The 51,117-nt window shown below is 46.4% G+C and carries 52 protein-coding genes (1 of these 52 running past the window's edge); 46 read left to right on the top strand and 6 right to left on the bottom strand.

The window, feature by feature from the left end:
• Positions 1-277 precede the first annotated feature (277 nt).
• The 17 genes from hisB to GFS24_RS13165 all read left to right on the top strand — a co-directional run bounded on the left by hisB (position 278) and on the right by GFS24_RS13165 (position 17,274).
• Complete coding sequence (gene hisB / locus GFS24_RS13245) at positions 278-1,408, top strand: bifunctional histidinol-phosphatase/imidazoleglycerol-phosphate dehydratase HisB (protein ID WP_153660030.1); 1,131 nt, start codon at positions 278-280, stop codon at positions 1,406-1,408.
• Positions 1,409-1,664: 256 nt separating this feature from the next.
• Positions 1,665-3,074: an anthranilate synthase component I family protein gene (locus GFS24_RS13240; protein WP_153660029.1), complete on the top strand. Its 1,410-nt coding sequence runs from the start codon at positions 1,665-1,667 to the stop codon at positions 3,072-3,074.
• A 1-nt stretch (position 3,075) separates the two neighbouring features.
• Positions 3,076-3,645 (top strand): aminodeoxychorismate/anthranilate synthase component II, encoded by a 570-nt coding sequence (locus GFS24_RS13235; RefSeq protein WP_153660028.1) that lies wholly within the window; start codon positions 3,076-3,078, stop codon positions 3,643-3,645.
• 10 nt (positions 3,646-3,655) lie between these two features.
• On the top strand, positions 3,656-4,648 hold the full coding sequence (gene trpD / locus GFS24_RS13230; RefSeq protein WP_153660027.1) for an anthranilate phosphoribosyltransferase: 993 nt from the start codon (positions 3,656-3,658) through the stop codon (positions 4,646-4,648).
• A 6-nt stretch (positions 4,649-4,654) separates the two neighbouring features.
• Complete coding sequence (gene trpC / locus GFS24_RS13225; RefSeq protein WP_153660026.1) at positions 4,655-5,458, top strand: indole-3-glycerol phosphate synthase TrpC; 804 nt, start codon at positions 4,655-4,657, stop codon at positions 5,456-5,458.
• Positions 5,455-6,084: a phosphoribosylanthranilate isomerase gene (locus GFS24_RS13220; protein WP_153660025.1), complete on the top strand. Its 630-nt coding sequence runs from the start codon at positions 5,455-5,457 to the stop codon at positions 6,082-6,084. Before trpC ends, GFS24_RS13220 begins: the two co-directional genes overlap by 4 nt.
• 8 nt (positions 6,085-6,092) lie before the next feature.
• A complete protein-coding gene (gene trpB, locus GFS24_RS13215; protein WP_153660024.1) occupies positions 6,093-7,298 on the top strand; it encodes a tryptophan synthase subunit beta in 1,206 nt (401 codons plus the stop codon).
• A gap of 6 nt (positions 7,299-7,304) precedes the next feature.
• On the top strand, positions 7,305-8,075 hold the full coding sequence (gene trpA / locus GFS24_RS13210) for a tryptophan synthase subunit alpha (protein ID WP_153660023.1): 771 nt from the start codon (positions 7,305-7,307) through the stop codon (positions 8,073-8,075).
• Between the two features lie 6 nt (positions 8,076-8,081).
• Complete coding sequence (gene hisH / locus GFS24_RS13205) at positions 8,082-8,675, top strand: imidazole glycerol phosphate synthase subunit HisH (protein ID WP_153660022.1); 594 nt, start codon at positions 8,082-8,084, stop codon at positions 8,673-8,675.
• Positions 8,672-9,817: a 1-(5-phosphoribosyl)-5-[(5-phosphoribosylamino)methylideneamino]imidazole-4-carboxamide isomerase gene (gene hisA / locus GFS24_RS13200; RefSeq protein WP_153660021.1), complete on the top strand. Its 1,146-nt coding sequence runs from the start codon at positions 8,672-8,674 to the stop codon at positions 9,815-9,817. The genes hisH and hisA overlap by 4 nt, the downstream gene beginning before the upstream one ends.
• The gene (gene hisF / locus GFS24_RS13195; protein WP_153660020.1) at positions 9,817-10,572 is read left to right on the top strand and encodes an imidazole glycerol phosphate synthase subunit HisF; all 756 of its coding nucleotides are present in this window, start codon (positions 9,817-9,819) and stop codon (positions 10,570-10,572) included. The genes hisA and hisF overlap by 1 nt, the downstream gene beginning before the upstream one ends.
• A 35-nt stretch (positions 10,573-10,607) precedes the next feature.
• Positions 10,608-11,204, top strand: coding sequence for a bifunctional phosphoribosyl-AMP cyclohydrolase/phosphoribosyl-ATP diphosphatase HisIE (hisIE, locus tag GFS24_RS13190; RefSeq protein WP_153660019.1), 597 nt, complete (start codon positions 10,608-10,610; stop codon positions 11,202-11,204).
• Complete coding sequence (locus tag GFS24_RS13185; protein WP_216647402.1) at positions 11,201-12,295, top strand: TlpA disulfide reductase family protein; 1,095 nt, start codon at positions 11,201-11,203, stop codon at positions 12,293-12,295. Before hisIE ends, GFS24_RS13185 begins: the two co-directional genes overlap by 4 nt.
• 79 nt (positions 12,296-12,374) lie before the next feature.
• Entirely contained in the window at positions 12,375-13,517 is a 1,143-nt protein-coding gene (locus GFS24_RS13180) for a TlpA disulfide reductase family protein (protein ID WP_253906442.1), read from the top strand.
• A 275-nt stretch (positions 13,518-13,792) separates the two neighbouring features.
• Positions 13,793-14,974 (top strand): carboxypeptidase-like regulatory domain-containing protein, encoded by a 1,182-nt coding sequence (locus tag GFS24_RS13175; RefSeq protein WP_153660018.1) that lies wholly within the window; start codon positions 13,793-13,795, stop codon positions 14,972-14,974.
• 1 nt (position 14,975) lies between these two features.
• Positions 14,976-15,332: a BlaI/MecI/CopY family transcriptional regulator gene (locus tag GFS24_RS13170; protein WP_153660017.1), complete on the top strand. Its 357-nt coding sequence runs from the start codon at positions 14,976-14,978 to the stop codon at positions 15,330-15,332.
• Between the two features lie 67 nt (positions 15,333-15,399).
• On the top strand, positions 15,400-17,274 hold the full coding sequence (locus GFS24_RS13165; protein ID WP_153660016.1) for a M56 family metallopeptidase: 1,875 nt from the start codon (positions 15,400-15,402) through the stop codon (positions 17,272-17,274).
• 58 nt (positions 17,275-17,332) lie between these two features.
• Here GFS24_RS13165 and GFS24_RS13160 read toward each other — a convergent pair whose 3' ends face one another.
• Positions 17,333-18,379, bottom strand: coding sequence for a formylglycine-generating enzyme family protein (locus GFS24_RS13160; RefSeq protein WP_153660015.1), 1,047 nt, complete (start codon positions 18,377-18,379; stop codon positions 17,333-17,335).
• A 124-nt stretch (positions 18,380-18,503) separates the two neighbouring features.
• On the opposite strand from GFS24_RS13160, the gene GFS24_RS13155 reads away from it, so the two are divergent.
• Positions 18,504-19,862, top strand: a complete 1,359-nt coding sequence (locus GFS24_RS13155) for a GH1 family beta-glucosidase (RefSeq protein ID WP_153660014.1) — start codon at positions 18,504-18,506, stop codon at positions 19,860-19,862.
• 93 nt (positions 19,863-19,955) lie between these two features.
• On the opposite strand, the gene GFS24_RS13150 is transcribed toward GFS24_RS13155, so the two are convergent.
• On the bottom strand, positions 19,956-21,188 hold the full coding sequence (locus GFS24_RS13150) for a hypothetical protein (RefSeq protein ID WP_153660013.1): 1,233 nt from the start codon (positions 21,186-21,188) through the stop codon (positions 19,956-19,958).
• Positions 21,189-21,195: 7 nt separating this feature from the next.
• A complete protein-coding gene (locus GFS24_RS13145; protein WP_173003063.1) occupies positions 21,196-22,503 on the bottom strand; it encodes a DUF4270 family protein in 1,308 nt (435 codons plus the stop codon).
• A 282-nt stretch (positions 22,504-22,785) separates the two neighbouring features.
• Between GFS24_RS13145 and GFS24_RS13140 the strand changes: the two genes are divergently transcribed.
• The 3 genes from GFS24_RS13140 to GFS24_RS13130 all read left to right on the top strand — a co-directional run bounded on the left by GFS24_RS13140 (position 22,786) and on the right by GFS24_RS13130 (position 26,050).
• Positions 22,786-23,817 (top strand): kelch repeat-containing protein, encoded by a 1,032-nt coding sequence (locus GFS24_RS13140; protein ID WP_153660011.1) that lies wholly within the window; start codon positions 22,786-22,788, stop codon positions 23,815-23,817.
• 129 nt (positions 23,818-23,946) lie between these two features.
• On the top strand, positions 23,947-25,377 hold the full coding sequence (locus tag GFS24_RS13135; RefSeq protein ID WP_153660010.1) for a sensor histidine kinase: 1,431 nt from the start codon (positions 23,947-23,949) through the stop codon (positions 25,375-25,377).
• On the top strand, positions 25,355-26,050 hold the full coding sequence (locus GFS24_RS13130; protein WP_153660009.1) for a LytTR family DNA-binding domain-containing protein: 696 nt from the start codon (positions 25,355-25,357) through the stop codon (positions 26,048-26,050). The genes GFS24_RS13135 and GFS24_RS13130 overlap by 23 nt, the downstream gene beginning before the upstream one ends.
• Positions 26,051-26,104: 54 nt before the next feature.
• Here the strand turns inward: GFS24_RS13130 and GFS24_RS13125 are convergent, their stop codons facing one another.
• From GFS24_RS13125 to glmM, 3 genes are all read right to left on the bottom strand, one after another.
• Positions 26,105-26,887, bottom strand: a complete 783-nt coding sequence (locus GFS24_RS13125; RefSeq protein ID WP_153660008.1) for a zeta toxin family protein — start codon at positions 26,885-26,887, stop codon at positions 26,105-26,107.
• Between the two features lie 73 nt (positions 26,888-26,960).
• Positions 26,961-28,088 (bottom strand): cysteine desulfurase family protein, encoded by a 1,128-nt coding sequence (locus GFS24_RS13120; RefSeq protein ID WP_153660007.1) that lies wholly within the window; start codon positions 28,086-28,088, stop codon positions 26,961-26,963.
• A gap of 108 nt (positions 28,089-28,196) precedes the next feature.
• The gene (glmM, locus tag GFS24_RS13115) at positions 28,197-29,579 is read right to left on the bottom strand and encodes a phosphoglucosamine mutase (RefSeq protein WP_371730595.1); all 1,383 of its coding nucleotides are present in this window, start codon (positions 29,577-29,579) and stop codon (positions 28,197-28,199) included.
• A gap of 192 nt (positions 29,580-29,771) precedes the next feature.
• On the opposite strand from glmM, the gene GFS24_RS13110 reads away from it, so the two are divergent.
• From GFS24_RS13110 to GFS24_RS12990, 25 genes are all read left to right on the top strand, one after another.
• Complete coding sequence (locus tag GFS24_RS13110; protein WP_173003062.1) at positions 29,772-31,742, top strand: LTA synthase family protein; 1,971 nt, start codon at positions 29,772-29,774, stop codon at positions 31,740-31,742.
• Between the two features lie 22 nt (positions 31,743-31,764).
• Complete coding sequence (locus GFS24_RS13105) at positions 31,765-32,514, top strand: bifunctional 2-polyprenyl-6-hydroxyphenol methylase/3-demethylubiquinol 3-O-methyltransferase UbiG (RefSeq protein WP_153660004.1); 750 nt, start codon at positions 31,765-31,767, stop codon at positions 32,512-32,514.
• Entirely contained in the window at positions 32,514-33,089 is a 576-nt protein-coding gene (locus tag GFS24_RS13100) for a phosphatase PAP2 family protein (protein WP_153660003.1), read from the top strand. Before GFS24_RS13105 ends, GFS24_RS13100 begins: the two co-directional genes overlap by 1 nt.
• A complete protein-coding gene (locus GFS24_RS13095; protein ID WP_153660002.1) occupies positions 33,086-33,823 on the top strand; it encodes a ZIP family metal transporter in 738 nt (245 codons plus the stop codon). Before GFS24_RS13100 ends, GFS24_RS13095 begins: the two co-directional genes overlap by 4 nt.
• Before the next feature lie 23 nt (positions 33,824-33,846).
• Positions 33,847-35,133, top strand: a complete 1,287-nt coding sequence (locus GFS24_RS13090) for a hemolysin family protein (protein WP_153660001.1) — start codon at positions 33,847-33,849, stop codon at positions 35,131-35,133.
• 235 nt (positions 35,134-35,368) lie between these two features.
• Entirely contained in the window at positions 35,369-36,943 is a 1,575-nt protein-coding gene (hutH, locus tag GFS24_RS13085) for a histidine ammonia-lyase (protein ID WP_153660000.1), read from the top strand.
• 15 nt (positions 36,944-36,958) lie between these two features.
• On the top strand, positions 36,959-37,687 hold the full coding sequence (gene fabG / locus GFS24_RS13080) for a 3-oxoacyl-ACP reductase FabG (RefSeq protein WP_153659999.1): 729 nt from the start codon (positions 36,959-36,961) through the stop codon (positions 37,685-37,687).
• 66 nt (positions 37,688-37,753) lie between these two features.
• Positions 37,754-38,974, top strand: coding sequence for a beta-ketoacyl synthase (locus tag GFS24_RS13075; RefSeq protein WP_153659998.1), 1,221 nt, complete (start codon positions 37,754-37,756; stop codon positions 38,972-38,974).
• A 131-nt stretch (positions 38,975-39,105) separates the two neighbouring features.
• Positions 39,106-39,363 (top strand): acyl carrier protein, encoded by a 258-nt coding sequence (locus GFS24_RS13070; RefSeq protein WP_153659997.1) that lies wholly within the window; start codon positions 39,106-39,108, stop codon positions 39,361-39,363.
• Positions 39,363-40,244, top strand: coding sequence for a lipid A biosynthesis acyltransferase (locus GFS24_RS13065; RefSeq protein ID WP_153659996.1), 882 nt, complete (start codon positions 39,363-39,365; stop codon positions 40,242-40,244). The genes GFS24_RS13070 and GFS24_RS13065 overlap by 1 nt, the downstream gene beginning before the upstream one ends.
• A gap of 30 nt (positions 40,245-40,274) precedes the next feature.
• Positions 40,275-40,697, top strand: coding sequence for a 3-hydroxyacyl-ACP dehydratase (locus GFS24_RS13060; RefSeq protein ID WP_153659995.1), 423 nt, complete (start codon positions 40,275-40,277; stop codon positions 40,695-40,697).
• A gap of 14 nt (positions 40,698-40,711) precedes the next feature.
• Positions 40,712-41,368 (top strand): hypothetical protein, encoded by a 657-nt coding sequence (locus GFS24_RS13055; RefSeq protein WP_153659994.1) that lies wholly within the window; start codon positions 40,712-40,714, stop codon positions 41,366-41,368.
• A gap of 24 nt (positions 41,369-41,392) precedes the next feature.
• A complete protein-coding gene (locus tag GFS24_RS13050) occupies positions 41,393-41,818 on the top strand; it encodes a thioesterase family protein (RefSeq protein ID WP_153659993.1) in 426 nt (141 codons plus the stop codon).
• A complete protein-coding gene (locus GFS24_RS13045; RefSeq protein ID WP_153659992.1) occupies positions 41,815-42,927 on the top strand; it encodes a beta-ketoacyl synthase in 1,113 nt (370 codons plus the stop codon). The genes GFS24_RS13050 and GFS24_RS13045 overlap by 4 nt, the downstream gene beginning before the upstream one ends.
• A 22-nt stretch (positions 42,928-42,949) precedes the next feature.
• The gene (locus tag GFS24_RS13040) at positions 42,950-44,017 is read left to right on the top strand and encodes a class I SAM-dependent methyltransferase (protein WP_153659991.1); all 1,068 of its coding nucleotides are present in this window, start codon (positions 42,950-42,952) and stop codon (positions 44,015-44,017) included.
• A gap of 18 nt (positions 44,018-44,035) precedes the next feature.
• Positions 44,036-45,286 carry an NAD(P)/FAD-dependent oxidoreductase gene (locus GFS24_RS13035; protein WP_153659990.1) on the top strand — a complete coding sequence of 417 codons (1,251 nt, stop codon included), beginning with the start codon at positions 44,036-44,038 and terminating at the stop codon, positions 45,284-45,286.
• Complete coding sequence (locus GFS24_RS13030; RefSeq protein ID WP_153659989.1) at positions 45,279-45,893, top strand: hypothetical protein; 615 nt, start codon at positions 45,279-45,281, stop codon at positions 45,891-45,893. Before GFS24_RS13035 ends, GFS24_RS13030 begins: the two co-directional genes overlap by 8 nt.
• 6 nt (positions 45,894-45,899) lie before the next feature.
• Positions 45,900-46,163 (top strand): phosphopantetheine-binding protein, encoded by a 264-nt coding sequence (locus GFS24_RS13025; RefSeq protein ID WP_153659988.1) that lies wholly within the window; start codon positions 45,900-45,902, stop codon positions 46,161-46,163.
• On the top strand, positions 46,160-47,350 hold the full coding sequence (locus GFS24_RS13020; RefSeq protein WP_153659987.1) for a beta-ketoacyl synthase: 1,191 nt from the start codon (positions 46,160-46,162) through the stop codon (positions 47,348-47,350). The genes GFS24_RS13025 and GFS24_RS13020 overlap by 4 nt, the downstream gene beginning before the upstream one ends.
• A gap of 8 nt (positions 47,351-47,358) precedes the next feature.
• Positions 47,359-48,366, top strand: a complete 1,008-nt coding sequence (locus GFS24_RS13015) for a beta-ketoacyl synthase chain length factor (protein WP_153659986.1) — start codon at positions 47,359-47,361, stop codon at positions 48,364-48,366.
• Complete coding sequence (locus GFS24_RS13010) at positions 48,360-49,139, top strand: polysaccharide deacetylase family protein (RefSeq protein ID WP_153659985.1); 780 nt, start codon at positions 48,360-48,362, stop codon at positions 49,137-49,139. The genes GFS24_RS13015 and GFS24_RS13010 overlap by 7 nt, the downstream gene beginning before the upstream one ends.
• Positions 49,132-49,761 (top strand): outer membrane lipoprotein carrier protein LolA, encoded by a 630-nt coding sequence (locus tag GFS24_RS13005; protein WP_153659984.1) that lies wholly within the window; start codon positions 49,132-49,134, stop codon positions 49,759-49,761. The genes GFS24_RS13010 and GFS24_RS13005 overlap by 8 nt, the downstream gene beginning before the upstream one ends.
• Positions 49,739-50,365 (top strand): hypothetical protein, encoded by a 627-nt coding sequence (locus GFS24_RS13000; RefSeq protein ID WP_153659983.1) that lies wholly within the window; start codon positions 49,739-49,741, stop codon positions 50,363-50,365. The genes GFS24_RS13005 and GFS24_RS13000 overlap by 23 nt, the downstream gene beginning before the upstream one ends.
• Positions 50,365-50,727 carry a 3-hydroxyacyl-ACP dehydratase gene (locus tag GFS24_RS12995; RefSeq protein ID WP_153659982.1) on the top strand — a complete coding sequence of 121 codons (363 nt, stop codon included), beginning with the start codon at positions 50,365-50,367 and terminating at the stop codon, positions 50,725-50,727. Before GFS24_RS13000 ends, GFS24_RS12995 begins: the two co-directional genes overlap by 1 nt.
• Before the next feature lie 3 nt (positions 50,728-50,730).
• Positions 50,731-51,117, top strand: partial view of a DUF2062 domain-containing protein gene (locus GFS24_RS12990; RefSeq protein WP_153659981.1) — the 5' portion only. 810 nt of this gene lie beyond the right edge of the window; only the first 387 of its 1,197 coding nucleotides appear in the window; the start codon lies at positions 50,731-50,733; its stop codon lies off the right edge, out of view.

Raw genomic sequence — 51,117 nt, 5'->3', positions numbered from 1 at the left:
GCAAATAAAAAAGACAAACAACTGCTGATGAATCCGCAAGGCTCCATCAGGCAAATAAAAAAGACAAACAACTGCTGATGAATCCGCAAGGCTCCATCAGGCAAATAAAAAAGACAAACAACTGCTGATGAGACCGCAAGGTCCCATCAGGCAAATAAAAAAGACAAACAACTGCTGATGAATCCGCAAGGCTCCATCAGGCAAATAAAAAAGACAAACAACTGCTGATGAATCCGCAAGGCTCCATCAGGCAAATAAAAAAGACAAACAACTGCTGATGAAACGAGTTTTATTCATAGACAGGGATGGCACCATGATCAAAGAACAGCCACCAACCTACCAGATAGACAGTTTGGAGAAAGTGGAATTCTACCCTAAAGTATTCACCTACCTGGGTAAGATAGCGGCAGAACTGGATTACGAACTGGTGCTGGTAACTAACCAGGACGGCCTGGGCACAGCTTCTTTCCCGGAAGAAACGTTTACCGCCCCGCATAAACACATCATGCAATCTTTCGCAAATGAAGGCATTCATTTTGCGGCAGAATATATAGACAGGAGCTTCCCTGCAGATAATGCCCCCACCCGGAAACCCGGTACCGGCATGCTCGCGAAGTATTTCTCCAAAGACTATGATCTCGCCAACTCCTTTGTGATCGGTGATCGCATCACGGATGTGAAACTGGCGCAGAACCTGGGTGCTAAAGCTATCTGGCTGAATGAAGGTACTGGCCTCGGTGGCGCTGAAGTGGATAGCACAGATTTAAAAGACGTGATCGCCCTGGAATCCACGGACTGGGCAAAGATCTATGAGTTCCTCAAGATCGGCCTCAGGAAGGTAAGTCATGTACGTGCCACGAAGGAAACAGACATCCGTATTGAACTGAACCTGGATGGAACCGGCAAAGCCAATATCCATACCGGTCTGGCTTTCTTTGACCACATGCTGGACCAGATAGCCCGCCACGGCAGCATAGACCTGGACATCACAGCCAAAGGAGACCTGCATATTGATGAACACCACACTATAGAAGATACCGGCATTGCACTGGGAGAAGCCTTTGCCATGGGGCTGGCGGATAAGAAAGGTATGGAAAGATATGGCTTCTGCCTGCCCATGGATGACTGCCTGGCACAGGTGGGTATTGATTTTGGCGGCCGCAACTGGATCGTTTGGGATGCGGAATTTAAAAGGGAGAAGGTAGGGGATATGCCCACGGAAATGTTCTTCCACTTCTTCAAATCCTTCTCAGACGCGGCTAAATGCAACCTGAACATCAAAGCGGAAGGGGAGAATGAGCACCATAAGATAGAGGCTATCTTTAAGGCTTTTGCAAAGGCGATCAAGATGGCTGTGAAGCGGAATCCGGATAATATGCAGTTGCCAAGCACAAAGGGGGTTTTATAAGATGAGCGAAATAAAATTTGCATATTTGGATAAATCCACCCATATTTGCTTTCACAATGCAAATGAATATCACATACAAACTTTGGTGGCACGCAGAAAATCTCTTCGCTGTGTAACGCTGCCATGTTCGTATTTTAAATACATTAAGAAGGCTCGCTGTACACACAGCGGGCCTTCTTCGTTTTTAGCCGATAACAAACAACTAAATGAAACCGCAAGGTTCCATCAGGCAAATAAAAAGGACAAACAATAACTGATGAAAAATATTCAGGTAAAAACACGATCCAAACAAATGCTGGCAGATGTATTCACACCTGTTAGCATCTACCTCCGCATCCGGGACAAATTCCCCGGCTCCATCCTCCTGGAGAGTACAGACTCTCACGCCAGCGAGAACAGCTTCTCCTTCATTGGTATCAAGCCCATTGCAGGTATTGAAGTGACCTCCACGGATATATTCGAATTCAAGTACCCCGGCCAGCCGGTAGAACGGAAACAGTTGAAGAGCAGCAAGGAAGTGGTGAAGGAGATGGATGCTTTCCTGAAAAGTTTTTCATTCAGTGAAAAATCCCCGGTGCCATATGCAGAAGGCCTCTTCGGCTACAGCACCTACGACTCGGTTCAGTTCTTCGAAAAGATCGTGTTCCAGAAGCGCGAGAAAGCCGGTAACACTATTCCTCTGATGCGTTACCGCTTCTACCAGTATGTAATCGCCATCAACCATTTCAAAGATGAACTGCACCTGATAGAGAACCAGGTAGATGGCCAGGAAAGCGAGTTTGAATACCTCGAATCCCTCATCCGGAACAAGGATTTCCCCAGTTATACTTTCGCAGGAAAGGGCGAAGAAAAAAGCAATCTCACCAATGAGCAATACATAGAGATGGTGGAGAAAGGCAAGCAACATTGCTTCCGCGGAGATGTTTTCCAGATCGTATTATCCCGCGCCTTCAGCCGTGAATTCTCAGGAGATGAATTCAATGTGTACCGCGCGCTGCGTTCTATCAATCCTTCTCCTTACCTCTTCTATTTCGATTACGGCGATTATAAATTAATGGGTTCTTCCCCGGAAGCACAGCTGATCATCAAAGACCGCAAAGCCGTGATCCACCCCATAGCAGGCACTTTCAAACGTACCGGCAATGATGAGCAGGACAAAGAACTGGCTGCACAACTACTGGAAGATCCAAAAGAAAATGCAGAACATGTAATGCTGGTAGACCTTGCACGGAACGACCTGAGCAGGAAAGCCACAGAGGTAGAAGTAGAAACCTACCGCCAGATCAAATACTACTCACACGTGATCCATTTGGTGAGTGAAGTAACCGGCCAGTTACCGGCGAACAGCAATCCCTTTGAGATCCTGGCCGCTACTTTCCCGGCAGGCACCTTGTCCGGCGCACCCAAGTATAAAGCCATGGAACTGATAGACAGTTACGAACCTACCGCAAGAGGTTTCTACGGCGGCTGTGTAGGATTTGTAGGATTCAATGGCAACTTCAACCATGCTATTATGATCCGCTCCATCCTGAGTAAGAACAATACATTGTACTACCAGGCAGGCGCAGGCATTGTGGCGAAGTCAGTAGCCAATTCTGAACTGGAGGAAGTGAACAATAAACTCAACGCATTAAAACAGGCCATTATCCTGGCGCAAAATATTTGATATGAAGATCCTGGTGTTCGATAATTACGACTCATTTACCTATAACCTGGTGCATCTGGTAGAAAAGATCATCAACGGTAAAGTAACGGTAGTAAGGAATGATGAGATCAAACTGGAAGAGATCGATCAGTACGACAAGATCATCCTCTCCCCCGGTCCCGGTATTCCTGTGGAAGCAGGTTTGCTGTTGCCGCTGATCAAACAGTATGCCCCCACCAAATCCATCTTTGGCGTATGCCTTGGCCAGCAGGCTATTGGTGAAGCATTCGGCGCAAAATTAACCAACCTGAAAGAAGTATATCACGGTGTAGCCACCCCGGTGAAAGTGATCTCCCGCAGTGGCAGGATCTTTAAGGACCTGCCGGATGAACTGGAAGTAGGGCGTTATCATTCCTGGGTGGTAGATGAATCTACTTTACCGGCAGAACTGGAAATCACCGCAAGGGATGAACACGGTTATATCATGGCTTTGCAGCATAAAAAGTTTGATGTAAGCGGTGTGCAGTTTCACCCTGAAAGTGTGCTCACCCCGAAAGGAGAACAAATTTTACGCAACTGGTTAGCCCTCTAAACAATAAAAGATGAAAAAGATACTCAACTATCTGTTCGAACATAAAACCTTCTCCCGTGAAGGCGCTAAAGAGATCCTCACCAATATCTCCAAAGGCGTGTATAACGAAAGTGAACTGGCTGCCTTCATGACGGTGTTCCTCATGCGCAGCATCACGATTGAAGAACTGCTGGGTTTCCGGGATGCTTTACTGGAGCTGTGTGTTCCCATCGACCTGAACGGCCATGCCGTGCTGGACATTGTGGGAACGGGCGGGGACGGGAAGAATACCTTCAACGTATCCACGCTGTCCTGCTTCATTGTAGCCGGTGCGGGTGGAAAGGTAGCGAAACACGGCAACTATGGCGTATCTTCGATCAGCGGCGCTTCCAATGTAATGGAGTCTGTTGGATACAAGTTCAAGGCAGATCAGGGCAAATTAAGGCAGGAGGTAGAAGAGGCAGGCATCTGTTTCTTACACGCTCCGCTCTTTCACCCGGCCCTGAAGAATGTTGCCCCTGTGCGTCGCCAGTTAGGTGTGCGAACTTTCTTTAACATGCTGGGCCCCCTGGTGAATCCCGCTTTTGCGGAACATCAGCTGATAGGAGTGTACAGCCTGGAAATGGCGCGCATTTACAATTACCTGTTCCAGCAGACGGACAAACGTTTTGCGATCGTTCACAGCCTGGATGGTTATGACGAGATCTCCCTCACCGGCGATACCCGCATCATCACCAACAAAGGAGAACAGGACTGGACGCCGGAAGCATTAGGCAAACGCAAAGTACACCCCGAAGATATTTACGGTGGTAACTCCACGGAGGAAGCCGCTAAGATCTTTATGAAAGTATTAAAAGGTGAAGGAAGCTGGGCACAGAATTCCGTAGTAATGGCCAATGCCGCTATGGGACTGTTCTGCCTGGAGAAATATCCCACCTACGATGCCTGTTTCCAGGCTGCGGTGGAATCACTGGAATCCGGCGCTGCCTACAAATCGTTCCAGAAACTGATCGCGTTACAATAATGTATTATGAAGGATATCTTAGCTGAAATAGTAGCCAGTAAAATTACAGAAGTGGCAGACCGCAAGAAAGTGAGAAGCGTGCAGGAGCTGGAAGGTACTTCCATGTTCAGCCGCGAACCCCTTTCTCTCCGGAGCTTCCTTCAGCAACCGGACCGTACAGGTATTATTGCCGAATTCAAAAGGCAGTCTCCCTCCAAAGGCGTGATCAATGCCACGGCCCTGGTACAGGATGTTACAGCGGCCTATGCCAGGAGCGGGGCATCCGGATTGAGCGTACTCACAGATCAGCATTATTTCGGCGGGTCTATGGACGACTTGCAGCAAGCCCGCGCAGTGAATAATATTCCTATCCTCCGGAAAGATTTTGTGATAGATGAATACCAGATCGTGGAAGCTAAAGCCATCGGCGCAGATGTGATCCTGCTGATTGCAGAATGCCTCAGCAAAGAAGAAGTGAAACACCTCGCCACTTTTGCTCATAACCTGGGACTGGAAGTACTGCTGGAAGTACACAGCGGAGATCAGCTAGAGAAGATCACGAAGCATACCCACCTGGTGGGCATCAATAACCGCGACCTGAAAACATTCAAAGTAGATATACACCGTTCCATGGAACTGCTGAAGCAGATCCCTGCCGGCCACAGCAAAGTAGCAGAAAGCGGCATGGACGATACAGATACCATCATCACCTTAAAGAAAGCCGGCTTCGACGGTTTCCTGATCGGGGAGCATTTCATGAGAGATGAAAATCCCGGCAGTGCTTTTGAATCCTTCGCACAGGTGCTGAAAGTAAAACTCGCAGCCTTATGAAAATAAAAGTATGTGGCATCACCAAACGGGATGACCTGGAAACCCTCGTGGAACTGGGTGCGGACTATGCGGGTTTTATATTTTACAATAAATCGCCGCGTTTTGCCGGTAATAAGTTAGATGGCCGTACGGTACGGGAAGCGGGTAAGAATATCGGCAAAGTAGGCGTGTTTGTAAATGCAGATAAACAACAGGTATTACAGACCGTGAAGGACTATGGTCTGGATGCCGTACAGTTACATGGTGATGAATCCATCGCTTTTTGCCAGGAGATGAGATTAACAGTGCCTGTTATCAAAGTGTTCCCCGTTGACACAAACGGCTTTCAGAACGCAGCGCCTTATCTGCCGCACAGCGATTACTTCCTGTTTGATACAGCCAGTAAAGAATACGGCGGTACCGGCAAACAATTCAACTGGGAACTGCTGAATAATTACAACCTGGATAAACCTTTCTTCCTGAGCGGAGGTATTGGTCCGGATGATGTGGAAGCCATACAGCGATGGCGCCACAAGTCCTTGTTCGCATTGGATGTGAACAGCCGGTTTGAAATCTCTCCCGGCATAAAAGACATGGAGAAGGTAGCTACCTTCCTGAAAGCAATTAAAAAAGAACTTGTAAAATAGAACGCATCATGGACATAGCCGTGAACACATCACACTCTAAGTATCACGTAAACGATAAAGGCTATTACGGACGGTTTGGCGGGGCATACATACCGGAAATGCTCTACCCTAATGTGGAAGAATTAAAAGAACAATACCTGCAGATCATTTCCGAACCTGCATTTCAGGCGGAGTTTGATCAGCTGTTAACAGATTACGTAGGCCGCCCTTCGCCTTTGTTCTTTGCCAAACGTTTGTCTGAAAAATATAAAGCGAAAATATACCTGAAGCGGGAAGACCTGAACCATACCGGCGCCCACAAGGTGAATAATACCATCGGTCAGATCCTGCTGGCACAACGCCTGGGCAAGAAAAAGATCATTGCAGAAACCGGCGCCGGACAGCATGGTGTAGCTACTGCTACTGTATGCGCGCTGATGGGCCTGGAATGTGTGGTATATATGGGAAGCATTGATATAGAGAGGCAGGCGCCGAATGTAGCCCGCATGAAAATGCTGGGTGCTACCGTAGTTCCAGCTACCAGCGGAAGTAAAACGCTGAAGGATGCAACCAATGAAGCCATCCGCCACTGGATCAATCACCCGGTAGATACACATTACATTATTGGTTCCGTAGTAGGTCCGCATCCTTATCCGGATATGGTAGCGCGTTTTCAATCCGTAGTGAGTGAAGAAATGCGTAAACAATTACTGGAGAAAACAGGCAATGCCAATCCTGATTATGTGATAGCCTGCGTAGGCGGTGGCAGTAATGCAGCCGGTGCTTTCTTCCATTACCTGGATGAAGAAGCCGTGAAACTGGTAGCCGTAGAAGCAGCCGGTAAAGGTGTGAACAGCGGTTTCTCCGCAGCCACTTCGCAGTTAGGGAAAATGGGTATCATCCATGCCAGTAAAACTTTACTGATGCAAACGGAAGATGGCCAGATCGTAGAGCCACATTCCATTTCCGCGGGTTTGGATTATCCCGGTGTAGGGCCTTTGCATGCACACCTGTATGAAACAGGCCGTGCACAATTCCTGAATGCTACGGACGATGAAGCACTGGCAGCCGCTTATGAACTAAGCCTGCTGGAAGGGATCATCCCCGCACTGGAATCCGCACATGCGCTGGCCAAACTTAAAGACCTGCCGCTGAAACCGGAAGACGTAGTGGTAGTATGCCTGAGCGGCCGTGGTGATAAAGACCTGGAAACCTATATCAAACATTTAAAGTAAAAGGTAATGAACCGCATAGATCAATTGTTTAGCAATAAACCGAAAGAGATCCTCAATATATATTGCACAGCCGGTTTTCCGGCCCTCAACGATACCCTCACTATTATGGAAACACTGCAGCAAAGCGGTGTGGATATGATAGAACTGGGGATGCCTTTTTCTGATCCCCTGGCAGATGGCCCGGTGATCCAGGAAAGCAGCACCCGCGCTATTGCCAATGGCATGCGTGTGAGCGTATTGTTTGAGCAATTGAAAGGATTCCGTGACCGTATTTCCTTACCCGTTATCCTGATGGGATATATGAATCCTGTATTGCAGTTTGGGGTAGAGAATTTCTGTCAGAAATGTGCAGAAACAGGGGTGGATGGCATCATCCTGCCAGATCTGCCCATGGATGAATTTGAAACAGAATACCGGCCTATTTTCGAAAAATACGATCTCCACCTGATCTTCCTGGTGACCCCGGAAACCAGCGAAGCCCGCATCCGTAAGATAGATGCAGTAAGTACAGGATTTGTGTATGCCGTATCCTCTTCCTCCACTACGGGGAAGGACAAGGATATGGGAGATCAGCAGGCCTATTTTGCAAGGCTGAAGGAAATGAAATTAAAGAATCCTGTATTGATAGGGTTTGGGATCAAGGATAAGCAAACATTTGCCGCTGCCTGCGCCAATAGCAATGGTGCCATAATTGGCAGCGCTTTTGTAAAAGCCATCGAAAACAGTACTAACTTGCAGTCTTCCATACAAAGTTTTGTGCAAGGCATAAAAGGTTGATGAAACATGAAAACAGCCATCATTAAATACAACGCCGGTAACATCCGTTCTGTGCTCTTTGCACTGGAACGCCTGGGCGTGGAAGCCACTGTTACCGATGATCCGGAAGAGCTGCGTGCCGCGGATAAAGTGATCTTTCCCGGTGTGGGAGAGGCCAGCACTGCCATGAATTACCTGAAAGAACGTAAGCTGGACCTGCTGATCAAAGACCTCAAACAACCCGTTTTAGGTATTTGCCTGGGCATGCAGTTATTGTGCAAACATTCAGAAGAGAACGATACGGAATGTTTGGGCATCTTTGACCTGCCGGTGAAGAAATTTGAATCGCCGGTAGAAAACCTGCTCAAGATCCCGCAGATAGGCTGGAATAATATTGCCGGATTACACAGTGTGATCTTTGAACATGTGCCGGAGAATTCCTACATGTATTTTGTGCACAGTTATTTCGTGGCCCTGGGCCCGGAAACAACAGCCATTGCTAATTATGTGATCAATTATAGCGCTGCACTGCAAAAGGATAATTTCTATGCAGTACAGTTTCACCCGGAGAAGTCTGCCGATCTGGGGCAAAACATCCTGGAGAGTTTTCTGAAATTATGAATGTGAATATTCAATACATAACGGCAGAAGAAACATTGAACATACGCCGGGATCTGCTGTATCCCGGTTGGGGCCTGGATGATGTAAGGATCAGTGATGATGCGGAAGGTCTGCATTTTGGCGTGTTTGAAGGGAAAGAGCTTGTTACTATCGTATCTCTTTTTTTTAACGGGAAAAGGGCACAGTTCCGCAAACTGGCTACGGTTGCCAGCAGACAACGGAAAGGATACGGGTCTTTGTTATTAAAACATGTGATGGAAGTGTGCCGGCAGAAACAGGTAGAAACATTATGGTGTAATGCACGCACCACCGCAGAGGAGTTCTATCAGTTGCTGGGTTTTAAACGTAACAGCGAATTATTTTACAAGGACAATATTGCTTATTACAAAATGGAGATCAGCCTGGAACCAGCTGCCAAGAAGAGTTTTACCATTATTCCAGCCATTGATATCATTGGCGGAAAATGTGTGCGCCTCACACAGGGAGATTACGAGCAGAAAAAAGTATACAACGAACATCCTTTGGAAGTAGCCAAAGAGTTTGAAGAAAGCGGCATCACCCGTTTGCACCTGGTAGACCTGGACGGCGCAAAAAAAGGCGCTGTAGTGAACTGGAAAGTGCTGGAAGCCATTGCCGGTAAAACCAGCATGGTAGTAGATTTTGGCGGAGGCATCAAAAGTGATGCGGATGTAAAGATCGTATTTGAAGCAGGCGCCGCCATGGCAACTATTGGCAGTGTAGCCGTGAAACAACCGGAACTTTTCTTTAGCTGGCTGCAGCAGTATGGCGCAGATAAAATGTTCCTGGGTGCAGATGTAAAGGAAGAGAAGATCGCTGTTGGCGGATGGCTGGAAACTACGGAGCTGAGTGTATATGACTTCCTCAAAAGCAATATGGAAAGAGGTGTGAAAGAAATATTCTGTACAGATATTGCAAAGGATGGCTTGTTGCAGGGGCCTTCTACTGAGTTGTATAAAAATATCATCAAAACATTGCCCGGCATTCAGCTCACGGCAAGTGGCGGTGTAAGTAAGATAGAGGATGTATACGAACTGGAAGAAGCGGGGCTGGCTGGTGTGATCATCGGTAAAGCCATTTACGAAGGTTTGATCTCGCTCACCCAATTAAAGAAATTTTTATAATGCTTACAAAACGCATCATACCCTGTCTGGATATCAAAGACGGCCGCACCGTAAAAGGGGTGAATTTTGAGAACATCCGCGATGCAGGTGATCCCATTGAACTGGGCGCACTGTATGCACAGCAGGGTGCAGATGAACTGGTGTTCCTGGACATTACAGCTACCAATGAAAAAAGGAAGACCCTTTCTGAACTGGTTACCCGTATTGCCCGTCACGTAAACATTCCCTTCACCGTAGGTGGGGGTATTTCTTCTATTGAAGATGTGAACGTGCTGCTGAATGCCGGTGCAGACAAAGTATCCGTGAACACCGCTGCTTTCCGCAACCCGGAATTGCTGAACGGCCTCTCCCGCGAATTCGGCAGCCAGTGTATTGTACTGGCCATCGATACCCGTTTTGAAGAAGGGGACTGGTACGTGTACCTCAATGGCGGCCGGGTAAAAACAGATATTAAAACAACAGACTGGGCCAAAGAAGCGGTAGAACGCGGCGCCGGAGAGATCCTGCTTACCTCCATGAATAATGATGGTACCAAGCAGGGTTTTGCACTGGATATCACCGCCCGTTTATCACAAAACCTGCATGTACCCGTGATCGCCTCCGGCGGCGCAGGCACCATGGAGCATTTTGCGGAAGTATTTGAAAAAGCACAGGCAGATGCAGCGCTCGCAGCCAGCATCTTCCACTATAAAGAAATGGAAATTCAGGATTTGAAAACATACCTCTACAAAAGGGGTGTTCAAATACGGTTTTAATTGATGAATATTTATTATATTTAATTCTGATACGGATGCAGGTAGATTTTTCAAAGTCACCGGACGGCCTGGTGCCAGCTATTATACAGGATGCCATCACCAACAAAGTGTTGATGCTGGGATACATGAACCAGGAAGCGCTGGATAAAACACTGGCCGAAGGGAAAGTGACCTTTTACAGTCGTTCTAAGAACAGGCTGTGGACCAAGGGAGAAGAAAGCGGTAACTTTTTACAGTTAAAGCATGCAGCAATAGATTGCGATGCGGATACGTTACTAATAAAAGTTCATCCTGCCGGGCCTACCTGCCACACAGGCGCAGATACCTGCTGGAATGAAGTGAATAAGGACGCAAACTCTTTCCTGAATAGCCTGGAACAGGTGATCAGGGACAGGAAGGAAAACCCTACAGATAAATCATACACAGCTTCCCTGTTTGCCAAAGGCATTAATAAGGTAGCGCAGAAAGTAGGAGAGGAAGCAGTAGAACTGGTCATTGAAGCGAAAGACAATAACGATCACCTTTTTATTAGTGAAGCAGCAGACCTGCTTTTTCATTATCTGATCTTGCTGCAGGCCAAAGGCTTTACGCTGGAAGATGTAGTGAACATATTAAAAGACCGTCATAAATGAAACGTATTTCATCCCTGATTATTTGTTTGGCAGTTATCACGGCCGCACATGCACAGTTTAAAGTAAACGGAAAAATTGCCGGCACTGAAGAAGGCGCCAAACTTTTCTTTTTTAGTGAAGATGGGCGTACGGCTGATTCTGCTATGCTGAAGAACGGGGAGTTTTCTTTTACCACACCTTATAAAACCACCGGTGATGATATGTTTGCACTGATCCTGAAAGGGCATCCATATCCTATGATCCTGGTGGCAGACAAACCTGAAATAGCGATCCAGACGGAACAAAGCATTTTTCCTGTAGCCACCACTTTTAAAGGCGGGCAACAGGCACAATGGATGCAGGAGTATCATCGTGCGTTCAATCCCATCATCAGCAAGGCCAATGCATTGAATACAGAAGCTGCTGCTATCAGCGGGGATGATGAGAACGGGAAAGCCGCCTTCCGGGAAAAAGCCAAAGTGTTTGAAGGAGAAGTACTGAAAACAGGAACAGATTTCATTAAAACCCATCTAAAGGCACAGGCCAGCCTGTTCCTGCTCATGGGGGAACTGAGGAGCCGCCTCAGTGAGGAGGAATTCGCACAACAGTTCAATTCACTGGACGCCAGCGTAAAGAACAGCAAATTCGGAAAAAAGATAGGAGAGCAGGTTGTTGCAAATACCAGTGCCAAAGGCGCACCGGGCATCAAAGCAAAAGACTTTGAGCAGGAAGACCCTAACGGCAAAATGGTAAAACTATCCTCCTTCCGTGGTAAATATGTACTGTTAGATTTCTGGGCCAGCTGGTGCGGCCCCTGCAGAGTAGAAAATCCGCATGTAGTAGCGGCCTACCATAAATTCAAAAACAAGAATTTCACGGTGTTAGGTGTTTCTCTTGATAAGAACAAAAGGGACTGGATAGACGCCATTGAAAAAGACAAACTCGTTTGGACCCAGGTATCTGATCTTCAGTTCTGGAGTAATGCAGCAGCTGCATTATACGGTATAAGAAGCATCCCCCAGAACTACCTCATAGACCCTTCTGGTAACATTATTGCCAAAGATCTCCGCGGCGGCGCCCTGGAGAGGAAACTGGCAGAAGTATTGCAGTAACCGCTTATCACTAAGGACTTGCTATTCCGTAGCGGAATCAGCAATTTTGTTCTTATAAGATCAAAAACTGCTAGTTACCATGAAGAAACTGATACTTGCAGCTGTGCTGTTTTGTTCGGCTGCAACACTGTTTGCGCAGGAAAAAAAGAAGAAAGAGAAAGTATATTCCTTCCAGGTGGAAGGGAATATAGCTAAGCAGGATAAACCCACTATCATATATCTCCGCAGAAAAACAGAAGGTAAAATGGTCACAGACAGTGTGATCACACCAGATGGCAGATTCCTGTTCCTCGGTAATATACCGGAACCACAAACCGCACAATTATTTACGCAGGTAACGCCTACGCCAGACAATCCTGTTGGCAGAAAGGAAGTAGTGATGTTATTCCTCGGGGAGGGCGCTACCAAAGTGGCCATACCGGATATTAATACCCATGGCACCGCAGCCGGTACACCGGAACAGGAAGCTTTCAATCAGCTGAACAGTCTTACCTGGCCCTTCACAAAAGAAGCGGACGAAGTATACGGGAAGTATATGAAAGCAGCCAGGGCCAAAGATGAAGGGCAGATGAGAAAACATGAATCACGCCTGGATGAATTAAATGCCAGCCGCCTGGCGGTGATGAGCAAATACCTGAAAGATAATCCGCAAACACCTATTGGCATGTATGTGATCAACCAGGTGGCCGGGTATGAATTGGATGCAGAAGAATTTTATCCTGTTTTTAATACGCTCTCTAAAACTGTGCGGAACTATCCTTCCGGCAAACAGTTTGAATACCGCCTGGACCTGGCAAAGAAGCTGGCTATAGGTAATCCCGCTATTGATTTCAGTCAGAATGATGCCGCAGGCAAACCTGTGAGCCTCAATTCCTTTAAAGGCAAATATGTACTGGTGGATTTCTGGGCCAGCTGGTGCGGTCCCTGCCGGGCAGAGAATCCCAATGTTGTAAAAGCCTATCATAAGTATAAAGAGAAAGGGTTCACCATCCTGGGTGTTTCTTTTGATGAAAGCAAAGAGAAATGGCTGCAGGCTGTGGAGCAGGATGAGCTGGCCTGGACGCAGGTGTCTGACCTGAAAGGCTGGGCAAATGCAATAGGCCAGTTATATGGTATCCGTGCCATCCCCCAGAATATCCTGCTGGACCCGCAAGGGAAGATCATTGCCAAAAACCTGCGGGCAGAAGCGCTGGAGGATAAACTGGATGAATTATTGAAGTAAAGGAATATATTATTATTGAGATGGCCTGAAGGTATAAAAGCTTTCAGGCCATTTTTTATAAGGCCGTTTTGGCCGAATTATACTGCTTTTTTGACAGGTACCCCACCTTAGTACGGGATGGATACGGGATTGATACGGGAATGATACGGGATTGCTACGGGATTACTCCGATAAAAAGTACCTTTTAAATAGAGATACCCCAGGTAGAATACTTTTCTCAAAATAAATTTGCTAGTATTACGAACACTTCGTAGATTTACGATAGACTCGTACTAATGAAGAGCGTATTTGGAATCATCGTGTTTTGCTTAGGGTGGATCAGTCACACAACAGCACAAACAACAGTTAAGATCACCGGGCAGGTGTTGGATGAAAAGGGAAAACCTTTGCCATTTGCCAGCGCCTTCCTGAGTCAGACAACTTTGGGAGACAGGACGACGGAAGCCGGTAATTTTACCATCAAAGGAGTACCGCCGGGTAAGTATGATCTGATCGTGTCTTATCTTGGATATGAGCCGTTGCTGATGCCGGTGAATGTAACTGGTGAACTCACAGGAGTTGTGGCCGTATTGAAGCCGAAAGCAGGCGTTTTGAAGGAAGTAGTGGTAAGGAGGAATGCAGAAAGGGACAGGTTGATGAGGATCTTTAAAGAGATCTGGGTAGGAAAAAGTGTAAATGCAGAACAATGCACGATCCTGAATGATGAAGTGATAGACCTGGCATATAACCAGCAGAAAGGATTACTCACTGCCACTTCCGATGATTTCATCCTGTTGGAGAACAGGGCATTGGGCTACCGGGTGAAGTTCTTATTAATGAATTTTGAATTCCATCAATATACCGGTTATTCTCTCTACTACGGGAATCCGTTGTTTGAACTGATGAAGCCGCGTAACGCAAGGCAGCAAAGGAACTGGGAGAAGAAAAGGATAGAAGCGTACAATGGCTCCACCATGCATTTTTACCGGAGCCTGATCAATAAGCAGCTGGTGGAAGATGGCTTTTCAGTGCAGAAGATGGTGAGGAAAGAACGGAAGCGGGACTTTGTAGCGCCTAACGGCATAGATTCCGCAAGTGGTGCAAAGGTGCGGTCCGATGGTGCTTTTTCAAAGTTTGTGAATTATCTCTATCCCGGTCAGGTACCATACGACAGCCTGATGATCACGAACAAAGAGAAAGATAATTACACCCTCATCTTCGGCAATTACCTGTTTATAACGTATAAGAACGAGAAGGAAGAAAGGAAATACATGGAGTACAATCACTATCCGCAGAAAGCAAAGCCAGGCCCGCAGATCTCTTACGTGCAACTGCTGGCCCCGAAAGTGGATGTAGACAGGAATGGAAATGTTGAAGCACCGATGGATGTGATCGTAGAACAATACTGGGGATGGGAAAAAATGGCGGAAATGTTGCCGCTCGATTTTAAAATTATCAATACAAACTCAAAAAAATAAAATGGAAAAACTTACCAAACAAGAGGAAGCCGCAATGCAGGCTATCTGGAAAATTGGAAAGGGCTTTGTAAAAGATTTCCTGGAAGCACATGCTGCGCCGGTACCCCCATATACCACGCTGGCTTCCACCATTAAGAACCTGGAGAAAAAAGGATATATAGATGCCCGTAAAATGGGTAATGTATATGAGTATACACCTACCATTGAAGAAGGTGAGTACAAGAAGAAATTCATGAACGGGTTTGTGAAAGATTATTTTGAAAACTCTTATAAAGAACTGGTCACCTTCTTTGCAAAAGACAAGAAGATCAGCCGGGAGGAATTACAGGAGATCATCAACATGATCGAAAAGAAATAACCTGCTTTTATACATTCCACATTTATCGGGATCGGCTGCTATTTTACTTAAGATCAAACACAAAAGCATGTCTGAACTGTTCATATACCTTATTAAAGCGAATATCGCATTATGCCTGTTCTACCTGGCATACAGACTGGGACTGCGGAGGCTTACCTTTTATACGCTCAACCGCTTTTTCCTGCTCACCGGCATTGTATTTTCATCCCTGTTCCCACTGGTGGATGTAAATGATTTCTTTAACAGGAACGAAAAACTGGCGCAGCAGGTGGAGACCTATGTACCTAACCTCGCGGCCTGGCAGCAACCGGTGCAGGCAGAAGCATTTACCGTCTGGACCTTACTGGCCTGGGTATTCTGGGTGGGTGTGTCCGTGATGTTCCTGCGTTTAGTGATGCAGCTGGTATCCCTTTTCTTCCTGCACAAGAACACCGACCCTGTTAATATCGAGGAGCGTCGTGTGCGGGTGATGGGCAGCTCTATGAATCCGTTTTCTTTCTTTCGTAATATTTACATCAATCCCAGCCTCCATTCACCGGAGGAGCTGCAAGCCATTTTGCAGCATGAATCCATCCACGTAAAGGAATGGCACTCCGCGGATGTATTAATGGGAGAGGTGAACAATATTTTCTATTGGTTTAATCCCGGCGCATGGCTCATGAAAACAGCCATCAAGGAAAACCTTGAATTCCTTACTGACCGTAAGATGCTGCGCACTGGTGTAGATAAGCGATCTTATCAATACAGCCTGGTGCAGGTAAATGCGGCGCAGTATTCTGCAGGGATTGCCAACAACTTCAATTTTTCTCACTTAAAAAACCGCATTAAAATGATGAATAAACAAAAGTCATCCCGCCTGCATATATACAGATATGCTGTATTGGGTTGTCTCACATGCGGGGTCCTATTATCCCTCAACTTTACGAAAGCAGGCACCGTGGTGGTGAGCAATGTGGTGAAAGAAGTAAAAGGTGTGCTGATCGAAATGCCTAAGGATACGGTACCCGTTAAGCCTAAATTAGCAGAGGTCGTAGTGGAAGGTAAACTCCTGGCCCAACCTGCCACAGTAAAGGTAATAAAGGGCCGTGCAGATTCTGTCAGAGTGCGTTACACGATGAAAGCAGATTCTCTTACAGTTATCTCAGCAGAACCAGTAAAGGTTGTTACCGGCTATGCTTTAAAAGGCTCTTTCTCCGGCGTTTCAGTAACAGAAGAACCAAAGAAACAGGAACCTGTACGTATACGCCTTAACGCAACAAATCAGATTTCAAATCCTCCTTTATTTATAGTGGATGGCGAAGCGAAGATACAGGGGCTGGGAGAGAATGCCCTGCAGCACATCGATCCCAATGATATTGAATCTATCTCTGTACTGAAGGATAAATCTGCTGCTGCTATCTACGGTACCGCAGGTAACAATGGTGTGATCATCATTACCACCAAGAAAACAAAGGCCGCTAAAGCAAAAAATTTGCAGGAAGTAACGGTAGTAGGTTATGGTACCCAGAGCCCTGATCCGGAAGGTGCTCATACACTTCAACGTGTAGTGGTAGTAGCGGATACAATTAGGGTAAGGGGCACGAGCACTCCTATGGAAGAAGTGGTGGTAACAGGCCGTCCTGCCACAGTACAGGGCATTGCGCTGAGTGCAGTAGCAAAGGATAAGAAATACGAGAATGATAACAACGGCGCTACTTTATCCGTATCTCCTAACCCGGGTAGTGGTATCTTTACGGTGTCCTATTATCTTAAGCAGGGAGGAAGAGGATACCTGGAAGTGAGGGATATGAGCGGCAAGCCCGTTTTCAGCAAGCAACTCATCAGGGATGCCGGTAGTTTTAATGAGCAGATCAACATCAGCCGTTTCCCTGCAGGAGTGTATTTCCTTACACTGTCTGCACCAGGCGTGAAAATAACACAGAAGCTCTCTAAAACCTTATAAAGTATAAGAATGAAAAATAGATGGATAGCCGCTTACCCGTGTGCTATCCATTTTTCATTTAATAACGGTAGGTTCTCGCACAACGAAAGCCAAGGTTAGATAAACCTGAGCTGGGCGTGGTTTTCATCCGGGCAGATACCCGGTAACCTCTGCAATATTCATCACTGCACATAAAAGATCCGCCGCGGATCACACGTTTCGGAGATTGCGGGTCCATAGCATCAAAAGGAACGTTGGGCCCCTGTGGGTTCACGGTGTTTGGTTTCTCTTTGGAATACCAGGAGTTATCATACCAGTCCGCCGTCCATTCCCATACATTCCCGGCCATGTCAAACAGCTGGTAACCATTGGGGGCAAAGGATTTAACAGGTGCTATATTATAGAAACCGTCTGTGAGTGAATTCTCATAAGGGAAATGCCCGTTCCAGATATTGGCTTTGGCTTTACCCGTTTGCGGTAATTCATCTCCCCAGGGGAAAGGTTTACCGGAAAGTTTACCCCTGGCCGCCAGTTCCCATTCTGCTTCTGTAGGCAGCCGTTTGCCGGCCCATCGGGCATATGCTTGCGCATCGTCCCAGGAAATATGCACTACGGGGAATTGATCTTTCCCGGTTATGTTACTGGCGGGTCCTTCCGGATGCTGCCAGTTGGCGCCTCGTTCAAAACTCCACCATTGTGAAACGTCATTCAGGTCTACCGCTGCTTTGGTAGGAACAAATACCAGGGATCCGGGAAGGAGCATGGCACTGTCCGGAGTGGCGGCGCCGGGTCCTGCAGCCTGCATGTATTCTTCTTTGGAAATAGGGATCTCTGCCGTGGTCACATACCCTGTGGACTGTACGAAAGCTTTAAACTCAGCATTGGTCACCTCATGTTCATCTATCCAGAAGCTGTCTACCTTTACGGGATGCAGGGGGTATTCGTCCGGCATGCCGGTATCATCGTCCGCTCCCATTTTATAAGATCCGCCGGGAATAAGCACCATGGGATTTAGTTTTTCCACTATTTCCGGCACTGTAGACTGTTCCTGTGTGGTGGGGGTTGCATTACAAGCCGAGAGTAAAACAGCTGTAGATATAATCGAATAGAAAGTGTTCCGCTTCATACAGTTGCAAATGTACAGCCCCTGATTGTGAAATTGTTAAATTGTTGCCAAAAGATGAAAATATCAGATACGAATTACATATTACAGCGAGCGTGCAATATTTATAAATCATAATTGGATCTACATGTCCTTTAGTCGTGATGATTTCGGGGATGATTTCAAATGGGGCGTTGTGATCTCCGCCTTTCAGAATGAAGGTGCGCACGATGCCGATGGCAAAGGGATTTCCATCTGGGATACTTTCTCCGCCCGCAAAGGGAAGATCAGGGATAAAACCAATGCCTGGCAGGCCTGCGATTTCTACAATCGTTACAAGGAAGATATCCTGCTGGCAAAACAAATGGGCTTTAACGTGTTCCGGTTTTCACTCTCCTGGCCGCGCATCATACCGCAGGGTACAGGCGCCGTAAACCAGGTGGGTATTGATTTCTATCACCGGGTAATAGATTATTGCCTGGAATTGGGCCTGGAGCCTTATGTAACCCTTTACCACTGGGATCTTCCGCATGCCCTGGAACAAAAGGGGGGATGGTGCCACCGCGGTACCGTGCATGCTTTTGAAAACTTTGCTACCATTTGCACACAGGCATTTGGCCATAAGGTAAAGAACTGGATCATCCTGAATGAGCCATTTGGTTTTACTTCCCTGGGTTATATGCTGGGCGTGCATGCCCCCGGAAAATTCGGACTTTCTTATTTCCTCCCTGCCGTACATCATGTAGCGCTTGCTCAGGCAGAAGGCGCCAGGGTAGTAAGAGCGGAAGTGCGGGATGCCAGGGTGGGCACTACTTATTCCTGCTCCCATATCATTCCTTATACACAAAGCGAAAGAGATGTACGCGCCGCCGCAAGAGCAGATGCATTGTTCAATCGCCTCTTTATAGAACCCGCTTTGGGCATGGGTTATCCTACAGATGCCTTCCCCTTGTTAAAAAGGATTGAACGCCGTTATGCCATGTGGCGCGACTGGGATAAACTGCCTTTTGATTTTGACTTTATCGGCATCCAGAACTATTTTCCGCTGGTGGTACGCTACAATGCTTTTATGCCGTATGTGCGGGTGTCTGAAGTGAAAGCCCGCTACCGCAGTGTGCCGCTCACTTCACTGGGATGGGAGATCAGCGGAGCCGGCATGTATAATATCCTGCAGCAGTTTGGTGCTTACGAAGGTGTGAAAGAGATCATGGTCACAGAAAGCGGAGCCGCTTTTGATGATAACCTGCTGAATGGCGCAGTGGCAGATGATAATCGCATCGCTTACTTTAAAGAATACCTGGAATCAGTATTAAAAGCGAAAAAGTCCGGCGTGCCGGTAACAGGGTATTTCGCCTGGACCTTAACCGATAATTTTGAATGGGCAGAAGGATATAAAGCCCGGTTTGGCCTCGTGCATGTGGATTTTGCCACGCAGCAAAGGACCATGAAAGCTTCCGGCCAGTGGTTCCGGCAATTGCTGTTGCAGCCTGAAAGTATTGGCAGGTAAGCACCGGCGGGCAAAAGAATCCTGGTTTTGGGGCGAGAATGTATAAAGGTTTCGTAGAACTACTCCAGGTGATTACTTTTACCCGCCGGGCCGCTACAATTCTTTGTGTTTGAAGAACCAGTTATCCCGTAGGGAAAGGTGCAGCACGAAATTGATGTAATTCTCTTTTACCAGGTTTTGTACAGCAGTGCCACGCTGCCCTGCTTCCACACCTAAATAATAGCGCAGATGCCCTGTTTTACTGGGAAGGGAGCCGCCCAGGCTAAACCCCAGATCATTGATCTGTTGTCCTTTAACCTGCATATAGCCAGTATGATAATTAAAGCCAGCCTGTAGCGAAAGCCCTTCTACCCGTGAATCGAAGTAATATTTATAGAAAGAATATTCCACACCGGCAGCATACCGCTGGGAGTTCACATATTTATAATCCTGCAGGTTGGGATTCGCACCCTTCCAGTTTTGCTGGCGGTAATCCGCTACCCAGGTGATGCGGCCATTCGTTAAAGAAAGTCCTGCTCCAATTTGTTCAGGCAGCACATAATCACTGGCGCTGCGTTCCTCTTCATACAATACCGTTTCATCTTTACTGTGAATAGAGAAATCATCATCTGTAGAAAGTGTGCTTTTAAAACGATAAGTGAGTCCCGCGCCCAGTTGCCACTTTCCGATGTTGCCACTGTATTGCAGGCCGGTCGTGAAATTGAAGCTGCGGTAAAAACGTTTTCGCTCAGAATAGATATCATCGTCCGTACCCGTGCTGCCCAGGCTATCCGTAGTGGTTACCGGGCCAAACAGGAGCGCAGAGGATACGCCAACAGAGAAGTTCTTGCTGATCTGGATAGCATTGGAAAGATACAGGCGGTTGATGCCTCCGCTTCCTTCAACAGCATTGCGGATGCCGGTATTGGTACCCTCAATGAACTTTGTGTTCAATAGTTTGTAATCCACACGGCTGTAGGGCATCAACCCAATGCCAATACCCCAGATCTTATGTGGTTTAAATCCCATCGCTATCCGTTTGAAATTGACATCCCCGGCAGGCTGGCTTTCTGTGGAGGTGTTGTATTGTAATGCTTTGGCTGCCAGTGATACTTCAAACAGGAAAGTTTCCATCGGTATACGGCCATAGGAGGCAGGGTTGAGTTCATTCAGGAAACTGCCCGATCCACGTGCAATACCGGCGCTGCCCATTCCAAAGTTGCGGCTGTAATCTTTTTCTTCCAGGTCGCCAATGCCAAAGGAAGAGTATAATGAATTAACGCCTTTCTGTGCCAGTACATGTTCTGCGGCCAGTAATAAAAAACATCCCAGTATAATTTTTCGCATCACGGTATTATTGGTATAACAGATAATAGACTTTCAATTGCGCACGGTAGTCCGCGTTTTTCCCATCGCCGATGATCAGGCGGTTGAGCTGTGTATGGTAATCCCCTGCTGTGGGTACCAGCAGTAAACCCCTGTAGGTATAGGCATTACTGGCCGCTACCGCTTTGCAGTAAGCCGTAACATCATAGCTGTAATTCGTGTTTTCAGGATTGAGTTTATCTACCACCAGATCGCCATATTGCAGGGATGAATTGGCATCAGGCACTGTATCTCCCGGTGCTACCTGGTTTTTATAATCGGCAAGACAGATGGTTAATTTGGGAGGAGGCGCATAGTTCTGGAAAGTACCGTTCACCGGTTTAAGCAATAGTTGTGCGCGCATGATGCGTCCGTAACGCCCCAGTTTTACCAGGTCCGGCAATGAGAAGAAATCCATGCGGATGGCTGTGCCGGTGAGGCTTTGTAAGAATGCCTGCTTACCTGTGGCACTGCTCAGCAGTCCGGAAGAACCACTTGGCAAAGCAGCAAGCGGTGTTCCCGTACGATCGTTCCGCACTTCGTTGAATTGCAGGTCCGGCCGGGTGAGTAAGAAGTCGAAATATTTTTCTTCAATTTCCGTAGTAGTAACATGGTAATGCAGGCGCACGAAAAGAGAACTGTCTTTTGCCTCAAAGCCAAATGCGGCAGCATTATTATTGCCCCTGATGGCCAGCCCTTTCATGTATTCCAGGAAGAGATCTTCTGTAGATACCTGCTGCGCTTTTGTTCTGAGCAGTTCAAACATTTCACGGCCTTTCACATCATCCAGCCGGAACCGTACCAGTTTACCGGAAGTGGGTAAAATGGTAACCTGCTGATCACCGAGGGAGGCTGCCTGCACCGGAAAAGAGTGATGCGCATAAAAGGCATTGTATTCTTCCGGTAACACAAGTTCCTGTGTGAGCTGGTGTACCGTAATGCGTTGCGGCAACAAGGTATCGCCATAATAATAACCCGTTGGCTTCATGATGATCTCAATAGAATCATACACTGCACGGTCCGGCACGGTTTTGTCATATGGTAATCCAACCCGGAAATAAGTACCGGTATTCATGTTCCCGAAGAAAGGATCATTGTATCCGCCTATCAGCGCAACGCCGGTGCCGGAAGTAATAACAGAATCGATCTGCACGGTACGCATGGTGATGCTGATGGTATCCAGTAAGGTTTGTTGCAGATCCCCATCTTTAGGTACGTCTTCATAACTGAAGCCGCTCTTTTCACAGGCAGAAAAGAACAGCACTGCTATTATTCCAATAAATCTCATCCTGATCATTAAGCAATGGTTTTGAACTAGCATAGATGCGCAATGATAATCAGGAAGCCTTGCCTGTATTTCCGGTATTATGCCAATGCCGCGTATTTGTCGATGAGTGATTACATCATGCCGTTAGTTGCCATTTTAAGGCCCTCTGGGCCTGTTTTTCGCGGATTGCAGGAAATGGGCCATTGGCAGATGAAAAGGCAATATTCATCCGCTAATGAGTGGAATCCGTCTATTTTATATTACCCATAACAGTTACCCGGATAATTTTGGCTTGATTAAAAAAATATCTGTATGCGGAATGCGAAACACTTTTGCTGGATACTGGCGGGCCTGCTGGCAGCATGTTCAAAGAATGATGACACTGAAGATGAGAATAACGGTAACTGGGTAAGGATGGGTGAAATGTCTGGTAAGCCACGTTCTGAAGCAGTGACCTTTACCATCGGGGATACTGTTTATGTAGGAACAGGGCTGGGGAATGAAACAGAAGGAGAGTATAAGTATGATTTCTGGAAGTACAGCCTGGGCCGTGGCTGGGAGAAGGCGGTAGATTTTCCTCCGCTGGCAGTAGGGCGAATAAGCGCCACAGCATTTGTGATCAATGGTGTTGCTTATGTAGGCACCGGTTTTGATGGAAAAAGGAACCTGGATGATTTCTGGTCATATACACCTGCCACCGGTCAGTGGAAAGAATGCGCACGCCTGAAAGGGCCCGATGCTGCAGTAAGTCTTGCCCGCAGAGATGCCGTGAGTTTTACGCTGAACGGAAAAGGATATGTTGTGTCCGGTTATGATGGCGGTGCATTGAATGATGTATGGGAATATGATCCTGTAGCCAACACCTGGACGGGCAAGCGCTCATTCAGGGGAGAAAAACGCAGGGATGCCGTATCATTTGTGATCGGTGATAAAGCGTATGTTCTAACAGGCACCAATAACAACGAACTTAAAACAGATCTCTACGTTTATGATGCTGCCACTGATGAATGGACTGCCAAACGTAAGATCGACAACTCCAACGAGGATGAAGATTATGATAATGACTATGCGATGATACGCAGCAATGCCGTTGCCTTTGTAATGAATAACAAAGGATACCTGGCTACAGGTACGAAGGGTGGCCTCTCACAGGAGTGCTGGGAGTATGATCCGATCACGGATCTCTGGGTTAAAAAACGTGATTTTGAAGGCACTTCCCGCGAAGGAGCTGTAGCATTTACACTGGGTGGCAAAGGATATGTATTATCCGGCCGTACAGCAGGTTTGCAATTGGATAATATGTTCCAGTTTGATCCAACCGCAACCTATAATAGTAACGATTAAATATTGAATATGGAAGTATTGTCCGCAGTACTTCCATATTCAACTTTAACACTTACTTAAGACTCGGGTTACCTGTTTTAACACTTGCTTAAGAGTAATGTGATGTATGTTTAACCCCGATTAGCGCCTATGTTCAATTTAAGAAATATATTCAGGAACCGGCTGGTAATAATAGGCTTGCATTTAGCAGCATGGACGTGCCTTTTCCTGTTTCCATTCTTTGTATATCGTATCAGGGTGCAGGATCATTCTTTTTACATAAAAGAAGCCATCAATACCTTATTTCTGATCGGATTATTTTACCTGAATGTATATGTGCTGATCCCGAAATTCTTTACGTTAAAAAAGATCGGGATCTACATCGGCTGCGTGATATTGGTGTTGGTTTTTATGGCAGGGCAGCAGGCATTTGTGGAATATAAGTTCATGGCGTACATGATGGAACGTCAGCCCATGGGCGTATTCAGTGTCGTAAACGGAGTGCCCGGATCACCTGCCCATACTTTCCGTACAGGCCCTGGTGCGGTAGCTATTGCCACAGGTTATGGCGGCAGCATGGCGATAACGCAGGCACCACAGAATGTAGCTTATGTAAATGCAGGTGCAGCAGATTCAATACCATTGCCTACTCCGGTACAAGGCAGAATGATCTTCAGAGACCAGTTCTTTGATGCAGCAGATCAGCCATCACTGGTGCCATGGCGGAAACGTTTGTACGCCAACTGGCACAGCCAGCGCCCGAGGATAGTGGAGTTCAGGGATTCTTTTCCGGCGGGAGGTGTAACCAGTTTAACCGCTGCCAGGCCTTTTGAAGACGGCATCTTCCTGCGGCATTTCTTTTTTCCGGAAGTGCTGCGCAAGTCCGCCACCTTTGCTTTGCTGATGTTATTCATGAGCGGGTTTATAAAGATTGCACTGGAATGGTTTAAAAGTGAGAAACAAAGGGAAGCCCTGAAAGTGGCTAACCTGAATGCAGAATTGAAATTCCTGAAGTCGCAGATCAATCCGCATTTTTTATTTAACAGTCTGAACACCATTTATTCACTGGCACACAGCCGCTCGCCGGAAACAGAACATGCACTGGTGAAACTATCCACCATATTGCGTTACATGATCTACCAGAGTAACGGAGATAAAGTGATGCTGGAAAATGAACTGCGGTATTTACAGGATTATATAGATATACAACGCCTCCGGATGGCACGTAATATTCCGGTTGAATTTAAAGTAGAAGGTGACCCTTCCGGGCTTGAAATTGCACCGATGTTACTGATCCCCTTTGTAGAAAATGCTTTCAAACATGGGATCAGTTATACAGAAAGCGCTTTTATCGATATCCGGCTGGACATCAGGACCAACGGCACATTACACTTGATTGTGCGCAATAGTTTATTTAAGCAGCGCGTTTCAGAAAAAGGCGGCGTAGGATTGAACAATGTACTCAAACGTTTGAGTTTGTTATATACAGATGCACATACCATAACTGTCAGAGAGCATGGAGATGAATTTATTGCTGACCTTAAAATTGCGCTGAAACATGATGAAGTGTTTAGCTCTTGATGATGAGCCGCTGGCTCTGGAGATCATCGAAGATTTTGCCGCTAAGGCGCCGTTTCCCATGCAAGTGAAAACATTTGAAAACGCCGCACTCGCTCTCCGTTACATGCAGGAGGAACATGTAGACCTGTTGTTCCTGGATATTAAAATGCCGGATATCACAGGCATACAATTCCTGAAAGCATTGAAGCATCCCCCTATGGTGATCTTCACCACTGCTTACCAGGAATATGCCATGGATGGCTTTAATATGGATGTGATAGACTACCTGCTGAAGCCGATACCTTTTGAACGGTTCATCAAAGCCGTTACCAAAGCGCAGGAATATCAGTCCGTAGCCAGCCCGGGTAAAAGTATGGACAATGATTACATCTTCGTGAAAACAGAATACAAGATCATTAAGATCAATCTCGAAGACATTCTTTACATTGAAGCACTGAAAGACTATATAAAGATCTATACGCCTAATCAGCCGGTACTTACTTTAAAAAGCCTGAAAGCTTTTGAAAGCCGCCTGCCCAAAGACAAATTCATCCGCGTGCACCGCTCTTACCTGGTAGCCATGAATAAGATCAATTCCGTAGAGCGGAACACCGTGATGATCGCGAATCAGCCTATCCCGATCAGTGAGGGGTACAGGGATAAGTTCTATGATGTGATCACGAAATATTCTTAATAAAAAGGGCTGTATCAAATATTTGATACAGCCCCTGTAATTTGATGATTTTTTCTATTGCAGCCGCAGTTTCTCTGCATCTTCTCTTTCGTATTCTGCCAGCAATTCTTTTGCCGGAACTTCCAGCACATTTCCGGCTCCGTCACCAACGATCATCGTCTGGTTCAATGCTGCATTCGTCTCAATCAGTTTACGCATGTAAACATTGATACCTGCCAAAACTTTAATAGAAAACTCACTCACAGGCTGATTGTAATGTTCCATAACATCCGTTTGTTTGTTAATAAGGTACCATATTTCCGGGATGGAAATGGTGGAAGGGACCATACTATCCCCTTCAGCCACAAGTGCCGGTTTCTTGTTTGTGTTATCATACACAGACCATTTATCTACCACAGGGATGTAGCGTTCAACAAGATTGTCCACACTCCGGTAATATCTCCGGATGATCACATCTTCGGGAATATGATGGCCACCTTTTGCCACCCGGCTTTTCACTCTTCTTAATGCTAATTGGGGAGATTCTAACCAGAAATAACATAACTGTACACTGTAACCCAGTGCCTGTGCTTTTTTTATCAGTGATACATAACTCCGGGTAGACAATGTTGTTTCAAATGCAAAGTCTTCTCCTGCCTGCATCAATTGATCAATTCTATTCAGCATAAATCTTCCTGCTTCAATCGCAACACTTTCCGGATTGAAGGGAGAGATGCCAACTGCAATATTGTCTGCATTTACAAACTCTTTGCAGTGAAGGATTTCAGGGAGAACAGCAAATGATGACGTGGTTTTTCCTGCGCCGTTGCAACCGGCCATGATATACATTTTCGGCATAGCTTCATTTATTTAAAGCTATAAAAAAACCGGCACATAAAATGTGCCGGTTAATAACTTGATTGAACCATTATCATATTAATTCCTTCAGTTTCTCCACCACTTTATCTACTTCTTCTTTTGTATTATCCCTGGAGAAAGAGAAACGTACGGCTACTTTATTCGGATCGTTGTTGATGGAACGGATCACGTGAGAACCTGCGTCCGCACCGGATGTACAGGCACTTCCGCCAGATGCGCAGATACCGTTGATATCTAAATTGAACAACAGCATTTCGCTCTTCTCTGATTTAGGGAAGGATGCATTCAGTACAGTGTACAAACTGCGTCCGCGAAGATCGCCGTTGAAACCTACGCCGGGAATATGTTGTTCCAGCTGGTCTGCCATGTACTGGCGGATGCCGTTGATATAGTTGCTGTGTTCTTCGTAATTGGCAGTAGCCAGTTCCAGCGCTTTGGCAAATCCTACGATGCCGTAAAGGTTTTCAGTTCCTGCACGCATGTTACGCTCTTGTGATCCACCCTGTACAAAAGGAGTGATCTTCACGTTCTCATTAATGTAGAGGATACCTACGCCTTTAGGGCCATGGAATTTGTGTGCTGCGCCGTTAATGAAATGCACCGGTGTGTTGCGAAGGTCAAAAGGATAGTGACCTACTGTTTGCACCGTGTCAGAATGGAAGATGGCATCAAACTCTTTGCAGAGGTTACCCACTGCATGCAGGTCTAATATGTTGCCGATCTCATTATTGGCGTGCATCAGGCTTACCAGGCTTCTTTCTTTTGATTCGGAAAGCAGCCTGCGGAGGTCTTCCATATCCACGTGGCCGTTTGGCAGCAGTTTTACCCAGGAGAGCCTGATGTTCTCCTTTGAATGTGCATGTTCTACCGTATGGAGGGTGGCATGGTGCTCAATGGGGGAGCTGATGATGTGTTTGCAACCCAGATCATGGATAGCGGCGTGAATGGCAGTATTGCTGCTTTCCGTACCGCCGGAGGTAAAGAAGATCTCTCCCGGATGTGCATTCAGGATCTTTGCTACGGTTTTACGTGCACTTTCAATGCCCAGTCTGGATTCCCGGCCATATGAATAAATAGAGGAAGGGTTGCCGAATTTATCGGTCATATAGGGCAGCATGGTATCCAATACTGCTTTGTCAAGCGGAGTGGTGGCCGCGTTGTCGAAATAAATTCTTTCCAAGGTGGTGGTGGTTTTTGATTAATGCGCCACAAATTTACGGAATTACCCTAAAGAAAAACGGATGGCAGATCAATTCTGCCATCCGTTCATCCTTATTTTTGGAAGGAATTAAATGAACTCCTTGATATCCTGCATGATCTTACGGGCTATATTGTCCGCCGTGGTTTCATTCTGGCTCTCTGCATAGATGCGGATAATAGGTTCTGTGTTGGAGGTACGCAAATGCACCCAATCCTTGTCGAACTCTATTTTCAGGCCATCTTCCGTGTTCAGGGGCTGGTTCTTGTACTTGCCCTTGATTTTCTCAAAGATCTCCTTTACGTCTATCCCTTTATCCAGTTCTATCTTGTTTTTGGAGATGAAATAGTCAGGGTAGGAGTTACGGAGCGCCTTAATGGTCTTTTTGCTCTGGGCCAGGTGGCTCAGGAACAACCCGATGCCGATGAGGGCATCCCGGCCATAATGGAGGTCCGGCACAATGATACCGCCATTTCCTTCACCTCCGATCACGGCATTCACCGCTTTCATCTTATTCACCACATTCACTTCGCCCACAGCAGAAGGATGGTATTCACCACCATTCTTCAGGGTAATATCTTTCAACGCCTGGGTGGAGCTCATATTGGATACTGTATTGCCTTTGCGGTGTTTCAGGATGTAATCCGCCACAGCCACCAGGGTATATTCTTCCCCGAACATGCTGCCGTCCTCGCAAACAAAGCAAAGCCTGTCCACATCAGGGTCTACCGCAATCCCCAGGTCCGCCTCGGATTTATTCACTTCATTGGACAGTGCCGTGAGGTTTTCCGGCAATGGCTCAGGATTATGGGCAAACTTACCGTTCACCTCTCCAAAGAGCACCGTTACTTCTTGTACACCCAGTGCTTTCAGCAAAGCGGGGATATAAGTGGCGCCTGTGGAGTTCACCGCATCTACCACTATTTTAAAGTTAGCCGCCCTGATAGCGGGAACATCCACCAGGGGATAGTTCACGATCAGGTCCACATGTTTTTGCAGGTAAGAATCGTCCCTATGGTAAGTACCCAGTTTGGATACGTCTGCAAACACAAAATCCTCTTTCGCCGCAATGTCCAATAATTCTGCACCATCAGCGCCGGAGATGAATTCACCTTTTGCATTGAGCAGTTTCAGCGCATTCCATTCCCGGGGGTTATGGCTGGCAGTAAGGATAATACCGCCTGCTGCATTTTCCATGGTAACAGCAAGTTCTACTGTTGGCGTAGTGCTCAGGTCCAGATCCACCACATCAATGCCCAAACCGTTCAATGTGGATACCACCAGGTTCCTGACCATTTCTCCGGATATGCGTGCATCTCTGCCGATAACTACTTTTTTGTTCTCAGCGTTTTGTCTTAACAGCCATGTACCGTATGCAGCGGTGAATTTCACAACATCCAGGGGAGAAAGTCCTTCCCCGGGCCTGCCGCCGATCGTTCCACGAATACCCGAAATTGATTTAATCAGTGCCACAATTGTTTGATTTTTTTTGGAGTGCAAAGATAATTGATTAGAATTTTAATCTACCTGTTAATTTGGCTTGTCCGGAAGGATCAGGAAGAGATTATGTCAATTAGACTATATTTGCAGCTACGTATAAATTTTTAAGAGAATATAATGATTCATATTTGGTCGCGCATTCCCAGATACATCCGGTATATTTTCATGCAAACCTTGTTCCTTTTTGGTTACCTGGTTGTATTTAGAGCGGTCTTCTACTTTTTTTTCTTTTCAACCACCATCAGGGATGCTGGCGTAATTGCCCAGGCCTGGCATCTGGGCCTGCGGTTTGATATGCGCCTTGCGCTGATCCTGATGATCCCGGTTGCCCTCGTAGCGGTGATTGCAAGGGACCGGCTCTTTGGTACCGGAGCGCTAAGAAGGTTCAATTTCGGCTATTTATTTCTTATCTATTTGTTATTGTGCATATTCTATGTGCTGGACCTGGGGCATTACAGTTACCTGGGTTTGCGCTTAGATCCTTCCGTTACCCGCTTCCTGGCATATGGAGAAAAAGCCACCAACGCCAGGATGATGTGGGAAAGTTACCCCGTTGTGTGGGGGCTGCTGGGGATGATCGTGGTTTTGATCTTTATCCGTTATGCTTACCGTAAGATCTTCCGCCGTTATGCCCAAAAGGAAGGTATACCTGTGCGCCCATGGGGATATGCAGGTTATGTGGTAACACTGGTGATCCTTTTTGGAGCAGGCATTTATGGCAATTTGGCATATTTCCCTTTGCGCTGGAGCCAGGCCATGTTCACAAGAGACAATGCAGTGACCAGTCTTGCGCTGAACCCCGTGTTATATTTCGTCTCCAATTTTACCGTACAGAACGATACTTTCGATGACCGGGAAACACATAAATATTTCCCTGTTATCGCGCAATATTTAGGGATAGAAAAACCGGTACCGAACCAGCTCAACTTTGTAAGGACAGAACCGGGAGATTCCACGAGACCAAGGCAGAATGTGATCATTGTGATGATGGAATCTGGCGGGGCGGCTATGATGAGCATGTTTAATAATCCCATGAAAGCAACCCCCAACCTGCAACAGCTGGCAGACAGCGGGGTACTGTTTGATAATTTTTACGTGCCGGCCATGAGCACCGCCCGTTCTGTATTTGCCATCACAACCGGCCTGCCGGATGTGGTGCGCTCTAAAACAGCTTCCCGGCATCCGGGTATTGTAGATCAGCGGGTAGTGATGGATCAGTTTGCAGGATATGAAAAATATTACCTCCTGGGAGGAAACACCAACTGGGCCAATATTCGCGCAGTGTTCACCAATAACGTGGAAGGGATAGAGATCTTTGAAGAAGGTTATTTCAAATCGCCAAAGGCAGATGTATGGGGCGTTTCAGACTTTGACCTGATCACGGAATCAGACGAGATCTTCAAAAAAGCGCAGGACAAAAAGCAGCCCTTCATTGCTTTCCTGCAAACCGCCGATAACCATGAGCCCTATACCACAACAGCCGGAGCCGGTGATTTTAAAAAACTCACGGCAAAGGATGTGGATATGAAGCAGTTTAAAACATCCGGTTTTGTGAACCTGGACCAGTTCAATGCCCTCCGCTACCTGGATTACAACATCGGCCACCTGATGAAACTGGCAAAAACTTCCGGTTACCTGGACAATACGATCTTCGTTTTCTTTGGGGACCACAGTGCCAAACTGGATCCGTTCCGCTTCATGCCTATTCCTGAATATGAAATGTCCACCTACGTGGATCACGTGCCCTGTATCATTTATAATCCCCGTTTACTGCAGCCGCAAAAGATCAGTCACGCGGGCAGCCTGCTGGATATTTATCCCACCGTGGCAAAACTCACCGGTATACCTTTTAAGAACTATACCCTGGGGATGGACCTGATGGACACTACCCGCAGTGCACAACGGTATGCTTTCATACAATATGCCAAGAACCTGAACTGGTGTATGGGCATGATCAACGGGGAGTTTCTTTATGAGATAGATACCAAAACGAATGCTACTGCTTTATATGATCTGAAGGCAGATGGGCTGAAGGATGTGAAGCAGCAAAACCCGCAGTTCACCAGCGATATGGATAAATTAACGCGTGCATTCTACGAAAGCACCCGATATTTGATGTTTAATAATAAGAAGTAGATTTGTTTTACATACGTTGAGAATGGAAGTAGCGAAACAATGGTTCAAAGACTGGTTTAATTCTCCTTATTATCACTTGCTGTACAGCAACCGGGATGAGAGGGAAGCCGCTGCGTTTATAGACAAATTGGTGGAATACCTGCATCCTGAGCCAAACGCATTGATGCTGGATGTGGCTTGTGGCAGAGGCCGGCATGCCAAATACCTGGCAGATAAGGGGTTTAATGTTACCGGCATTGATCTTTCAGGAGAAAGTATTGCCATTGCGCGCAAACTGGAGAACGAGCATCTCAGCTTCTTCCAGCATGATATGCGCCTGCCTTTCCGGATCAATTATTTCAACGTGGTGTTCAATTTCTTTACCAGCTTTGGTTACTTTGAAACCCGTCATGAAAACGATAACGCACTCCGCACACTGGCCAATTCCCTCAGGCCCGGCGGCCGCCTCGTGCTGGATTATCTCAACAGCACTTATGTGGAGAACCACCTGGTGCATGATGAAGTGATAGAAAAGGACCATGTGGTGTTTGACATCCAGCGGGAAATAAAGAACGGCAAGTTCCTCAAACAGATCAATATCCTGGATAAAAAACAATTCCAGCGGGCATCCTACACAGAAAGCGTGAGCGCTTTCCACAAAAAGGAGTTTGAAGACATGTTTGCCAGGCAACACCTTATTATAACAGACGTTTTCGGAGATTATCATTTCAATATTTTTGACGAACAGCAATCTCCGCGGCTGATCATCATCGCTCAAAAACCAATCAGTTAATGGAAAACCTGCTCACCTGGGACCTGCGGCTTTTCTTTAAGATCAATGGTCAGTGGATCAATGGATTTTTGGATGTAGTACTGCCATGGATGCGGGAGCCTTATTTCTGGGCGCCGCTCTACCTTTTCCTGGCCGTGTTTGTGATCTATAATTATAAATGGCGCGGATTTTTCTGGATGGCCTTTTTCATCATCACCTTTGCTTTAACAGATCAGTCCAGCATGTTCATCAAGGATGCGGTAGACCGGATCCGGCCATGCAGGGACCCGCTTATTGCACAATATGTACGTGTATTGGTGGTCTATTGCCCCTCAAGCGGCAGCTTTACTTCCTCCCATGCCGCCAACCATTTTGGCTTAGCGATGTTTTCTTTCTTAACTTTAAGGTCGCAGATCGGTAAATGGGCCTGGTTGTTCTTCTTATGGGCAATCATTATTGGCTACTCCCAGATCTATGTAGGCGTCCATTATCCCCTTGATATCATTGGGGGCGCTTTACTGGGAATGCTGGCGGGCACACTGAGTGGTGGATTTTTTCAAAGAAGGATAAGACTGGAACTGGAACAGACAACATGAACTTAACATACCTGATATTTATACTGGCTGCCACCATAGGCGGGGGCATGATTCCCATGTTATTTAAAAGGATTCATCCCAACCTGCCTATTTATTTGCTGGCATTCACCGGCGCTTTTCTTTTCGGCATCACTATTATGCACCTGCTGCCTGAAGTGTACCATGAATTGGGGCACTCCGCCGGTATATACATCGTTTTGGGATTTTTCCTGCAGGTATTCCTGCAACAGCTCAGCCATGGAATGGAACATGGGCATACCCATCTTCCCGGTACCGGGGCAGGCCATCACCATGTGGCCGTTTTGCCATTACTGATTGGTTTATCCATTCATGCTTTTATGGAAGGTATCCCGCTGGGGTTTCATTATGAGGACAAATCTGCACTGCCATCCCTTATGCTGGGTGTGATGGCGCATAAAGTGCCGGAAGCACTTACCCTGATCACGGTCATGATGCATGCACACCAGGGGAAAGTTAAATTATGGCGCATCCTGATCATTTTTTCCCTGATCACACCTTTGTCTGCTATCTTAGCCGCACAGCTGGGGCAGGAGTTCCAGGTGGTCACCAATTCACTGGTTTACTTAGTAGCGCTGGTTGTAGGCGCCTTTTTACATATTTCCACTACCATATTTTATGAAAGTGGAACAAAACATCATGAACTAAGCCGCCAGAAGGTGCTGGCCATTGCTGTTGGTATTGGTTTGGCATTTATTACACTGATATTTGAATAATTCTTTATTTTTAGGCTTATATTATGGAAGTCGTCATTATCCTCGTCCTTATTTTGCTCAACGGTGTGTTCTCCATGGCGGAGATCGCCTTGGTTTCAGCGCGCAAAGCGCGTCTTGAAAATTCAGCCAGGCAAGGGGACGAAAAAGCCAAAGTTGCACTCAAACTCGCCAATAACCCGGATACCTTCCTGTCTACCGTACAGATCGGTATCACACTGATCGGTATCTTAACGGGTTTATATTCTGGTAAGAACCTGGAAGATGATATCCGGGTGTATCTCAATACTATTCCTTTACTGGCGCCCTATAGCAACGCATTTGCTACCGCCATTATCGTAATAGGTGTTACCTATTTTACATTGGTACTGGGAGAGCTGTTACCCAAAAGGATCGGCCTCGCCAATCCGGAGGTGATCGCCAAGATCCTCGCCAAACCCATGTACTTCATTTCCCGCGTCACTTTTCCTTTCATCTGGCTGCTCAGCCGCTCTACCACTGCACTGGTAAAGCTGTTTGGCTTAAAACGCCGGTCGGACAATAACGTAACGGAAGAAGAGATCAAGGCTATTATCAGTGAAGGCACCAGCTCCGGGGCTATTGAGGAAACCGAGCAGGAGATCATAGAAAGGGTTTTCCACCTCGGAGACCGTAACATCACTTCTCTCATGACCCACCGTACGGACATCATATGGCTGGATATCTCAGAAGAAGGAGAAAGTTATAAACGCAAGATCAGGCAGTCCCCGCACTCCGTTTACCCGGTATGCGAAGGACAAATAGACCATATTAAAGGTATCATCACCATCAAAGACCTCTACGCAGCCGGTAACCTGGCCGTTTTGAGAGATGTGATGAAAAAACCACTGTTCATTCCGGATAACAACTCTGCTTACCAGGTATTGGAGAAATTCAAGGAAACCCAGGTGCATGCAGCCTTTATCGTGGATGAATATGGCACCTTCCTGGGTATGATCACCCTGAACGATATCCTGGAAGCCATTGTGGGCGATATGCCGGAAGTAGGGGCAGACGACTATGACATGGTGAAAAGGGATGACGGCTCTTACCTTGTAGATGCCCAGATCCCCTTTTATGACTTCCTCAGCGAATTTGAAATGGAAGATATGATGGCCGAATTTGAACAGGAATTTGATACCCTGGCCGGTTTTATACTTCATCACCTCGAACATATACCCGTAACTGGCGAAAAGCTCAGCTGGAAGGACTTCACTTTTGAGATTGTTGACATGGATGCCCACCGTATTGATAAAATATTGGTGACTCCCCCTGAAAATATTGAAGAAGATTAATACATTTACATCTTAAACCCGCATGTGGGCGCACTATGCGGTATACCTATGTGAAAGCTTAACTATTCGCACGCCAGAACGGAAACCTATAACAACAGAATGAAACTAGTTGAATGCCAAGTGAGTAGCTCGTAAACGTATGTTATAAAAATTTTATAAGGGATATTATATTTGATCCATCTTTATACTATTTTTGAGCACTTTTTTACATAAACAAATTATATAATTTAAAATAATGGTCGTACTAGGAAGTAAGGTGCTTTCTTTGGAAGAGGTGCATAGGGTATTGTTTGATGGGGAGGAGCTGGTTTTGGATAAAGCAGCCGTACAAAATGTGAATGACAACTTTGAATTTCTCAAAAAGTTCTCCGCCAAAAAACTCATTTACGGTATCAATACGGGATTCGGGCCTATGGCGCAATACCGCATCAGTGAAGAGGATACCCACCAACTGCAATACAACCTGATCCGCAGCCACAGCTCCGGAGCCGGCAAATGCCTGGCGCCTGTGCTCACCAAAAGCCTCATGATTGCCCGTTTGAGCAGTTTCATGCAGGGTTTTTCCGGCGTACATACAGATGCAGTTCACCTGCTGAAAGACCTGATCAACCATAACATCTACCCCTGCATTTACGAACATGGGGGAGTAGGCGCCTCCGGCGATCTCGTGCAACTGGCTCACCTGGCCCATGCACTGATCGGTGAAGGCCATGTATTATATGAAGAAGAGATCCGCCCGGCAGCGGAAGTGTATGCACAACTGGGACTGAAACCAATTGAAATACATGTACGGGAAGGCCTGGCCATTATCAATGGTACCTCTGCCATGACCGGTATTGGCCTCGTGAATATCATCGAGGCCCGCAAACTCCTGCTCTGGAGCTGCGCCCTGTCCAGCATGATCAATGAAGTAGTGGAAGCATTTGACGATCACCTGAGTTATGAACTCAACGTGGTGAAAAAACATGTTGGCCAGAACAAGATCGCGGAAATGATGCGCGGCATGCTCAAGGGCAGCAAAATGATCCGCCACAGACCTGATCACCTGTATAAAGAACTGGAAGAAGAGATCTTTAAAGATAAAGTGCAGGAGTATTATTCTTTAAGATGCGTACCCCAGATCCTGGGCCCCATCTATGATACCCTCACACATGCAGAAACCATCGTGGTAGGAGAACTGAATTCTGTGAGCGATAATCCCGTTGTGGATCACCGCCACCAGAATGTGTACCATGGCGGTAATTTCCACGGAGATTACATCTCCCTGGAAATGGACAAAGTGAAGATCGCCATGACCAAACTGTCTATGCTCAGCGAACGCCAGCTGAACTATCTCCTGAACGATAAGCTGAACCATAAGTTCCCGCCATTCATGAACCTGGGTAAACTGGGCTTCAACTTTGGTATGCAGGGTGTACAGTTCACCGCCACTTCTACCGTTGCGGAAAACCAAACCCTGAGCTTCCCGATGTACGTGCACAGCATTCCGAATAATAATGACAACCAGGATATTGTGAGCATGGGCTGCAACGCCGCACAGATGACCTACAAAGTGATCGAAAACACTTTTGAGGTACTCACCGTGCAGGTGATGACGCTTTTACAGGCAGTAGATTTCCTGAATTGCCAGGACAGGCTGGGTGCTTTCACTTCCCGGATCTATCAGGACATCAGGGCTATTTTCCCTAAATTTATTGAGGATGCTCCCCGTTATGCAGATGTACAACGGATCAAAGCATACCTCATGCGCAATGAACCCATGATAGCAGGAGAACCGGTAACAGAGAAAAGACAGAAAACTTCAGTTTAACAAGAATAACCAAAGATGAAATTTGCTTTAATAACAGGAGGTTCCAGGGGTATTGGCAGGGCAGTGTGTATTAAACTGGCGGAACAGGGATACAATATCCTGATCAATTATAAAGGGAATACCGTGGCTGCAGAGGAAACCCTCGCAGCTGTGAAAGCGAAAGGTGTGGAAGGTGAACTGCTGAAGTTTGATGTAGGGAACTTTGAAGAAGTGCAAACCGTGTTAGGCGGCTGGATAGAGAACAACAAAGAGAAACAGATAGAAGTACTGGTGAATAATGCCGGTATCCGGGAAGATATGATGATGTTCCAGATGAGCAATGCCCAATGGAAAGGAGTGCTGGACGCCAGTTTAGATGGATTTTTCTACGTAACCAAACAAGTGCTCACCGGCATGCTGATCAAACGTTACGGCAGGATCATTAATATGGTTTCCCTGTCCGGTTTGAAAGGAACACCCGGCCAGGTGAACTACAGTGCTGCAAAAGCAGGGCTGATAGGCGCCACCAAAGCCCTCGCGCAGGAAATCGCCAAACGGAATGTGACGGTGAACGCCATCGCACCCGGTTTCATCAAAACGGATATGACGGAAGGTTTACCAGAGAAAGAACTCTCCGCCATGGTGCCCATGCAACGTTTTGGCACACCGGAAGAAGTAGCGGAAGCAGTAGCATTTTTTGCATCCCGCGGCGCATCCTATGTAACGGGAGAAGTGATGAACATCAATGGTGGTCTGTATTCCTGATCATCTTATTAATATAGTAAATTACGTTGGCCCGCAACAATTTGGCGGCTTATAAGACTACATCGCATGAACAGAGTCGTGATTACAGGTACAGGTATTTACTCCTGCATTGGTAAAGACCTTGAGGAAGTTCGGGAATCCCTATTCCACGGACGTTCCGGCATTGTGCTGGACGCAGAGCGTAAGAGTTTCGGATACCGTTCCGGCCTCACAGGTAACATTTCCCGTCCTGAATTAAAAAGCCTGCTGGACCGCAGGGCACGTATGATGATGCCCGAGCAGGCAGAATATGCTTATATGTCCACCCGCGAAGCATTAGCCCAGGCGGGGATAGACCAGGATTACCTCGATAAGAACGATGTGGGTATCCTCTTTGGTAACGACAGTTCTGCCAAACCCATCATTGAAGCCACAGATATTATGCGGGCAAAAGGAGATACCATGCTGGTAGGCTCCGGTTCAGTGTTCCAGACCATGAACTCCACCGTGAATATGAACCTGGCTACCATTTTCAAATTAAAAGGGATCAACTTCAGTGTAAGCGCAGCCTGCGCCAGTGGCTCTCATGCTATTGGCCTGGGGGCTATGTTCATCCGCAACGGTTTACAGGATGCGGTGATCTGTGGCGGCGCGCAGGAAGTGAACTTATATGCCATGGGGAATTTTGATGCCATCGCCGCTTTCTCCGTAAGAGAAGATGTGCCGGCCAAAGCTTCCCGCCCGTTTGACCGTGACCGTGATGGGTTAGTACCCAGCGGGGGAGCAGCCACTGTGATCCTGGAAAGCCTGGAATCTGCCAAACGCCGTGGCGCTACCATTTTGGGTGAGATCCTGGGATATGGCTTTTCCAGCAATGGCGCCCATATTTCCAATCCCAGTGTGGACGGGCCTATGCGCTCCCTGGAAATGGCACTCCGGGAATCCGGACTGATGGCCTCTGATATTGGCTACATCAACGCCCATGCTACTTCTACACCAGCAGGGGATGCCAGTGAGGCCAAAGCCCTGGATGCCGTATTCGGCAGTGCCAAAACGCCCATCAGCTCCACAAAGAGCATGACCGGCCATGAGTGCTGGATGGCAGGTGCCAGTGAGATCGTTTACTCTATGTTAATGATGCAGAACGACTTCATCGCCCCTAACATCAATTTCGAGAATCCGGACGAGGATTCGGCCAAATTAAATATCGTCACTGATACAATTAATAAAAACTTTAATATATTTTTGTCTAATTCATTTGGTTTTGGAGGTACTAACTCCTCGCTGGTTGTCAGGAAATGGCAATAATTCGCAAAGGGAAGTACCTGTAAGGGAATTTATCTAATTTTGCAGGAAGCTTCGCCCGACTGAATAAACGGAACGCTTGCTGGTATTGCTTGAGTATTGCCTAATCAACCTATATCTGGAACACAACATTTATGGAAATTAACGAGATCATCACACAGACGAACGCTTTTCTGGTGGAGGAATTTGAAGTTGCTCCCGAAAGCATTACCCCCGAGGCTGATTTAAAAGCCACGTTGGAATTGGACAGCCTGGACTACATAGACCTGGTAGTGGCCATTGAAAGTAACTTTGGATTTAAAGTTAAACCCGAAGACTTCCAGGGCATTGTTACCTTCCAGGATTTCTATGATTACGTAATAGCCCGTGTTAAACAAAAAGAATTGGTATAATGCCTTCCTGGCAAGGTAAGTCCAAAGGAAATAAGCTGGGGTACAGGATTTTTATTGGTGTATTGCGTTATGGAGGAGTGCAGCTGGCTTATTTTCTCCTGAGATTTGTTGCGTTTTACTACTGCCTGTTCTCTTATCGCTCTTCCCGATCCATTTTTCAGTATTTTCACCGTAAAATTGGCTATAGCCGCTTTCGCGCTTTGATCAGTGTGTACCGGAATTATTATGTTTTCGGGCAAACGCTGTTAGACAAAGTGGTGGTGATGGCAGAACTTCCAAACCCTTTCACATTTGAATTTGACGGGGAACCCCACTTGCACGATATTGTATCTGGCGGGAAGGGAGGAATTTTGCTAAGCGCCCATCTGGGAAACTGGGAAGTAGCCGGTCATTTGTTCAGCCGGTTAAAGACCCGCATCAATATTGTGATGTTCGACGGGGAGCACCAGCGGATCAAAAAGTACCTGGAAGGTATCACAGGGGGAAGAAATGTGAATGTGATTGTTTTAAAAGACGATAATTCGCATATTTACGCCATCCATGATGCATTGAGCAGGCAGGAGCTGGTATGTATGCATGCAGATCGTTTCCTGGAAGGGAACAAAACCATGGAAATGAACTTCCTGGGGGAGCCGGCACGCTTTCCCATAGGTCCGTTCGTGTTAGCTTGCACATTCAGGGTACCCGTATCCCTGGTATTTGCATTTAAGGAAACCACTAACCACTACCACCTGTATGCTACGGAACCAACGGTTTACCAGGCCGTAAAGCAGGGAGGGTTGGAAAAGTCCATGCAGGATTTTGTACATGTGATGGAAGAGAAAGTGAAAAAGTACCCGTTGCAATGGTTTAATTATTACGATTTTTGGTCCAAAGATTAATATTCCTTTAACTCGATAACAACCCGAACATTGATCAATACAGGAGATATTACAGAATACATACCCCAACGTCCGCCGATCGTGATGATCAGTCGTTTGATGGAAGCTGGTGAAAAGAACATCCGCACGGAATTTGATATTGCGGCGGATAATGTATTTGTGCAGGATGGTTTGTTCATGGCGCCCGGGTTGGTAGAGAACATTGCGCAGACAGCTGCTGCGCGTATAGGGTATCTGGCCAAACAACATAATGTACCTGTGCCGTTAGGGTTTATAGGGGCTATCCAGAATTTACACGTTATAGAGTTACCCGCAGCTGGTACCACCGTGGAATCTGAAATAGTGATAGAACATGAAGTATTTAATGCCACCGTTATCAAAGGAACAGTGAAGCAGAATGGCAAGCTGATGGCGGAATGCGATATGAAGATTTTTGTGTCCCAAAATAAATAAAAAACAAAATGAATATGAAGCAATTAGTAATGCCCCTGCTGGCAATGGTTCTGAGCGTTTCAGCTGTGAAAGCGCAAACTGCTAAAGATGTATTCGACAGATCCGTAAAGATCACCTACCTGGGTGTTGATTTTACCAAAACAAAAGTGATAGGTGATGCCGGCCTGAAAACGGATGACGTGGTAGACCACAAGATCAGAAGCCTCAACCAGAAACTGGTGAATGAGCCTAAGAAGTTCCCCCTCGCTGAAGCATTCGGTAAAAGAGAAGAAGTAAGCACAGATATTGGCCCCGTAAACAAACGTAACGACAAAATTGATCCTGATAAACTCCTGTCTGATAATTCAGATGATTATCAGACAATGAAACCGGAAGATGTAACCTCCCTTGTATCCGGTTTTGATTTCGCAGGTAAAACCGGTATCGGTCTCCTGTTTGTAATGGAAGGCATTAATAAAACAAAAAGAGAAGTGTCTGTGTACGTAACACTGATAGACATGAAATCCAAAAAAGTACTGTTCACAGATCGCGTGGAAGGAGCTTTCAATAAATCCGCTTTTGGTTTCACCGGTTTCACTGTAGACAATGTGTGGCTCGGTGGTCTCGCCAATGTTATCAAAGAAATAAAAGATAAGAAGTATAAAGATTGGAAGTCCACTTACGGTGGATAATTCATCATTAGTATAAAACTTTACATGCAACCTGTATTGAGCGAAAGTGCTGAAGTGTTGATCCGGTTTAATGAAGCAGATCCTTTGGGAATAGTATGGCACGGCCATTATATCCGGTATTTCGAAGACGGCAGGGAAGCCTTTGGCAGTAAATACAGGTTGCGTTATCTGGATATTTTTGAACATGGGTACACCGTACCCATCGTGAATGTGGAATGTAATTACAAACGCTCACTGCGTTACGGGGATAGTGTGTTGATCGAAACCCGCTATATTCCCTGCGAAGCTGCCAAGATGCGTTTTGAATATACCCTCTACAATGTTGCCACTAAAGAAGTAGTATGCACCGGTTCTTCCGTACAGGTGTTCCTCGATAAACAGGAATCAGCTTTACAATTAACAGTACCTCCCTTCTTTACAGAATGGAAAAAACAGTGGGGACTGATATGATGAACGTATTTGTAGCGGCAGATAATATCATTTCACCACTCGGTTCAGATTCGAAATCGAATTTTGAACGTTTGCTGAAAGGCGAAAGCGGCATCAGCCGTCAGCCGGAAGGTTATTTTGCAGCTGCTATCCCCGGCAATCAGTTTAAACAGGAGGGATATACGAAATTTGAACAGCTGCTCATCAGCAGCATAGCAGAGGCCTTATCACAGACAAAGATCAGTCTGCAGGATAAACGCACTGCTTTTATTGTTTCCACCACCAAGGGAAATATCGCTTTGATGGAACAGGGGCAAACAGCACAGCTGCAGCCCATGCAATTATATGCCACAGCAGATAAGATAGGAACTTATTTTTCTGCAATAAACAAACCTGTAGTGATCAGCAATGCCTGCATCTCAGGTTTACTGGCCCTGCTGATAGCACAACGGATGATCCGTTCCGGCCAGTATGATCATGCAGTAGTATGCGGTGCGGATGAACTCACACAGTTTGTATTATCTGGTTTCCAGTCGTTCCAGGCAGTGAGCGATGCACCCTGCAAACCCTTTGATGCCAACCGTAAAGGGATCACTTTAGGAGAGGGTGCAGCCACCGTTATTTTAACTAAGGACACATCATTATTGCCGGCAGGCGAAGTGATTCGTTTAGGCGAAGGCGCTTCCAGCAATGATGCCAATCATATTTCAGGACCTTCCCGTACCGGCGAAGAGCTGTCTGGCGCCATTACAAAAGCCATTCAGCAAAGCGGCCTGTTACCGGAAGATATCGGTTTTGTATCTGCACATGGTACCGCCACTTTGTACAACGATGAGATGGAAGCGAAAGCATTCCATCTTTCCGGTTTACAGAATGTACCGGTGAACAGTCTCAAAGGTTATTACGGCCACACCCTGGGTGCGGCTGGTTTAATAGAAGCGATCATAGGCATGCACAGCATGCAGGCCGGCGTAGTGATCCCCACGGCAGGATATGAATCTCCCGGGGTGAGCGTGCCTTTGATACTGAGCAATCAGTTGACACAAAAGCCAATGCTGCATTACCTCAAAACCACTTCCGGTTTTGGCGGTTGCAATGCAGCCATGGTGTTTAGTAAAGTGAAATTGTAAATTTTTAAAAGCGAGATCAGCAATGGATTTTTTTAACAAGGAAACGAAAACTGCATTACAGGCAAAAGAACAGGCACTCTGGCTGGCATTTGCACCCATCGCCTTCCAGGCTTCAAAGGCGCTCCGTGATCTGGGCATCCTGGATGTGGTGGACAAAAGCGGCCAGGAAGGCATCACTATTGAAGGAATACTGGAGCATGTAAAACTCTCCCGTTATTCTGCCAGGGTATTACTGGAAGCTGGTCTTGGACTGGAAATGCTGATCGTGAATGATAAAAAATACACCCTCACCAAAACAGGGTACTTCATTTTGCATGACACGCTTACCCGCATCAATATGGACTTCTCTCATGATGTATGTTACAAAGCCATGTATCATTTGCAGGATAGTTTAACAGAAGGTAAACCGGTAGGTTTGAAAGAACTCGGCCCATGGAACACTATTTACGAAGGGCTTTCCATTATGCCGGAACCCGCTGGCACCAGCTGGTTCAACTTCGACCACTATTATTCTGATCTTGCTTTCCCTTCCGTATTACCCATCGTTTTTGAACAGCAGCCCAAATCCCTGCTGGATATTGGCGGCAACACCGGCAAATGGTCTATGGCCTGCGCTAAATACAACCCGGATGTACATGTAACCATCATGGACCTTCCCGGACAAGTGGGCTTAGCTAAAAAGAATATTTCGGAGGCCGGTTTAAGCGACCGCATCTCTTATTTTGAAACAAACATCCTGGATGAAAGTCTGCCCTTTGCGAAAGGTTTTGATGTGATCTGGATGAGCCAGTTCCTGGATTGTTTCTCAGAGGCAGAGATCATCAGCATCCTGCGCCGTTGCAGGGAAGCATTGAATGATGGCGGCAGCATTTTTATCCTGGAACCTTTCTGGAATAAACAGCAATTCAAATCCGCCGCATTTTGCCTGCAGCAAACTTCACTCTACTTCACGGCCATTGCAAATGGTAACAGCCAGATGTATCATACCGATGATTTCTTCAATTGCATCCGTGCCGCAGGCCTGGAAGTAGTAATGGAGAATAACAAAGTAGGGTTGAGTTATACCTTGTTAAGATGTGTTAAAGCATAAATTCAAAATCCCAATAGTATGCAAACTGAAAAAGTGGATGTACTTGTTATTGGCGCTGGTCCTTCAGGATCCGTTGCTGCATCCATTATTAAAAAGGCCGGCTATTCTGTAAAGGTTGTAGAAAAGCTGAAATTCCCGCGGTTTGTGATCGGGGAAAGCCTGTTGCCACGTTGTATGGATGCGCTCACGGAAGCCGGTTTCATTGATGCCATTTCCGAAAGAGGTTTCCAGAAAAAGTTCGGCGCCAAGTTCGTAAAGAATGGTGCGGTGTGCGACTTCACTTTTGAAGAGCAGCATACACCCGGCTGGACATGGACATGGCAGGTGCAAAGAGCTGATTTTGATAAAACACTCGCAGATACCGTAGAGAAAATGGGTGTTCCGGTAGAATATGAAACAACCGTAACAGACATTAAATTCAATGGTTCTGATTCCATCACAACCACAGAAGATATCCACGGCAATAAAAAACAGATCGAAGCACGTTTTATCGTAGACGGCAGTGGTTACGGCAGGGTGATCCCCAAACTTTTTGGTTTGGATAAACCTTCTGTACTGCAATCCCGGAAAGCGTTGTTTGCGCATACAGAAGACATCCGCCGTTCTATGGCAGATGAGCCCAATCGTATTACAGCTGTTGTACATAAAAAAGGCGTTTGGATCTGGATCATCCCGTTCTCTACAGGTGTAACATCTGTAGGATTCGTGGGAGAACATGGTTTCCACGATCAATATAAAGGCACGAACGAAGAACAGTTCCGCGCCATGCTGGATGCAGAACCTTACACCCGCGAACGTTTCAAGGATGTACCTTTTGTATTTGAACCAAGGGTACTGGAAGCATGGTCTGCCACTACAGATAAATTCTATGGTGATGGGTTTGTGCTCACCGGAAACGTAACAGAATTCCTGGACCCGATCTTCTCTTCCGGCGTAACTTTGGCTACAGTTTCCAGCCAGACGGCTGCCAAGCTGGTGATCAAAAAATTACAGGGAGAAGAAGTGGATTGGGAAAAAGATTATATGGAACCTACCATGCAGGGTGTGAACGTATTCCGTTCCTACGTAATGGCATGGTATGAAGGAACACTGGATACCATTTTCTTCAGCAAAAATCCGGACCCTGTGATCAAAGCCCAGATCTGTTCTGTACTGGCAGGTTATGTGTGGGATCAAAGCAATCCTTATGTGAAGAACCATGAGGAAGCGCTGAAAAGACTGGCCCGCCTGATCGAACTGACAGAGAAGTTAAATACACCGGGTGAGTAACGCAAATACATATATCACGTCCAGCTGCATCATCCGTAATAATACGGTAGTGAAGAATGGTGTGGAAGTATTAACGGAAGCAGATACTGCTTTGCCTGAATTCCTGCGTGGCCTGTACGACCGCTTCAGTGGTCAGTATCCGAAGTTCCACAAGATGGACCTGCTCAGTAAACTGGGCTGGATAGCCACGGAAGTTTTGTTGCAGGATATGCCGATGGAAACATATGCACCGGAAGAAACCGGTGTGGTGCTGGCAAATACCAGCAGTAGCCTGGATACAGACGAACGTTATTTTGAAACCGTACGGGAAATTGCGAGCCCTGCTTTATTCGTATACACGCTCCCTAACATTGTAATAGGAGAGATCAGTATCCGGCATAAGCTGAAAGGGGAGAACGCTTTTTTTGTAGCGGAAACATTTGATATTGAATTTATAACAGGATACGTGCAACAGTTACTGGATACCGGCGCCATAAACGCCTGCATCTGTGGTTGGGTAGAGCAATACCATATCACCTACGACGCTGCATTGTATCTCATTGAAAAGAATAACCGTGGTTTAGGTGTTTCCTTCACCGCGGAGAGCATTAGAAAATTGTACTTATAATTTTATATGGAAAAGTTGATGGCAGATCTGAAAGCCCAGATCATTCAGCAATTGAATTTGCAGGAAGTAAAACCGGAAGAGATCGGGAATGACCAGCCTTTGTTTAAAGAAGGACTGGGACTGGATTCGATTGATGCTTTGGAACTGATCGTGTTATTACAACAACACCATGGTATCCGTATTGCCAATCCGGAAGATGGTCCGAATATCTTTTATTCTGTACGCACTATGGCAGAATATATCACCGCAGAAAAAAGCAAAACTGCATGAGTAAAGGTGTGTGGATAGCAGGTGGTGGCGTGATCTGTGGTATCGGGGAAAACCTCGGTGCCTGCCTGGATGCATTTGAAAAAATGCAACCGGGAATGGCCACGATGGAACACCTGCATTCTGTGCATGCCCAAACTTTCCCCGTTGTGGAAGTGAAGGCAGATAATGAAACCCTGGCTGAACGTGCCGGTATGCCCGCACATTGGAGCAGAACCGCATTGCTCAGTATGATCGCTGCAAAGGAAGCTATTCAATCTTCCGGTATCGGTGAATTAAAACAGTATCGTACCGGATTGGTTTCTGCCAATACAGTAGGAGGGATGGATAAAACGGAACACTTCATGGAAGCATTTCTCGCAGACCCTAAAAAGGGCCGCCTGAAAGAAGTAGTGCATCATGAATGTGGCAGCGTAACGGAACTGGTAGCGGACGCTTTAGGTATCCGCCATCATGTATCCACTATCAGTACCGCCTGTTCTTCTGCCGCCAATGCATTGATGTATGGCGCACGTATGATCAGAAGTGGTATGCTGGATGTAGTGATAGCAGGAGGTACAGATGCATTGACGCGTTTTACGCTCAATGGTTTCAACACCCTGATGATCCTGGATCAGCAGAAATGCCGGCCTTTCGATGATACCCGTACCGGTCTGAACCTTGGTGAGGGCGCGGGTTATGTGGTATTGGTGTCTGATGCCGTAGCAGAGAAAGTAAAACCCTGGTGTAAGCTAAGTGGTTTCGCGAATGCAAATGATGCCTATCATCAAACGGCTTCATCGCCGGAAGGGATAGGGAATTATAAAGCCATGCAGGGAGCGCTCAGTATGGCAGCACTGGAACCCGCAGATATTGATTATATCAATCTGCATGGTACCGGTACACAGAACAATGACAGTTCGGAAGGATTAGCGATAGAAAGATTGTTCGCACCTGCTTTTCCTCCGTTGAGCTCTACCAAGAGTTTCACGGGGCATACATTAGGAGCGAGTGGTGGCATTGAAGCAGTGTTTGCTGCATTTGCTTTAAAAGAAGGCATCATTTATCCGAATGCGCAGTTCACTACACAGATGAAAGAGTTGCCGTTTAAACCGGTCACTACTTTCTCCCGTGGTAATGTACTAACGCATGTGATGTCTAATTCATTCGGATTTGGCGGGAATTGTTCCAGCCTTGTTTTTTCAAAGTAGCACTAAAGATGAAAGCATATATACAGGGCACCGGTTGTGTATCCGCTCAGGATAGCAGCATATTCCCGGAAACGATCCGGGAGTATGAAGGAGACCGTTTGCCTGTAGCGGACCCTGATTACAAGCAATGGATCGATATCAAACAGATCCGCCGCATGGGCCGTGTGATCAAGATGGGGGTGGCTGCTTCGCATATCAGTTTGCAGGATGCCGGTGTGAAAATGCCCGATGCCATTATCATGGGCACTGCTTATGGTTGCCTTGCTGATACAGGTGTATTCCTCAACAAGCTGGTCACACAGCAGGAAGATATGCTCACACCTACCGCATTTATTCAAAGTACGCATAATACCGTTGGAGGCCAGATAGCTTTGCTGCTGGGCTGCCACGCTTACAATAATACTTTTGTGCATGGCGCTTTTTCTTTAGAGAACGCGTTGCAGGATAGTTTGCTTTTCCTGGAAGAGGATACCTCCCGCAAAGTGCTGGCAGGTGCTGTGGAAGAGATCACGGATTACAGTCATACTATCCTTTCCCGTTTTGGTTTGTATAAGAATGGCGTAGCTGCAGGAGAAGGAGCATCGTTCTTTGTATTAGGTGCAGAAAAAGATGAACAATCGCAGGCGGAATTAACTGCCGTTGAGATGTTATACAAACCTGCTTCCAAAGAAGAAACAGGTTCTCACATAGAAAAGTTCCTGAACAGGAATGGTTTGCAGCCTTCAGATATTGATCTGCTGATCACCGGAAGGAATGGAGGGGATGATAGTTATTATGAAGCGATAGAAGCTGACCTGTTTGCTACGCAGCCGGTGGCAAAGTTTAAACACCTGTGTGGGGAGTTTCCTACTGCTGCTGCTTTTGCTTTGTGGATGGTTACAGGGATATTGAAAAAGCAACAAGTGCCGCCCGCCATTATGGTAAAAGGGAATGCACCTTCAAAAGTAAAGAGGATCCTGATCTGGAATCATCAGAATACTACGCATCACTCACTAATACTGGTAAGCGCATGCTAAAGTACCGTGTGATATGGTCCGTATGCTGGGTGGCTATCATTGTGCTGGTCTTCATGAAGAAGTTGTGGCTGCCTGCGACCCCTATATGGCCTGTATTCCTGATACTGGGTGTATCAATAGCATTCCTGATCTGGGGTTCCACACAGGTGAATTCGAATTTTTATTTCGAAGTAAAATGCAAAGCACAAACACAGGAGAAAATAGTCGCCTTGTCTTTTGATGATGGCCCTATGGAAAATTATACCCCGCAGATATTAGAGATCCTGCAGCAGCACAACGTGCCGGCTGCTTTTTTTTGCATCGGCCACCGCGTTGAAAAAGCGCCTGGATTGTTAAAACAGATCCATGAAGAAGGACACCTGATCGGTAATCATACTTATTCCCATCATGCCCTGTTTGACCTGTATCCGGCAAAGAAAATGGAAAACGATCTTGATATGGCGGATCAGGCTATAACAGACGCTACCGGGTTAAAACCCCGCTTATTCAGGCCACCATATGGAGTGACCAATCCCATGCTGGAAAGAGCACTTTCCCATGGTAAATATATCTCTGTAGGATGGAGCATCCGTTCTATGGACACTGTAATAAAAGACGAAGCGAAATTACTGGCCAAAGTAACTAAGGACGTACAGCCGGGAGATATCTTCCTCTTCCATGATACCTGTGCCATTACTGTAAAAATACTGCCGGCATTGATAAAGGAAATGAAGGAGAGAGGTTTCGCCTTTAAGCGAATTGATGAACTATTAAATGTACCCGCTTATGCGTAGTTGGATATTGTTATGCTGTTGCTTTGTTGCACTGAACACCAGTGCACAAACTGGTTTTAAGCCGGTTGCTAACCTGGAACAGTTTGAACAGCAGTTTATGAAAGCGGCACAAACCACCAATACCATCAAGAGTGATTTTGTGCAGGAAAAGAACTTAAGCATGCTCTCTGAAAAAATCGTGAGCAAAGGAAAATTCTGGTTCAAGAAAGAGAATAAAGTACGGATGGAATACTCCGCACCCAGCTATTACCTGATGGTGATCAATGGAAAGTCCTTCCGCATAAAAGATGCGAAAACGGACAGGAACATCTCCACCAGCGGCAGCAAACTCTTTGAACAGATCAGCAAAGTAACGGCGGACTGTGTACAGGGCAACGTGCTCAACAACAAAGATTTCGTAACCAAAGTATTGGAGAACACCCAATACTACCAGGTACAAATGACACCCGTAGCAAAAGGACTGAAGGATTTCTTTTCCTCCATAGACCTGCTGGTAGAAAAGAAAGACCTGGCGGTAGTGAAGATCACCATGCATGAACGTTCCGGAGACGATACCAATATTAGCTTTACTCAACGTGAATTGAACGTACCCATATCAGATGAGATCTTTGCACTTAAATAGCTTAATAGCACTGTTGTTATGCTGCGTAAGCTGCAACTCCGCCTACCGCTCCCTGCAAAGAACGGAAGGAGACGCTGCCTGCATAAAACGCTTCCAGCCAAAGATCAATAAAACGGTATTGTACAGCACACAGGTAGATATCCTGCAACATCATCTGAGCGGCCTGCTGTTATTCAAACCAATGGAAGACAGCAGCATGCGGGTAGTATTTGCCAGTGAAATGGGCCTGAAGTTCTTTGATTTCGAATTCGGAAAGGACGGTTCCTTCACCAAACATTACATGCTGCCGAAGATGGATAAAAAAGCAGTGGTGAAAACGTTACGCAAGGATTTCGAAATGGTATTAATGCGGCAGGACCCTGTAACAGCAGAGATATTCACGAATGGAACAGAGCGGTACACCGCCTTTAAATTGACGAAAGGAAAGATCTATTATATCACCAGCAAAGATTGTTCAGAGCTGGTACGCGTAGAAAACGGCTCCCGCCGCAAACCGGTGGTGGAAGTGTTTTTAACGCATTATACAAATGGGGTACCGGACTCGATCTTCGTACAACATAAAAAAGTAAAATTCAACATTTCATCACAACGCGTGGAAAAATAATGTTAGCAGGAAAATTCTATACTATCGTTACGCAACAGCAACCGGATGCACAATCCGTTCATACCACTATTGCGCTGAATGCGGCCCATCCTATTTTCGAAGGCCATTTTCCCAATCAGCCTATCGTACCTGGTGTGTGCATGATGCAGATCGTGCAGGAACTGGTGTCTGGCGTGGTAGGTAAAAACCTGCTCATCCAGAAAGCGGCGAGCATGAAATTCCTGAACATGATAGACCCGGTACAGCAGCCGCAGGTAAATGTAGAGATCACCTATTCCACCGTGGAAGAAGGGATCAAAGCTACTGCTGTGATAAAACATGAAGCAATGGTGTTCCTGAAATTCCAGGGGCTCTTTAAATAAAACATGGCACAGACTCCTACATACGACCAGCAATTCATCGCCAGAAAGATCTGTGTGCTGATCCCTACGTATAACAATGCCGGCACACTGGGCAAAGTTGTAACGGAGGTATTGACCTACACCAGCCACGTGATCGTGGTGAATGATGGTTCAACGGATCAGACCGCGCAGATCCTGGAACAGTTTCCACAGGTGGCTGTTGTGTCCTATACCCCTAATAAAGGGAAAGGTATTGCCTTGCGCACAGGTTTTAAATATGCCATAGCGCAGGGTTATGATTATGCCATTACGATTGATGCAGATGGGCAGCACTTTCCTGATGATCTTCCAGTGTTCTTAAAAAAGGTAGAGGAAGAACCCAACGCGATCATTATTGGTGCAAGGAACCTG

Origin of the sequence: Chitinophaga sp. SYP-B3965, assembly GCF_009647655.1 — a bacterium.
GTDB lineage: Bacteria > Bacteroidota > Bacteroidia > Chitinophagales > Chitinophagaceae > Chitinophaga.
This window is presented reverse-complemented; position numbering and strand designations above follow the sequence as displayed.

Coding starts and splice junctions, on each gene's coding strand:
- GFS24_RS13170 (WP_153660017.1), top strand. CDS start 14,976: ATGGAAAAACTTACCAAACAAGAGGAAGCCGCAATGCAGGCTATCTGG.
- GFS24_RS13160 (WP_153660015.1), bottom strand. CDS start 18,379: ATGAAGCGGAACACTTTCTATTCGATTATATCTACAGCTGTTTTACTC.
- GFS24_RS13055 (WP_153659994.1), top strand. CDS start 40,712: ATGAAGCAATTAGTAATGCCCCTGCTGGCAATGGTTCTGAGCGTTTCA.
- GFS24_RS13105 (WP_153660004.1), top strand. CDS start 31,765: ATGGAAGTAGCGAAACAATGGTTCAAAGACTGGTTTAATTCTCCTTAT.
- GFS24_RS13020 (WP_153659987.1), top strand. CDS start 46,160: ATGAGTAAAGGTGTGTGGATAGCAGGTGGTGGCGTGATCTGTGGTATC.
- trpD (WP_153660027.1), top strand. CDS start 3,656: ATGAAAAAGATACTCAACTATCTGTTCGAACATAAAACCTTCTCCCGT.
- trpC (WP_153660026.1), top strand. CDS start 4,655: ATGAAGGATATCTTAGCTGAAATAGTAGCCAGTAAAATTACAGAAGTG.
- GFS24_RS12995 (WP_153659982.1), top strand. CDS start 50,365: ATGTTAGCAGGAAAATTCTATACTATCGTTACGCAACAGCAACCGGAT.
- GFS24_RS13025 (WP_153659988.1), top strand. CDS start 45,900: ATGGAAAAGTTGATGGCAGATCTGAAAGCCCAGATCATTCAGCAATTG.
- GFS24_RS13185 (WP_216647402.1), top strand. CDS start 11,201: ATGAAACGTATTTCATCCCTGATTATTTGTTTGGCAGTTATCACGGCC.
- GFS24_RS13220 (WP_153660025.1), top strand. CDS start 5,455: ATGAAAATAAAAGTATGTGGCATCACCAAACGGGATGACCTGGAAACC.
- GFS24_RS13125 (WP_153660008.1), bottom strand. CDS start 26,887: ATGCCGAAAATGTATATCATGGCCGGTTGCAACGGCGCAGGAAAAACC.
- GFS24_RS13155 (WP_153660014.1), top strand. CDS start 18,504: ATGTCCTTTAGTCGTGATGATTTCGGGGATGATTTCAAATGGGGCGTT.
- GFS24_RS13110 (WP_173003062.1), top strand. CDS start 29,772: ATGCAAACCTTGTTCCTTTTTGGTTACCTGGTTGTATTTAGAGCGGTC.
- GFS24_RS13040 (WP_153659991.1), top strand. CDS start 42,950: ATGGATTTTTTTAACAAGGAAACGAAAACTGCATTACAGGCAAAAGAA.
- GFS24_RS13005 (WP_153659984.1), top strand. CDS start 49,132: ATGCGTAGTTGGATATTGTTATGCTGTTGCTTTGTTGCACTGAACACC.
- hisH (WP_153660022.1), top strand. CDS start 8,082: ATGAAAACAGCCATCATTAAATACAACGCCGGTAACATCCGTTCTGTG.
- fabG (WP_153659999.1), top strand. CDS start 36,959: ATGAAATTTGCTTTAATAACAGGAGGTTCCAGGGGTATTGGCAGGGCA.
- GFS24_RS13090 (WP_153660001.1), top strand. CDS start 33,847: ATGGAAGTCGTCATTATCCTCGTCCTTATTTTGCTCAACGGTGTGTTC.
- GFS24_RS13035 (WP_153659990.1), top strand. CDS start 44,036: ATGCAAACTGAAAAAGTGGATGTACTTGTTATTGGCGCTGGTCCTTCA.
- GFS24_RS13180 (WP_253906442.1), top strand. CDS start 12,375: ATGAAGAAACTGATACTTGCAGCTGTGCTGTTTTGTTCGGCTGCAACA.
- hisA (WP_153660021.1), top strand. CDS start 8,672: ATGAATGTGAATATTCAATACATAACGGCAGAAGAAACATTGAACATA.
- GFS24_RS13135 (WP_153660010.1), top strand. CDS start 23,947: ATGTTCAATTTAAGAAATATATTCAGGAACCGGCTGGTAATAATAGGC.
- GFS24_RS13000 (WP_153659983.1), top strand. CDS start 49,739: ATGAGATCTTTGCACTTAAATAGCTTAATAGCACTGTTGTTATGCTGC.
- GFS24_RS13150 (WP_153660013.1), bottom strand. CDS start 21,188: ATGCGAAAAATTATACTGGGATGTTTTTTATTACTGGCCGCAGAACAT.
- GFS24_RS13240 (WP_153660029.1), top strand. CDS start 1,665: ATGAAAAATATTCAGGTAAAAACACGATCCAAACAAATGCTGGCAGAT.
- trpA (WP_153660023.1), top strand. CDS start 7,305: ATGAACCGCATAGATCAATTGTTTAGCAATAAACCGAAAGAGATCCTC.
- hisB (WP_153660030.1), top strand. CDS start 278: ATGAAACGAGTTTTATTCATAGACAGGGATGGCACCATGATCAAAGAA.
- GFS24_RS13050 (WP_153659993.1), top strand. CDS start 41,393: ATGCAACCTGTATTGAGCGAAAGTGCTGAAGTGTTGATCCGGTTTAAT.
- GFS24_RS13065 (WP_153659996.1), top strand. CDS start 39,363: ATGCCTTCCTGGCAAGGTAAGTCCAAAGGAAATAAGCTGGGGTACAGG.
- trpB (WP_153660024.1), top strand. CDS start 6,093: ATGGACATAGCCGTGAACACATCACACTCTAAGTATCACGTAAACGAT.
- GFS24_RS13140 (WP_153660011.1), top strand. CDS start 22,786: ATGCGGAATGCGAAACACTTTTGCTGGATACTGGCGGGCCTGCTGGCA.
- GFS24_RS13175 (WP_153660018.1), top strand. CDS start 13,793: ATGAAGAGCGTATTTGGAATCATCGTGTTTTGCTTAGGGTGGATCAGT.
- GFS24_RS13010 (WP_153659985.1), top strand. CDS start 48,360: ATGCTAAAGTACCGTGTGATATGGTCCGTATGCTGGGTGGCTATCATT.
- hutH (WP_153660000.1), top strand. CDS start 35,369: ATGGTCGTACTAGGAAGTAAGGTGCTTTCTTTGGAAGAGGTGCATAGG.
- GFS24_RS13095 (WP_153660002.1), top strand. CDS start 33,086: ATGAACTTAACATACCTGATATTTATACTGGCTGCCACCATAGGCGGG.
- GFS24_RS13015 (WP_153659986.1), top strand. CDS start 47,359: ATGAAAGCATATATACAGGGCACCGGTTGTGTATCCGCTCAGGATAGC.
- GFS24_RS13145 (WP_173003063.1), bottom strand. CDS start 22,503: ATGATCAGGATGAGATTTATTGGAATAATAGCAGTGCTGTTCTTTTCT.
- GFS24_RS13235 (WP_153660028.1), top strand. CDS start 3,076: ATGAAGATCCTGGTGTTCGATAATTACGACTCATTTACCTATAACCTG.
- GFS24_RS13045 (WP_153659992.1), top strand. CDS start 41,815: ATGATGAACGTATTTGTAGCGGCAGATAATATCATTTCACCACTCGGT.
- GFS24_RS13100 (WP_153660003.1), top strand. CDS start 32,514: ATGGAAAACCTGCTCACCTGGGACCTGCGGCTTTTCTTTAAGATCAAT.
- GFS24_RS13070 (WP_153659997.1), top strand. CDS start 39,106: ATGGAAATTAACGAGATCATCACACAGACGAACGCTTTTCTGGTGGAG.
- hisIE (WP_153660019.1), top strand. CDS start 10,608: ATGCAGGTAGATTTTTCAAAGTCACCGGACGGCCTGGTGCCAGCTATT.
- GFS24_RS13075 (WP_153659998.1), top strand. CDS start 37,754: ATGAACAGAGTCGTGATTACAGGTACAGGTATTTACTCCTGCATTGGT.
- hisF (WP_153660020.1), top strand. CDS start 9,817: ATGCTTACAAAACGCATCATACCCTGTCTGGATATCAAAGACGGCCGC.
- GFS24_RS13165 (WP_153660016.1), top strand. CDS start 15,400: ATGTCTGAACTGTTCATATACCTTATTAAAGCGAATATCGCATTATGC.
- GFS24_RS13130 (WP_153660009.1), top strand. CDS start 25,355: ATGATGAAGTGTTTAGCTCTTGATGATGAGCCGCTGGCTCTGGAGATC.